General features: G+C 62.9%; 47 protein-coding genes, 3 pseudogenes and 1 riboswitch (1 of these 51 running past the window's edge). Of the genes and pseudogenes, 25 read left to right on the top strand and 25 right to left on the bottom strand.

The genetic code is table 11. The features are described from left to right. A protein-coding gene (locus HCU64_RS21950; protein ID WP_233386406.1) for a S1C family serine protease crosses the window boundary here: on the bottom strand, nucleotides 1–278 show its 5' end (the start). It extends 697 nt beyond the left edge of the window; only the first 278 of its 975 coding nucleotides appear in the window; the start codon lies at nucleotides 276–278; its stop codon lies off the left edge, out of view. Nucleotides 279–496: 218 nt separating this feature from the next. On the opposite strand from HCU64_RS21950, the gene HCU64_RS21945 reads away from it, so the two are divergent. Together HCU64_RS21945 and HCU64_RS21940 are read left to right on the top strand one after the other, a co-directional pair. After that, nucleotides 497–1,048: a sigma-70 family RNA polymerase sigma factor gene (locus HCU64_RS21945; RefSeq protein WP_233386405.1), complete on the top strand. Its 552-nt coding sequence runs from the start codon at nucleotides 497–499 to the stop codon at nucleotides 1,046–1,048. Beyond that, the gene (locus HCU64_RS21940; RefSeq protein WP_233386404.1) at nucleotides 1,045–1,758 is read left to right on the top strand and encodes an anti-sigma factor; all 714 of its coding nucleotides are present in this window, start codon (nucleotides 1,045–1,047) and stop codon (nucleotides 1,756–1,758) included. The genes HCU64_RS21945 and HCU64_RS21940 overlap by 4 nt, the downstream gene beginning before the upstream one ends. Nucleotides 1,759–1,951: 193 nt before the next feature. On the opposite strand, the gene HCU64_RS21935 is transcribed toward HCU64_RS21940, so the two are convergent. Together HCU64_RS21935 and uvrA are read right to left on the bottom strand one after the other, a co-directional pair. Continuing rightward, on the bottom strand, nucleotides 1,952–2,950 hold the full coding sequence (locus HCU64_RS21935; protein ID WP_233386403.1) for a transporter: 999 nt from the start codon (nucleotides 2,948–2,950) through the stop codon (nucleotides 1,952–1,954). Between the two features lie 533 nt (nucleotides 2,951–3,483). Next, entirely contained in the window at nucleotides 3,484–6,525 is a 3,042-nt protein-coding gene (gene uvrA / locus HCU64_RS21930; RefSeq protein ID WP_233386402.1) for an excinuclease ABC subunit UvrA, read from the bottom strand. 660 nt (nucleotides 6,526–7,185) lie between these two features. Here uvrA and HCU64_RS21925 point away from each other — a divergent pair. Both HCU64_RS21925 and HCU64_RS21920 read left to right on the top strand, forming a co-directional pair. Further along, nucleotides 7,186–9,339 carry a marine proteobacterial sortase target protein gene (locus HCU64_RS21925; protein WP_233386401.1) on the top strand — a complete coding sequence of 718 codons (2,154 nt, stop codon included), beginning with the start codon at nucleotides 7,186–7,188 and terminating at the stop codon, nucleotides 9,337–9,339. After that, on the top strand, nucleotides 9,339–9,938 hold the full coding sequence (locus HCU64_RS21920) for a class GN sortase (protein WP_233386400.1): 600 nt from the start codon (nucleotides 9,339–9,341) through the stop codon (nucleotides 9,936–9,938). The genes HCU64_RS21925 and HCU64_RS21920 overlap by 1 nt, the downstream gene beginning before the upstream one ends. 110 nt (nucleotides 9,939–10,048) lie before the next feature. On the opposite strand, the gene HCU64_RS21915 is transcribed toward HCU64_RS21920, so the two are convergent. The 3 genes from HCU64_RS21915 to HCU64_RS21905 all read right to left on the bottom strand — a co-directional run bounded on the left by HCU64_RS21915 (nucleotide 10,049) and on the right by HCU64_RS21905 (nucleotide 12,127). Then, nucleotides 10,049–10,582, bottom strand: a complete 534-nt coding sequence (locus HCU64_RS21915; protein WP_233386399.1) for a hypothetical protein — start codon at nucleotides 10,580–10,582, stop codon at nucleotides 10,049–10,051. A gap of 416 nt (nucleotides 10,583–10,998) precedes the next feature. After that, nucleotides 10,999–11,304, bottom strand: a complete 306-nt coding sequence (locus tag HCU64_RS21910) for a hypothetical protein (RefSeq protein WP_233386398.1) — start codon at nucleotides 11,302–11,304, stop codon at nucleotides 10,999–11,001. Nucleotides 11,305–11,677: 373 nt separating this feature from the next. Then, nucleotides 11,678–12,127, bottom strand: a complete 450-nt coding sequence (locus tag HCU64_RS21905) for a MarR family winged helix-turn-helix transcriptional regulator (RefSeq protein WP_233386397.1) — start codon at nucleotides 12,125–12,127, stop codon at nucleotides 11,678–11,680. 226 nt (nucleotides 12,128–12,353) lie between these two features. On the opposite strand from HCU64_RS21905, the gene HCU64_RS21900 reads away from it, so the two are divergent. Further along, nucleotides 12,354–12,644, top strand: coding sequence for a hypothetical protein (locus HCU64_RS21900; protein WP_233386396.1), 291 nt, complete (start codon nucleotides 12,354–12,356; stop codon nucleotides 12,642–12,644). Between the two features lie 76 nt (nucleotides 12,645–12,720). On the opposite strand, the gene HCU64_RS21895 is transcribed toward HCU64_RS21900, so the two are convergent. Then, nucleotides 12,721–13,746 (bottom strand): LLM class flavin-dependent oxidoreductase, encoded by a 1,026-nt coding sequence (locus HCU64_RS21895; protein ID WP_233386459.1) that lies wholly within the window; start codon nucleotides 13,744–13,746, stop codon nucleotides 12,721–12,723. Between the two features lie 244 nt (nucleotides 13,747–13,990). Between HCU64_RS21895 and HCU64_RS21890 the strand changes: the two genes are divergently transcribed. The 3 genes from HCU64_RS21890 to HCU64_RS25475 all read left to right on the top strand — a co-directional run bounded on the left by HCU64_RS21890 (nucleotide 13,991) and on the right by HCU64_RS25475 (nucleotide 17,740). Then, complete coding sequence (locus HCU64_RS21890) at nucleotides 13,991–15,565, top strand: amidase family protein (protein WP_233386395.1); 1,575 nt, start codon at nucleotides 13,991–13,993, stop codon at nucleotides 15,563–15,565. Nucleotides 15,566–15,668: 103 nt separating this feature from the next. Beyond that, entirely contained in the window at nucleotides 15,669–16,439 is a 771-nt protein-coding gene (locus tag HCU64_RS21885) for a helix-turn-helix domain-containing protein (RefSeq protein WP_233386394.1), read from the top strand. A gap of 35 nt (nucleotides 16,440–16,474) precedes the next feature. Further along, on the top strand, nucleotides 16,475–17,740 hold the full coding sequence (locus HCU64_RS25475) for a caspase family protein (protein ID WP_325170009.1): 1,266 nt from the start codon (nucleotides 16,475–16,477) through the stop codon (nucleotides 17,738–17,740). Between the two features lie 3 nt (nucleotides 17,741–17,743). Here HCU64_RS25475 and HCU64_RS21875 read toward each other — a convergent pair whose 3' ends face one another. Then, nucleotides 17,744–18,490, bottom strand: a complete 747-nt coding sequence (locus HCU64_RS21875; RefSeq protein WP_233386393.1) for a L,D-transpeptidase family protein — start codon at nucleotides 18,488–18,490, stop codon at nucleotides 17,744–17,746. 192 nt (nucleotides 18,491–18,682) lie between these two features. On the opposite strand from HCU64_RS21875, the gene HCU64_RS21870 reads away from it, so the two are divergent. The 7 genes from HCU64_RS21870 (at nucleotide 18,683) to HCU64_RS21840 (ending at nucleotide 27,010) form a co-directional block, all read left to right on the top strand. Next, nucleotides 18,683–19,021, top strand: a complete 339-nt coding sequence (locus HCU64_RS21870; RefSeq protein ID WP_233386392.1) for a hypothetical protein — start codon at nucleotides 18,683–18,685, stop codon at nucleotides 19,019–19,021. Nucleotides 19,022–19,068: 47 nt separating this feature from the next. Then, entirely contained in the window at nucleotides 19,069–20,568 is a 1,500-nt protein-coding gene (gene xseA, locus HCU64_RS21865; RefSeq protein ID WP_233386390.1) for an exodeoxyribonuclease VII large subunit, read from the top strand. Between the two features lie 162 nt (nucleotides 20,569–20,730). After that, a complete protein-coding gene (locus tag HCU64_RS21860; protein WP_233386389.1) occupies nucleotides 20,731–20,958 on the top strand; it encodes a DUF4170 domain-containing protein in 228 nt (75 codons plus the stop codon). Between the two features lie 151 nt (nucleotides 20,959–21,109). Then, entirely contained in the window at nucleotides 21,110–22,054 is a 945-nt protein-coding gene (locus tag HCU64_RS21855) for a ribose-phosphate pyrophosphokinase (protein ID WP_233386388.1), read from the top strand. Nucleotides 22,055–22,150: 96 nt separating this feature from the next. Further along, a riboswitch (cobalamin riboswitch) is annotated at nucleotides 22,151–22,346 on the top strand. A 114-nt stretch (nucleotides 22,347–22,460) separates the two neighbouring features. Further along, complete coding sequence (locus HCU64_RS21850; protein ID WP_233386387.1) at nucleotides 22,461–24,713, top strand: TonB-dependent receptor; 2,253 nt, start codon at nucleotides 22,461–22,463, stop codon at nucleotides 24,711–24,713. Further along, a complete protein-coding gene (locus HCU64_RS21845) occupies nucleotides 24,710–26,164 on the top strand; it encodes a PepSY domain-containing protein (RefSeq protein ID WP_233386386.1) in 1,455 nt (484 codons plus the stop codon). Before HCU64_RS21850 ends, HCU64_RS21845 begins: the two co-directional genes overlap by 4 nt. Before the next feature lie 159 nt (nucleotides 26,165–26,323). Further along, nucleotides 26,324–27,010, top strand: coding sequence for a DUF1013 domain-containing protein (locus tag HCU64_RS21840; RefSeq protein WP_233386385.1), 687 nt, complete (start codon nucleotides 26,324–26,326; stop codon nucleotides 27,008–27,010). Nucleotides 27,011–27,093: 83 nt separating this feature from the next. Here the strand turns inward: HCU64_RS21840 and HCU64_RS21835 are convergent, their stop codons facing one another. Then, on the bottom strand, nucleotides 27,094–28,137 hold the full coding sequence (locus HCU64_RS21835) for a hypothetical protein (protein ID WP_233386384.1): 1,044 nt from the start codon (nucleotides 28,135–28,137) through the stop codon (nucleotides 27,094–27,096). A gap of 156 nt (nucleotides 28,138–28,293) precedes the next feature. Continuing rightward, nucleotides 28,294–28,986 carry an RluA family pseudouridine synthase gene (locus HCU64_RS21830; RefSeq protein ID WP_233386382.1) on the bottom strand — a complete coding sequence of 231 codons (693 nt, stop codon included), beginning with the start codon at nucleotides 28,984–28,986 and terminating at the stop codon, nucleotides 28,294–28,296. 41 nt (nucleotides 28,987–29,027) lie between these two features. Here HCU64_RS21830 and ftsY point away from each other — a divergent pair, with 41 nt between their 5' ends. Further along, entirely contained in the window at nucleotides 29,028–30,317 is a 1,290-nt protein-coding gene (ftsY, locus tag HCU64_RS21825) for a signal recognition particle-docking protein FtsY (protein ID WP_233386380.1), read from the top strand. Nucleotides 30,318–30,409: 92 nt separating this feature from the next. Then, a complete protein-coding gene (locus tag HCU64_RS21820; RefSeq protein WP_233386378.1) occupies nucleotides 30,410–31,021 on the top strand; it encodes a septation protein A in 612 nt (203 codons plus the stop codon). Between the two features lie 2 nt (nucleotides 31,022–31,023). On the opposite strand, the gene HCU64_RS21815 is transcribed toward HCU64_RS21820, so the two are convergent. The 3 genes from HCU64_RS21815 to HCU64_RS21805 are packed head-to-tail and all read right to left on the bottom strand — an operon-like array spanning nucleotide 31,024 to nucleotide 32,592. Next, the gene (locus HCU64_RS21815) at nucleotides 31,024–31,626 is read right to left on the bottom strand and encodes a DsbE family thiol:disulfide interchange protein (protein WP_233386376.1); all 603 of its coding nucleotides are present in this window, start codon (nucleotides 31,624–31,626) and stop codon (nucleotides 31,024–31,026) included. After that, nucleotides 31,623–31,778, bottom strand: coding sequence for a heme exporter protein CcmD (gene ccmD / locus HCU64_RS21810; RefSeq protein WP_233386375.1), 156 nt, complete (start codon nucleotides 31,776–31,778; stop codon nucleotides 31,623–31,625). Before ccmD ends, HCU64_RS21815 begins: the two co-directional genes overlap by 4 nt. Nucleotides 31,779–31,788: 10 nt before the next feature. Next, nucleotides 31,789–32,592, bottom strand: coding sequence for a heme ABC transporter permease (locus HCU64_RS21805; RefSeq protein WP_233386374.1), 804 nt, complete (start codon nucleotides 32,590–32,592; stop codon nucleotides 31,789–31,791). Nucleotides 32,593–32,801: 209 nt separating this feature from the next. Here HCU64_RS21805 and HCU64_RS21800 point away from each other — a divergent pair, with 209 nt between their 5' ends. After that, complete coding sequence (locus tag HCU64_RS21800) at nucleotides 32,802–33,653, top strand: transglutaminase-like domain-containing protein (protein ID WP_233386373.1); 852 nt, start codon at nucleotides 32,802–32,804, stop codon at nucleotides 33,651–33,653. A gap of 65 nt (nucleotides 33,654–33,718) precedes the next feature. Here HCU64_RS21800 and HCU64_RS21795 read toward each other — a convergent pair whose 3' ends face one another. The 3 genes from HCU64_RS21795 to ccmA all read right to left on the bottom strand — a co-directional run bounded on the left by HCU64_RS21795 (nucleotide 33,719) and on the right by ccmA (nucleotide 36,252). Continuing rightward, nucleotides 33,719–34,783: a zinc-binding metallopeptidase family protein gene (locus HCU64_RS21795; RefSeq protein WP_233386372.1), complete on the bottom strand. Its 1,065-nt coding sequence runs from the start codon at nucleotides 34,781–34,783 to the stop codon at nucleotides 33,719–33,721. 165 nt (nucleotides 34,784–34,948) lie between these two features. Next, a complete protein-coding gene (gene ccmB, locus HCU64_RS21790) occupies nucleotides 34,949–35,617 on the bottom strand; it encodes a heme exporter protein CcmB (RefSeq protein ID WP_233386371.1) in 669 nt (222 codons plus the stop codon). Continuing rightward, nucleotides 35,614–36,252 (bottom strand): heme ABC exporter ATP-binding protein CcmA, encoded by a 639-nt coding sequence (ccmA, locus tag HCU64_RS21785; RefSeq protein WP_233386370.1) that lies wholly within the window; start codon nucleotides 36,250–36,252, stop codon nucleotides 35,614–35,616. The genes ccmB and ccmA overlap by 4 nt, the downstream gene beginning before the upstream one ends. Nucleotides 36,253–36,575: 323 nt before the next feature. On the opposite strand from ccmA, the gene acnA reads away from it, so the two are divergent. Then, nucleotides 36,576–39,275 (top strand): aconitate hydratase AcnA, encoded by a 2,700-nt coding sequence (acnA, locus tag HCU64_RS21780; RefSeq protein WP_233386368.1) that lies wholly within the window; start codon nucleotides 36,576–36,578, stop codon nucleotides 39,273–39,275. Between the two features lie 225 nt (nucleotides 39,276–39,500). On the opposite strand, the gene HCU64_RS21775 is transcribed toward acnA, so the two are convergent. From HCU64_RS21775 to HCU64_RS21755, 5 genes and pseudogenes are all read right to left on the bottom strand, one after another. Beyond that, on the bottom strand, nucleotides 39,501–41,276 hold the full coding sequence (locus HCU64_RS21775; RefSeq protein ID WP_233386367.1) for a c-type cytochrome: 1,776 nt from the start codon (nucleotides 41,274–41,276) through the stop codon (nucleotides 39,501–39,503). A gap of 74 nt (nucleotides 41,277–41,350) precedes the next feature. Next, complete coding sequence (locus tag HCU64_RS21770) at nucleotides 41,351–42,358, bottom strand: hypothetical protein (RefSeq protein ID WP_233386366.1); 1,008 nt, start codon at nucleotides 42,356–42,358, stop codon at nucleotides 41,351–41,353. A gap of 116 nt (nucleotides 42,359–42,474) precedes the next feature. Next, entirely contained in the window at nucleotides 42,475–43,710 is a 1,236-nt protein-coding gene (locus tag HCU64_RS21765; RefSeq protein WP_233386365.1) for a DUF2325 domain-containing protein, read from the bottom strand. A gap of 77 nt (nucleotides 43,711–43,787) precedes the next feature. Further along, nucleotides 43,788–44,129, bottom strand: coding sequence for a winged helix-turn-helix domain-containing protein (locus HCU64_RS21760; protein WP_233386364.1), 342 nt, complete (start codon nucleotides 44,127–44,129; stop codon nucleotides 43,788–43,790). Between the two features lie 287 nt (nucleotides 44,130–44,416). Then, nucleotides 44,417–44,730: pseudogene (locus HCU64_RS21755) on the bottom strand (IS21 family transposase); the annotation flags it as partial. 514 nt (nucleotides 44,731–45,244) lie between these two features. On the opposite strand from HCU64_RS21755, the gene HCU64_RS21750 reads away from it, so the two are divergent. The 6 genes and pseudogenes from HCU64_RS21750 to HCU64_RS21725 all read left to right on the top strand — a co-directional run bounded on the left by HCU64_RS21750 (nucleotide 45,245) and on the right by HCU64_RS21725 (nucleotide 50,940). Next, nucleotides 45,245–48,907, top strand: coding sequence for a glycosyltransferase family 4 protein (locus HCU64_RS21750; protein WP_233386363.1), 3,663 nt, complete (start codon nucleotides 45,245–45,247; stop codon nucleotides 48,905–48,907). A gap of 294 nt (nucleotides 48,908–49,201) precedes the next feature. Then, complete coding sequence (locus tag HCU64_RS25330; RefSeq protein ID WP_442785998.1) at nucleotides 49,202–49,459, top strand: transposase; 258 nt, start codon at nucleotides 49,202–49,204, stop codon at nucleotides 49,457–49,459. A 182-nt stretch (nucleotides 49,460–49,641) separates the two neighbouring features. Further along, nucleotides 49,642–49,845: pseudogene (gene tnpB, locus HCU64_RS25665) on the top strand (IS66 family insertion sequence element accessory protein TnpB); the annotation flags it as partial. 37 nt (nucleotides 49,846–49,882) lie between these two features. Continuing rightward, nucleotides 49,883–49,939: pseudogene (locus tag HCU64_RS25660) on the top strand (hypothetical protein); the annotation flags it as partial. After that, nucleotides 49,940–50,395: an IS66 family transposase gene (locus HCU64_RS21730; protein WP_233386458.1), complete on the top strand. Its 456-nt coding sequence runs from the start codon at nucleotides 49,940–49,942 to the stop codon at nucleotides 50,393–50,395. Nucleotides 50,396–50,610: 215 nt separating this feature from the next. Beyond that, on the top strand, nucleotides 50,611–50,940 hold the full coding sequence (locus HCU64_RS21725; protein ID WP_233386362.1) for an IS66 family transposase: 330 nt from the start codon (nucleotides 50,611–50,613) through the stop codon (nucleotides 50,938–50,940). Between the two features lie 710 nt (nucleotides 50,941–51,650). Here HCU64_RS21725 and HCU64_RS21720 read toward each other — a convergent pair. From HCU64_RS21720 to HCU64_RS21705, 4 genes are all read right to left on the bottom strand, one after another. Continuing rightward, nucleotides 51,651–52,817 (bottom strand): DegT/DnrJ/EryC1/StrS family aminotransferase, encoded by a 1,167-nt coding sequence (locus HCU64_RS21720; protein ID WP_233386361.1) that lies wholly within the window; start codon nucleotides 52,815–52,817, stop codon nucleotides 51,651–51,653. Next, complete coding sequence (locus tag HCU64_RS21715) at nucleotides 52,814–53,740, bottom strand: GDP-L-fucose synthase family protein (protein WP_233386360.1); 927 nt, start codon at nucleotides 53,738–53,740, stop codon at nucleotides 52,814–52,816. Before HCU64_RS21715 ends, HCU64_RS21720 begins: the two co-directional genes overlap by 4 nt. 29 nt (nucleotides 53,741–53,769) lie before the next feature. After that, entirely contained in the window at nucleotides 53,770–54,846 is a 1,077-nt protein-coding gene (gene gmd, locus HCU64_RS21710; RefSeq protein WP_233386359.1) for a GDP-mannose 4,6-dehydratase, read from the bottom strand. A 112-nt stretch (nucleotides 54,847–54,958) separates the two neighbouring features. Continuing rightward, a complete protein-coding gene (locus HCU64_RS21705) occupies nucleotides 54,959–56,521 on the bottom strand; it encodes a hypothetical protein (RefSeq protein WP_233386358.1) in 1,563 nt (520 codons plus the stop codon). Nucleotides 56,522–57,671: the final 1,150 nt, after the last annotated feature.

The following is a 57,671-nucleotide window of genomic DNA, read 5'->3' as shown; positions in this document are numbered from 1 at the left end:
ACGACGTGCGCTGGCACAGAGCGGCCGTCATGGGTGGTCAGCCAGACCGATTCGGCCTCCATGATGAGATAGCCGACGGTGAGCACCAGCCCATCCGCGCCGATCACCACGCCGTTGCCCGCCCGCTCGGTGCCGAGCGTATCGGCCGTGAAGGCCTCTGACGGCACGCGGCTCGACAAGGAGACCACGGAGGTCAGCGCGCGTTCGAGATCGTAGCTGTAGTCGGACGGCTTGGGCTGCACGGAGGTTGGAATCCTGGATACGTCTGGGACGGCCATCGGCCTCCCTCCGGTGAGATTGGCGCCTAGCCGGAGAAATAGGTGCGGGGATGCCGTCCGACACCCGCGACTGCACGATCGTGATCCGTGAACAAGCTCAGGCGCCCCGTGGCATCCCGGCAAGCACTCGGCTAATGAAGGCGACAACGTTCCGCAGAGCGAACGGTTTGGCTAGGATCCAAAAGACGCCATGTCACGCGACCGACAGGTGACTCCTCGTGCGTGACGATCCGACCTTGGCAAGGCTCCTGCGCGAGATCGCCGCCGGAGACCAATCCTCCCTGCGGGTGCTCTACGATCTGACCGCCCCGAAACTATTCGGGATCATCCTGCGTATCCAGCGCGACAGGAGTTTGGCCGAGGACGTGCTTCAGGACGTGTACTTGAAGATCTGGCAGGCGGCCGGTTCCTACGTCCCCGAGAACGGTCGGCCGCTGCCATGGCTCTCCACCATCGCACGTAACCGCGCGATCGACGGAGTGCGGCGTAAAGGCGAGGTACAGGGTCCGGTGCGCGAAGACGGAGAGGATTGGCTGGAGCATTTGGCCGACCCGCGCTCCGGCGAGGGAGCCCTGCTCGACCGCGATGCCTTGAGAGCCTGCCTCGGCCGCCTCGACGCCGTCCAGGCCGAATGCGTGATGCTGGCCTATTGCGAGGGCTGGTCCCGCGAGGAGCTGGCGCGCCGTCACGACAAGCCCGTCAACACCATCAAGACTTGGCTGCATCGCACGCTCGCCAGCCTGAAGGGCTGCCTGGAGGGCGCACGATGAGCGGCGGCCCCTTCGACAGCGACAGCGAATTCCGCGCTGCGGAATATGTGCTGGGCACGCTGCCCTCCGACGAGCGCGCGGCCATGGCGGCCGAACTGGCCCGGGACCCGGTGGCGGAGGCGCGTGTGCGCGACTGGGAACGGCGACTCGCGCCTCTGAGCCTCGCCGTGCCGGACGAGAATCCGCCTCCGCGCCTCTGGAGCGCGATCCAGCAGGCCCTGCCCGGTCCCTCCGCCATTGTCCATCCGGCCAACGACAACCGGATCGCGGCTCTCGCCGCCAAGGTCCGGCGCTGGCGGATGACCGCGACCGGGACCGGCCTGATCGCGGCCGGGCTCGCGCTGTTCGTAGCTGTGGGACCGCGGCCCTCCGAGCCGGACGCGCGGGGGCGCTACGTCGCGGTGGTGACGAGCGGGGGCGACCTGCCAGCGCTGATCGTCAGCGTCGATACGGCCAGCGGCACAGCGCAGGTGCGCCCCGTCGCCGCGAAGGCACCCGACGGGAATAGCCTGCAGCTCTGGTACGTCGGCGCAGACAAGACGCCGAAGCCGATCGGCCTCGTCGGCCCTGGCGCGAGCCGCATCGCCCTGCCGGCCGGCACGAACGGCAGCGAGGGCCTCATCGCCGTCTCGGTCGAGCCCAAGGGCGGCTCGCCGACGGGACAGCCGACGGGGCAGGTGGTCTATACGGGCCGTCTGATCCGGGACTGACGGCCGGGGCGCTTCGTTCATCGACGAATGACCGCTCGGCTGTTGCGAGCAGGCGGCCGTCGCCTTTGATCGAAGCCGCAGCGATCAGATCTGCAACAGGGCATCGACGACAAAGAAAAACCGCCCGACCCGGCTGGGTCGGACGGCTCTTCGGTCTTGACCGTCGGGGCGCTTTGCAGCGCCCCGGTTCGGATCAGTACTTGCGGACGATCGGAGCCGGAGCGGCAGCCGGGGTCGGCGAGTACAGCGGCACGATCACGCGGAACCAGCCTTCGGTCACGTCGCCGTTGCCGTAAGCGCGGCGATCGGACGCCACGTAGTGGGCGACGTAAGCCTGGGCGGTGAAGAGGCCGAAGTCGTAGCCGACGAGACCACCGAGGGCGAAGTAGCCGCGGTTGTTGAAGGCGAGCGAGTTCGCGCTGGTGTCGAGGTTGACGGTACCGTAACCGATGGCACCGAACTCGAACTTGGCCTTGCCCTCGTTGAAGAGGTCGAACTTCTTCGTCGCGGTCAGGTCGAGGTTGAGCGCGTCAGACGGACGATACAGGATCGAACGAGCGATGACGTTGGCGTTCTCGAACCGGCCGGGGGTGTCGTAGAAGTTGTAGGTCAGGTTGGCGGTGATGTTCCAGCCGTCACCGGTGTACGAACCAGCAACGCCGAGACGGTAGGTGTTGGACGACAGCTGGCCGAGAGCCGCGCCGAAGGGGTTCGTCACGACGCCGTTGTTCAGCTTGACGATGCCGCGATCGCCGTCGAGGTCGTTCAGGTACGCGCCGCCGAGGACGCTGACGCCGAAGTTGCCGCCGAGGTCGAAGGCCCAGATGCCGCCGACGAAGGTACCGACGTTGACGGTGAAGTCACGGACGCCGGTGGCGCCACGGCCACGGCCGAAGCCCATGACGGTCGGGGGAGCAACGGCGAGCTCGAGGCGACCACCGAGCGGAACCCACGGGGTCGACCACAGCAGGATCGGGATGTTGATGCCGATATCGACACCGGCGTTGGCCGGGTTGAAGTCGTTGCTGCGGTAGAGGAACGTATTGACGGCGTACACGCCCTCCGGAAGCGGAGCACCGGTCGCGAGGCCGACCTGCTCACCGGGGACGGTGGTGGTCTGAGCGAAAGCGGCGGTGGTCGTCATGCCGGCGGTGAGCGCGAGCGCTCCCGCGGCGAGCCAGTTCTTCAACATTTTCTCATTCCTTCCCAAGGATTTCAGGCGTCCGCCCCGTAGCCCCCGAACGACTTGGTCAGTACCTCGCTTTGCTTCGCGGGTTCTGTACGGTCGTCCCGGGCGCCCCCTTACGGCCCCACCTCAAGTCTCAACGTTGGGAACTATTCTACAGACCGCTCCGGAATGACAGAGCTTTGCCGTAAGGCTGGGCAGTTGCAGATCCACCGTTGCGCAAAAGCCGCATTTTTGCGGCGGAGCAACAAAGGGTTGCGGAGGGCCCCGTCGCGGCATTTTTCGGGCCCCGATCGGCGGACGCTGGAAAAATAGCGCATACCAATCAAAGCCTTGCCGCCCACATCCGGCTCGGGACATTCAAGCAGGGCAGGCGGGAGAATTACGCATTGCGCTGCCGCGCGGGGCCGCATGCCGCCGGGGAGGGCCACCCGCCATGGGCAGCCCAACCACCTCTTCCAAGGTCTGAACGGGCCGGCCGGTACGAATCAAGCGTGGCAGTAAGAGCCGCGCCGAGGTCCGGAGGCTCGCGACTCGCTCTATTCGGCGGCCTGTCGGCGTTTCGCGACCGAGGCTCCGCGCGCTGGCGGGGCGGCGCCTGTCGCCGGACGCCGGGCCAGAACGTCGCGCAGGAATCGCCCGGTATGGCTCACCTTCGATCGGGCAATGTCCTCCGGGGAGCCCTGCGCGACGACGAGGCCGCCACCGTCGCCGCCCTCGGGCCCCATGTCGATCACCCAGTCTGCGGTCTTGATGACCTCGAGGTTGTGCTCGATCACCACGACGGTGTTGCCCTGGTCGACGAGCTCGTGGAGCACCTCCATGAGCTTGGCGACGTCGTGGAAGTGCAGCCCGGTGGTGGGCTCGTCGAGGATGTAGAGCGTGCGGCCGGTGGCGCGCTTCGACAGCTCCTTCGACAGCTTCACGCGCTGCGCCTCGCCCCCCGACAGCGTCGTCGCCTGCTGGCCGACATGGACGTAGTCGAGACCGACGCGCTTCAGCGTCTCCATCTTGTCGCGGATCGAGGGCACCGCCTTGAACAGCTCGGCCGCCTCTTCGACGGTCATGTCGAGCACGTCGGCGATGGAGCGTCCGCGGTACTTCACCTCCAGCGTCTCGCGGTCGTAGCGCTTGCCCTTGCAGACGTCGCAGGTGACGTAGACGTCCGGCAGGAAGTGCATCTCGATCTTGATGACCCCGTCGCCCGAACAGGCCTCGCAGCGGCCGCCCTTCACGTTGAAGGAGAAGCGCCCCGGCTGATAGCCGCGCGCCTTGGCCTCGGGCAGGCCGGCGAACCAGTCTCGGATCGGCGTGAAGGCGCCGGTATAGGTCGCCGGGTTCGAGCGCGGCGTGCGCCCGATCGGCGACTGGTCGATGTCGATGACTTTGTCGAGATGCTCCAGACCCTCGAGCCGATCGAACGGGGCAGGGTGCTCCAGCGCTCCGTTCAGCTTCTTCGCCACCGCCTTGTAGAGCGTGTCGATGACGAGGGTCGACTTGCCGCCGCCCGAGACACCGGTGATGCAGGTGAAGGTGCCGAGCGGAATCGCGACGTCGACGTCCTTCAGATTGTTGCCGCGCGCGCCGAAGAGCTTGAGCGAGCCCTTCTTCGCCGTACGCCGGGCCGCGGGCGTGCGCACCGACATCTGCCCGGTCAGGTACTTCGCGGTCAGCGAGGCCGGATCCTTCAGAACTTCCTCCGGCGTGCCCTGCGCGATGATCTGGCCGCCATGGATGCCGGCACCGGGGCCGACATCGACGACGTAGTCAGCCTGCAGGATCGCATCCTCGTCGTGCTCGACGACGATCACCGAGTTGCCGAGGTCGCGCAGGCGCTTCAGCGTGCCGAGCAGCCGCTCGTTGTCGCGCTGGTGCAGGCCGATGGAGGGCTCGTCGAGCACGTAGAGCACGCCGGTCAGCCCCGAGCCGATCTGCGAGGCGAGGCGGATGCGCTGGCTCTCGCCGCCCGAGAGCGAGCCGGAACCGCGCGCCAGCGTGAGATATTCGAGCCCGACATCGACGAGAAAGGTCAGCCGGTCGCGGATTTCCTTTAGGATGCGGACGGCGATCTCGTTCTGCTTGTCGGTGAGCTTCGACGAAATCTCCGAGAACCAGCGATGGGCGTCGCGCACCGAGAGCGCGGTGACCTGCCCGATATCCTGCATGTCGATCTTCACCGCGAGCGCCTCCTGCTTGAGGCGCTTGCCGTCGCAGGCCTCGCAGGGAGTGGCGCTCATGTAGCGGCCGATGTCTTCGCGCGCCGCGTCGCTCTCCGTCTCCTTGTAGCGCCGCTCCAGGTTCGGGATGACGCCCTCGAAGGGCTTGTTCACGGAGTATGAGCGCAGGCCGTCACTATAGGCGAAGCGCACGGATTGCTTCTCGGTACCGTAGAGGATCGCGATGCGCGCCTCGGTCGGCAAAGCCGCCCAGGGCACCGTGGTCTTGAAGTCGAAATGCTTGGCCAGCGCCTCGAGCGTCTGGTCGTAATAGGGCGAAGTCGACTTCGCCCAGGGCGCAACGGCCCCGCGCTTGAGGCTGAGGGCCTCGTCAGAGATCACGAGTTCGGGGTCGATCCGCATCTCGTGGCCGATGCCACCGCAGGTCGGGCAGGCGCCGAACGGGTTGTTGAAGGAGAACAGCCGCGGCTCGATTTCGGGAATGGTGAAGCCCGAGACCGGGCAGGCGAAGCGCGACGAGAACGTGATCTTTTTCGGGGTTTCGCCCTCCGGCGCATCGGCAAATTCGATGTCGGCGATGCCGTCGGCGAGTTCCAAGGCCGTTTCGAACGACTCGGCGAGGCGGCTCGCCATGTCCTCGCGCACGACGATGCGGTCCACCACCACGTCGATGTCGTGCTTCAGCTTCTTGTCGAGCTTCGGCGCATCGTCGATCGGGTAGTACTCGCCGTCGATGCGAAGGCGCTGAAAACCCTTCTTCTGGTACTCGGCGATTTCCTTGCGGTACTCGCCCTTGCGGCCGCGCACGACGGGCGCGAGCAGGTAGAGCCGAGTCTTCTCCGGCAGCTCCAGCACCCGGTCGACCATCTGGCTCACGGTCTGGCTCTCGATCGGCAGGCCAGTGGCCGGCGAGTAGGGAATGCCGACGCGCGCCCAGAGCAGGCGCATGTAATCGTAGATCTCGGTGACCGTACCCACTGTCGAGCGCGGGTTCTTGGAGGTCGTCTTCTGCTCGATGGAGATGGCCGGCGAGAGCCCGTCGATCTGGTCGACGTCGGGCTTCGACATCATCTCGAGGAACTGCCGTGCATAGGCCGAGAGCGACTCGACGTAGCGGCGCTGGCCCTCGGCATAGATCGTATCGAAGGCGAGCGAGGATTTCCCCGAGCCCGAGAGGCCAGTGAACACCACGAGCTTGTCGCGCGGGATCGTCAGGTCGACATTTTTCAGGTTGTGCTCACGGGCGCCACGGACGGAAATCACACGCCGGTCGTGCGCGGACACGCCTTCGTCGAACAGCCTGTTCAGCTCAGCATCTGACTTTTCGACGCGTTTTGCCGCCGGTTTCGCACCTGATGGGCGCGGCGGCTTCGTCGGCTTGGCGGCGGATGTGGCTCTGGCCATGCGGGGGCTCAGTCTCGGATCTGGTCGTGGCGGCACGCGGATGGGGCGACACCGCGTGACACCCATGTCGTGTTCCGCGGAACTTGGACAAGGCAGTTCAGCGCATCCCTACCGATCGGAACGAACAGAGTACAGAGCCGACCTTGTTGGATACCTCTCCTCGGACTGACGGGAGCAGGTTCTACGCAATCGTCCAGGTCCGGAATGCGGTGCGAGACATCGGGGGAGCGCCGATATCGCGATGAGCGCCATGCCGGACCGAACGACATTTCTGATCATCGCCGTGACGGCGGCGCTCGCCGCCGTTCTTCTGGTTCGAACCAGAGAGTGCGCGGGTGCCCGTTACGTTAGCGGGACGTTACGGGGCCACTTCGTCTGCCCCAAGCGATGACCGAAGGATGATGGCAAGCCTGCCGTATCCATTCGAAACGGGCTGCGGCTTCGCGTTCACGCGGCAGCGTGTCCCGTGGTCGGCAGTGGAAGATGCCGAAAACTGCAGATTCGGCACGAAACGCACTGGACCGCACGAATCCGCCTTCGCCCGCCGCCTGCGTCCGGAACACGGCCGAACAAGCGTGACACTTCCCGTGGCGGGGCAGGGCGCTCTGGATGACGCTTCTGGTCGATCCGGCACCGAAGCCGGGCGATCGGAGAGCCACCATGTCAGTCCTCGCCTTCCCACTCGCGCGAACGCGGCCCCGGGCCGCGCGCCTTTATCCTCTGATCCTCGGGCTCGTCGCCCTGTTCAGTGTCCCTGGCGCGCCCCGCGCGGCGACGCTTCCGCCCGGCAGCGGCGAACTCGTCCTGCGCGGTCCGGACGACGCTGCCCCGGTCGAGGCGCCCCGCCTGATGACCGATGTCACCGTCGACGTCAGCGGCCCCACTGCCCGTGCCGTCGTCACCCAGGCCTTCCGCAACACCACCAAGGAATGGGTCGAGGGCACCTACGTCTACCCGCTTCCGGAGGATGCGGCGGTGGACAGCATGAAGCTCGTCATCGGCGATCGCATCGTCGTCGCCGACATCCGCGAGCGCGCCCAGGCCAAGCGCGACTACGAGGCGGCCAAGAGTGAGGGAAAGACGGCGGCCCTCACCGAGCAGGAGCGGCCCAACGTCTTCACCAACGCGGTGGCCAATATCGGCCCCGGCGAAACCGTGCTGGTGCGCATCGAGTACCAGCAGACCGTGCGCCATAGCGGCGACCGCTATTCACTGCGCGTCCCCCTCGTCGTCGCGCCACGCTACAACCCGGCCCCGCCGATCGTGAACCTCGTCGGCGAGGACCCGGCCACGGGCGGGGCCGATCCGGTGCCCGACCGCGACCGCATCACTCCGCCGGTCCTCGATCCCTCGACGCACGCGCCGGTGAACCCGGTGACGGTGCATGTCAGCCTCAAGGCCGGCTTCGACCTCGGCGCGCTCCGCAGCGACACCCACAAGGTCAAGATCGAGGAGACCGGCCCGCAGAGCCGCACGATCAGCCTCGCCGACGGTCCGGTTCCGGCGGACAGCGATTTCGAGTTGGTCTGGAAGCCCGCCCCGAGCGTGACGCCGACCGTCGGCCTGTTCCGCGAGCATGTCGGCGACCGGGACTACGTCCTCGCCGCGGTGACGCCGCCAGAGGGCAAGGCCGGCCCGCGGCTTCCGCGTGACGTGACCTTCGTCATCGACAATTCCGGCTCAATGGGCGGCACTTCGATCCGCCAGGCCAAGGCCGGCCTGCTGGCTGCGCTCGACCGCCTCGGCCCGAGCGACCGCTTCAACGTCATCCGCTTCGACCACACCATGGACAGCGTCTTCCCGGCTACCGTGCCGGCGGATCAGGCCAATCTCGACCGGGCCAAAGCCTATGTCGCGGCACTCGAGGCCAATGGCGGCACCGAGATGCTGGCCCCGCTGCAGGCGGCCCTCAAGGACTCCAATCCGGAGGACACGAAAAGCATCCGTCAGGTCGTCTTCCTGACCGATGGCGCCATCGGCAACGAGGACCAGATCTTTTCCGCCATCGCGGCGGGGAGAGGCCGCTCGCGGCTCTTCATGGTGGGCATCGGCTCGGCGCCGAACGGCCATCTCATGCAGCACGCAGCAGAGCTCGGCCGGGGCAGTTACACCAACATCAGCACGATCGATCAGGTCGCCGAGCGCACCCGCGAACTCTTCTCCAAGCTCGAAAGCCCAGTCGTCACCGACATCACGGCCACCTTCTCGGAAGGAGGAGCGGACGTGACGCCGGACCTGCTGCCCGACCTCTATCGGGGCGAGCCGCTGGTGCTCTCGGCCAAGCTGCCGAAGGCGAACGGCACGCTGACGCTGAGCGGACGCATCGGCGACAAGACCTGGACGCAGACGCTCGACCTCTCGTCCGCTCCCGAGGGCGCCGGTATCTCCAAGGCCTGGGCGCGGGCCAAGATCGGCGACGCCGAGACCGCGCGCATCACCGGTAAGATGAATGCCGAGACGGCGGATGCGGCGATCCTCAAGCTGGCGCTGGGCCACAAGCTGATGACGCGGCTCACCAGTCTCGTCGCCATCGATGCCACCCCCCGCCGCCCGGCCGGTGCCCGCCTGACCTCGGCCGAGCTGCCGCTCAACCTGCCGGCAGGCTGGGATTTCGAGAAGGTCTTTGGGCCCGCTGGCGAGCGGGCTGCGCCGATCGCGCCGCCCCCGGTTCAGCGCCGTGCCGAATTGCGGAAAGCCGTCGCCCCGGGCGTAGCCCTCCCTCAGACGGCGACGGATTTCGAGATCCGCGTCTGGCTCGGCCTGACGCTCCTGGGCCTCGGCCTGCTCGTCGCCCGCACGCGCCGGTTCGCCTGATGCGCGCCGCCATCACGCTCAAGACGGGGAGGGCGGCTGCGGCCGCCCTCCTCATCGTCTGCGGCCTCGGGCTGACGGCTCAAGGAGCCTGGATCCCCGCCAAGGCCGCTCTCGCCCAAGCGCTGTTGGAGCGGGCCTTTGCCGAGACGCTGGCCAGCGGCCGACCCGAAAAGCCCTGGCCATGGGCCGACACGGTGCCGGTGGCGCGCCTGACGCTCGGCGGCGAGAGCTACATCGCGCTCGCTGGCAGCAGCGGCCAGGCCCTCGCCTTCGGCCCCGGCCATGTCGAGGGCACCCCTCAGGCCGGCGAGCCCGGCACGGCGGTCTATGCCGCGCATCGGGACACGCAGTTCGCGGTGCTGGGACGCCTCAAGCCAGGCGACCCGATCGATGTCACGCGCTCCGACGGCACCACGGCGACTTTCCGCGTTACCGGCAGCCGCGTCGCCCGCTGGGACGAATCCGGCATCGATCCGCAGGCGCCGGGGCGGAGGCTCGCCCTCTCGACCTGCTGGCCGCTCGACGCGGTGACGCACGGACCGTTGCGGTTGATCGTGGAGGCGCAGAGCGAGGCGCGGGGTCCGGTCCAGCCGCAGTGAGGCGCGCAGCGCTCACTGCGCGTCGGCCCGGAACTCGCCCGAGCCAGCTTCTCGCTCGAGCGCGAGCCCCGAAAACCACGCTCGGCCTCGTCGCGCACAACAAGTGATCGTCACGGGGACTTGGAGGCTCGGGCAGTCATCTCGGCAGCCCGGCGATACCAGAGAGCAGCTTTCTCGGTTTGGCCGGTGGCACGTGACCGGATCGACTTCAGGTAGGCCGGATCGTAGCTCCTCGCCATGCCGATCGCGCCGAGGACGTCGCCGGCCTTGAAGGCCTCTTCGTAGATGTAGCGGGCGATCGTGATCTGGCCGCGGCTCAGGTATCCGTCGGCCGCCTTGATCTTCTCATTCGGGACCAGAGACTCCGTGCCGGCCACTTTGTCCTCTTCGCCGGAGCCGACCGCTTCGGGCTTGGCCGGCAGGCTCGCGGTGGCGTCTGCCGGCTTCGGGGGCGATGCGGAGGTGGCGGGATCGGTGGATGCCGTCCCGGACGAGGGGGAGGAAGTCTCGCTCTGCGGCTCGAGAGCCGGGGGCGGCAGATCTGCGATCTGCTCCGGGACGGATTCTCCCTGTTCGACGACACGCCGGGACTCCGGGGCCTTCCAGGGAGTCCACAGGTCACTTTTCGCCGGGGGCGGCGGCATTGGTGCGGTCGTCGGTGCAGGCGTTGGCGGTGTTGGAGGCGCGGTCGACGCCACGGGTCCACTCGTTTTCGGAAGGGCCACCGTCTGCAGTTGCTCTGCCGGCTGCCGCTGCCGGCTTGCGACGAACACGACCGCGCCGATCCCGAGGAGACCGCAGGCTGCGATCGTCCAAATGACCCAACCGTACTGTCGAACAGCGCGGCGCAGCCTAGTCTCGGAGATGAAGCTTTCCGGCTCCGACAAGGCGGATTTCGGCGAAGATTGCCGTGTCATGGGCATCTCCCGACCCAGCGACCAACTGCCCTGAGCCGTTGAGACAAGTCCTCACGCTCCTTTCGGGCAGCTGATACTCGTTACTGCTAGCACGGGGCGACGGGAAATCGACTCGCTTATTGCGCCGGACGAGAGGCTTGTCCTCATCGGACGCCATCATCGAACGACGTTGCACAGCGCCGAAGCGACATGCCATCGCGATTACGGGCCTCGACCACAGTTCCTCCGCGCCCCGCACAGGCGCTGGCGAAGGCATCCGGCGCAGCCGGACGAGAGTGAAACACGGTGTTGACGGCCTTGAGCGCCGCCGTGGCGCCGTCCACGACGGACGAGACACCGTTCGCGATGCTCGCGCCGCCCGATTGCTGCAGCCAGGCCGCAGCACCGGCAATCAGAACCGCCGCGACGAGGATCCTGCCGGCTCGGAGCTTCCGGAGGGGCGGCGACACCGCGCAGTGCGGGCAGCATTGCGCGTCGCTGAGGACCGGCTGGCGGCAGCGCCTGCATCGCAGAAGACGCCCCGCCATTTGCGCCCCTTCGCCGTTCCGGCAGCACCGGTGTTTCTTGGGGAGGCTTCTCACTCGCAAGAGACGGGTGAAACGCCTTCGGCACCAATAGCCCGCGCCGCGACATCATCGAGTCTTTACGGTGCGCTCAATGACGACGCGAGGCAACTCGGGACGAGACGGAGGCGCCCAAGGTTTTCACGGTAATCGGCGAGGACGCCCGAAGCATTGGTCCGGCTGCGATGACAAGGGAGAGCGCGATGACAACGCCGCCTGAAGCTCGTGCGGGCCGCGGCTAGAAGTCCGCCGCCCGTTATCACTCGGCGAGGGCGGCGAGCGCCTTGCGCAGGACACCGACCTCGTCCTCGCAGAGCCGGCCGAGGCTCGCCTTCTGAGCCCGCTCCCAATGCGGAAGCGCTTCAGCGAGAAGCGCGCGCCCGGCCTCAGTCAGCGTGAGCCGGCGAACCCGCCTGTCACTCTCATCGACAGCGACAGCCACGAGACCGCGCCGCTCCAGCACCTTGAGGTTGGTCGTCGCCGTCGAGGGATCGAGGGAGAGACGTGCCGCCAGCTCGTTGATCGTCGGCGTCTCGGGCCCGGCGAGCGTCATCAGCAGCGTGAACTGCCAGCCCGAAATTCCGACGGCGCGGAAAGCCGAGTCGTAGACGCGGCTCACGCTGCGAGCGGCCCGCTGGACGCGCGTTCCGATGCAGGCCTCGCCGACGCTCCTGGCGAGTTCCGGAGTGATCTCGGCTGGTCCCGACACGATGGCAGCCTCCCGAACGTCGTGACGCATGATCCGGAGTGCAGCGGAATGTCGATCCAGCCCCGCATACCCGGTACCCGCAGACTAAGCATTTTAATGCTTGATATCAAGCTATGTGCGGCCGCGCACGCCGCCGGGGCAAATGCATTGATATCAATGTTTCACGGAAGCGCGGGGCCGGAGGGCCCGCATCACGCAGCCGCATCACACGTAAAGGAGACAGACCATGACCTACAGCAACACCGCTCTCGCCGCGATCGCCCTGGCCGCTCTCGCCGCCACACCCGCCCGCGCCCAGCAGACCTTCGACGCATGGGGGCACACCTTTGAAGTCCCCGGACGCGTCGCACAGGTGTCGGAGGTTCCGGCCCCGCGGGCCTTCAATGCCCTGAACGCCGCCGGTACCGGCGCCTACTACCTCGTTGATCGGCAGGCTGTCCCCGCCGCGGCCGCGCCGGCCCAGGAGCAGGGAACCCTGAACGTCTGGGGTGCTCGTATCGACGCTCCCGCCCGGTAAGGGACAAAGCTCGACAACCCATCGTTCACGACGGGAGAGCCGTCGTGAACGTGGTGTCGGCGGATGGGGCCTTCGATCAGGGCCGCCAACCCAGGGCCGGGGCGACGTGCTTCAGGATCGCCTCGATCGCATGCGCGCAATAGGCGACGCCGAGTTGATTGGGGATCGTGAGCAGCAGGGTATCGGCCTCAGCAATGGCCTGATCCTGCTTCAGCTGCTCGATCAGAATCTGCGGTTCGGCCGCATAGGTTCGTCCGAAAACCGCGCGGGTCTCGCTGTCGATGTTGCCGATCGAATCTCTGTCCTGCCCGCTGCGCCCGAAATAGGCCCGGTCGGCGTCGTTCACGATCGCGAAGATCGACCGGCTCACCGAGACGCGCGGCTCCCGTTCATGACCCACCGCTCGCCATGCATCGCGAAAGGCCCGAATCTGGGCCGCTTGCTGGATGTGGAGCGGCTCGCCGGTCTCGTCCTTTTTCAGGGTCGAGCTCTGCAGGTTCATCCCTCGCTGCGCCGCCCATACGGCGGTGGCATCCGACGCGGCCCCCCACCAGATCCGCTCGCGCAGGCCCTCAGAGTGCGGCTCGAGGCGTAACAGACCCGGTGGATTGGGGAACATCGGATAGGGGTTCGGCTCGGCGAATCCTCGGCCGCGCAGCAGTTCCAGAAAGGTCTCGGCGTGACGCCGGCCCATCTCGGCATCGGTCTCGCCTTTGACCGGCTGGAACCCGAAATGCCGCCAACCGTCGATCACCTGCTCGGGCGAACCTCGGCTGATGCCGAGTTGCAGGCGCCCGCCGGAGATCAGATCGGCCGCGCCGGCATCCTCGACCATGTAGAACGGGTTCTCGTAGCGCATGTCGATGACGCCGGTGCCGATCTCGATGCGGTGGGTCTTCGCGCCCACGGCGGCCAGCAGCGGAAAGGGCGACGCCAGTTGCCGGGCGAAATGGTGCACGCGGAAATAGGCGCCGTCGGCCCCGAGCTCTTCGGCCGCCACCGCGAGATCGATCGATTGCAGGAGGATGTCCGAGGCCGAGCGCGTCTGCGACTGGGAGTTGGGCGTCCAATGGCCGAAGGACAGAAAGCCGATCTTCTTCATGACGTCGCCGCTGGTCCCTGCCGGAACATGTCCGTTCTTGAGCGCCCCTTCGGCGGAGGTGGGGTGCGCCCCTCGATTTGTCATCCGGCGGTAGCGCTTGCCGCGTTCCAAACTGAATTCAATTCGATTGCATCTTTGCGAATCTGGTTCTAACCCTCTGTCGGAACAAGCGTTCGCTCGATGAGCCCCCCCTGGCTCGTCGCTTGGCCGCGCGCGCTGCAATCCCCCCACGGCAGGTGACTGGATGAGCGGCTCGATCAAGCAGAGCTTGGTGGTTGGCCTTGCGGCCCTGCCGCTTCTGGGTTTGCCGGCAAGGGCGCAGCCACGCTTCACGATCGAGGAAGCCAGCATCGCGAGCGTCCATGCAGCGCTGAAGGCCGGCACGCTGACCTGCCGGGGGCTGGTTCAAGCCTATCTCGACCGCATCGCCGCCTACGACACCAAGGGACCAGCGCTCACCGCGATCCGAGCCCTCAACGAGGGCGCCCTCGCACAGGCCGACGCCGTCGACGGCGACCATGGCCGCCTCGCCGAGCCGCTCGCCTGCGTATCCGTGGTGCTGAAGGACAATTACAACACCGCCGAATTGCCGACGACCGGCGGATCGGCCTCGCTGGCCGGCGCCCGGCCGGCGAAGGATGCCTTCGTCGTGGCGCAGTTGCGCAAGGCCGGTGCGATCATCCTGGCCAAGACCAACATGCAGGAATTCGCCCTTGGCGGCGTCTCGGTCAGTTCCATCGGCGGGCAGGTGCGCAATCCCTACGACCTGTCCCGCACGCCGGGCGGCTCGAGTGGCGGGACCGGTGCAGCCGTCGCCGCGAACTTCGCTCTCGCTGGCACCGGCAGCGATACCGTGAACTCGATCCGCTCGCCGGCCTCGGCCAACAACCTCTTCGGCCTGCGCGCGACCCAGGGTCTGCTCAGCCTCAACGGCATCATGCCGGTTTCGAAGACCCAGGACGCCATCGGCCCGATCACGCGCAATGTGTCGGATGCGGCGGCGCTCCTGCAGGCCATGGCCGGCACCGACCCGGACGATCCCGCGACCGCGGCGGCCTCGGACAAGGCAGCGAAGGACTATGCGGGTTTCCTGAAGCCCGATGCGCTCAAGGGTGCACGCCTCGGAGTGGTGAAAGCGCTGTTCGGCACGAAGCCTGAGCACGCTGAGGTCAACCGCGTCATGCGGGCGGCACTGGCCACCCTGGAAAAGGCCGGTGCGACGCTCGTCGACATCGACGATCCCGCCTTCGAGGCCGACCGCCTGAATGCCGAAGACGATGTCCAGACCTACGAATTCAAGCCTCTGATCAACGCCTATCTCGCCGCGATCCCGAACGCGCCGCAGAAGGATCTCGCCGGCATCATCGCCTCCGGGAAGTTCCACAAGGCAGCCCTCGAAAAGTTCATTACCGGTGCCGATGCGCGCCGCGACGGCCTGCAGGAGCCGGAATACAAGGCACGGCTCGAACGGATCACCGCCTTCCGCGCTCATGTCGCCGAAGTGTTCGATAGAGAGCGCCTCGATGCCCTGGTCTACCCGCTGCAGAAGCGCCTGGTCGTGCCGATCGGGGAGCTGAACCAGTCCGACCGCAACGGCATCGTAGCCGGTCTCACCGGCTACCCGGCGCTCGACGTGCCCGCCGGGTTCTCCACGCCGACTGAAAAGGCCCCCCTGGGCGTGCCCGTCGGACTCGACCTGCTCGGCCGACCCTGGGAAGAGGGCAAGCTGCTCGGGCTCGGCTACGCCTTTGAGCAGGCGAGCCGGCAGCGCCGGCCGCCGGCGAGCGTGCCGCCGCTGGTCGACGTCAGGCCGCGCTGACCGCGCGTCGGCCGGATCGGCGACGGCCATCCGCAGCGAGACCATGACTCTTGCCAATCTGTCCGGATTCGTGCGGATCTGTCCGCACAACCGGAAGGGGATCATGTCAGGATCGGACGCCGAGCTGCCCGAGGCCCAGAGCCGGGCCATCGCGCAGGCCGTGAGGGAAGCGCTGGCGCGCCGACGAATCTCCCGCCAGACCCTGGCCGATGAGGCGCGCATCAGCGTCTCCACCCTGGAGAAGGCGCTGTCGGGCCGCCGCCCCTTCACATTGGCCACGACCATCCGGCTCGAAGAAGCGCTGAGCGTCTCGCTGCGCGAGCCCGCCTCCCGGGAGAACGCGATCGAGTCGCCGCGCCATGCGCCGGAAGAGCTCGGGGCCTATTCGCGCGAGGGCGTGTCCTGGCTGGAAGGGCGCTATCTCACGCTGCGGCCGTCCTTCGGCGCGCCCGACGCGATCTTCGCCTACCGAACCGAGATCGCGTGGGAGCCGGAGACCGCACGGCTTGCCTTCCGCGAAGCCGAGCGGATCGACGCGCCGTTCGCGCAGAGCGGCTTCGTCTCGGTGCCGAACCTTTCGGGGCAGATCTATCTCGTCACCAATTGGCAGGGTCAGTACCGCGTTGCCATGCTGTGCCGTCCGACCATCCGCGGCGAGATGTATGGGGTTCTCACCACCCTGCATTCGGGCCGAGGTTCCCACCTGACGCCGGCTGCCTGCCCGCTGGCGCTGATCCCCGAGCGGGAGGCCGTAGTGTCGCCCGACTGCTACGGCCGTATCGCATCCGGTCACGCGGCCTACGCCAGTTGCCGCGAGGCGCTGGGCCGGGTGAGCGAAGACGCTTATGCGATGTTTTTCGGGTGTCCAGCTTGAGCAGCCTGTCTTGCCGACGTGCCGCCGCGGAGCTCATGCGCCGAATCGGCCAGGTCTGGCTGCTCGCGCTTTTTCTTTGGCCCGCCTGCGCTCAAGCGGCGGAGCGCCTCGCCTTCGTGGTCGGGGTCGGCGCCTATCAGAATCTCGGACAGGGCGCCCAGCTCGCCCGGCCTCCGGCAGACGCCCAGACGGTCGGCGACACGCTGCAGGGCCTCGGCTTCCGCGTGACGCTGCTCTCCAATGCAGTCACACAAGAGACCTTCCTACGCCGCTTCAGCATCTTCGCCGATCAGGTCCAGCCGGGAGATACCGCGCTCGTCTATTTCGCGGGCCACGGCATCGCGATCCAAGGCACCAACTATCTGCTTCCCTCGGATATCCCGGCGGTGGAAGCAGGACAGGAGATGCTCGCCCGCAGCCGCTCTCTGGCCGAGACCGATCTCAGCGCGGCACTTCGCCAGCGCGGGGCGCGGGTCGTCGTGATGGTGATCGATGCCTGCCGCAACAACCCGTTTTCGAGGAACGGCACCCGCGCCATCGGGCAGGATACCGGCCTCGCCCGGACTGAACCCGCCGACGGCGTGTTCTCGCTCTACGCGGCCGGTGCCGGCCAACAGGCACTGGAAAAACTGCCGGGCTCCGACCCGAACCCGAACTCGGTCTTCACTCGGATCTTCGTGCAGCAGATCAGGAAGCCGGGGCTCAACCTGATCGACCTCGGCGAGAGCGTGCGCGACGAGGTCGCCAAGCTCGCCGAAACCGTGCCGCACAAGCAGGTGCCCGCCTATTACAACGAGGTGCGCGGCGCCCGATTCGTATCGCTGGCAAGCGCCGATGCCGCATCCTTGCCGGCCGCCGCGCCGGTGACCGTGAGTCCGCCGGATCCGTCACCGCCGCAGGCAATCCTGCCGCCGCCAGCGCAGACGAAGCCTGCGCTGGTGATCAAGACGCCTCCATCTTCGATCGTATATCCGCCGCCGGCGAGCACACTGATGCGCCCGCAAGCCGCGCCGCCGCCCGTCGCTGACGCCCTGCCGCCACCCGAACCGACACCAGTGGCGCGTTTCGGCATGTTCAGCCATCCGATCCGGCTCGACCCGGCCGGCGACAACTGGGTCGCCCTGCGCAGCCTCCCAAGCGGTCAGACGGGCTATCGCATCGCCAAGCTTGGTCCCGACTCGCTGTTCAGCGTCATCGGCCGGCAGGGGATCTGGGTGAAAGTGAAACTGCGCGGCGGCCCGGTCGGCTGGGTACACGGCGACTATGTCGGTTGCTGCCGCAGGGCGCTGGTCGAGCCGTAACGCTCAGCGCCCCGCGCCGACACCTGGAAGGCAGCCGGAGAAGCGGTCGAGCGCGCCTTCGGGCAGTATCGCGATCGCCGTCTCGCCGCGCCCGGCAATTGCCTGCAAGGCGGCGACGCGCGTCTCAGGCAGCGCCACGCAGCCGGCCGTTCCGTGTCCCGGGCCACGCCAGACGTGGAGAAAGATGCAGGAGCCAGCGCGCCGGCCAGCGTCGCTCGGATAGTCGATCACGAGCCCGCGCCGATACAGCGGCTGCGCGCCCATATCCTCTCCCCGCGGCCGCGTTCCCGAGCGGGACGTGACGATGGTGTTGTAGGCGGCCGAAGCCGGATCATCGACGCAGATCGACTCGCCCGGCCGCAGCACGAGCTGGCCCGACAGCCCGCTCGCGTGGAAGCCGAAGCTGCGCCCGAACCGGTAGATGCCGATGGGGGTGCGCCGATCGCCCTCCGCCTTTACCGGCTCTCCGGCACGCGCCATCCCTCGAAACGGATGTCCCCAGGCCAGCCCGGTCGCGCCGAGAACGGCCGACTCGGATGCACCAATGGGCCGCCAGGCATCCGACGGTCCATTCCGTTGGAAAAGCCGGAGAAGCGCGCGCGTCGCATTCACCGACCGCGCCGTGACGACGACGAGGCTTCGGGCGCTTTCGAGAAACGCGGGACACGCGCCCTCGGCTGCCAACGCATTCGTGCTGCCCACCGCGAGCAGGGCCGCCATGATGCCGCGAACCGATCTGCAAACCGTCACCGGTGCATTTCGCAGGCGAAGTTGTCGTGGGTCTCGGGAACTTGGAGGCACTTTCCGCGTCATTAGCTTAACCGCACGGAGTCTCGGGACCATGCACCGCTTCGTCTTCGTCGTCAGCCTTGCTTTGGTCGGCCTCACGCAGAATTGGCCGAGCGTCGCCGCTGCCCTCGGCCAGTGACGGAGACCGGCATCATGCGCAACGTGAAGGGCTCGACCGGGTCGTTCGGAATTCGCCCGTCTTACGAGGGGCGAATGATCGATGGAAGATCGGGCCGCACAAGCGGAACGGCAGAGCGTTCTGGTACGTTATCCCAAGCCATGCCGCTGTGCCGCATCAATCTCTCTCCCGACACTGCAACCGAGCAGCACGAGAGAGTGCGTGTTTCGAACTACGTCGTACATCACCGGACGACCCATCGGGCGGCAAACGACAACCGTCGGCCTCGCCTCGCACAACCGTGGCAATGGGCGGTCGGAATCGCTGCGGCTCCCGCTCTGGCGGCGTTCGCGATGTTTTCCGGCCTTTTCTGAGTGCTGACGAAATTGCTCCGGGGCGGGCTTGGCTTTAGCCTTCCCGGATGCCGCTCGTCCCACCGCCTCAGGCGCGCCCCCCGCTCGACGCGGAGACGCCACCTTCGACACATCTCCAGTCCAACGCTCCCGAATGGTCGGTCGGGGATCTTGCGTCTGCGCTAAAGCGAACGCTCGAGGATGCATTCGGCCATGTCCGGTTGCGCGGTGAGATCTCGGGTTATCGCGGCCCGCACGGCTCCGGCCACGCCTATTTCTCTTTGAAGGACGGCAGCGCCAAGATCGACGCCGTGGTCTGGAAAGGCGTACTCGGCCGTCTGCGCCAAAAGCCGAAGGAGGGGCTCGAAGTCCTCGTCACCGGCAAGGTCACCACCTTCGCGGGCAAATCCTCATACCAGATTATCGTTGATTCGATGGAGCCGGCGGGCGTCGGCGCCTGGATGGCGCTTCTGGAGGAACGTAAGAAGCTCCTCGCTGCCGAGGGACTCTTCGCCGCCGAGCGCAAGCGTCCAATTCCCTATCTGCCGCGCGTGATCGGGGTGGTGACCTCTCCGACCGGCGCCGTGATCCGCGACATCCTGCATCGGTTGCAGGACCGCTTTCCGCGCCCGGTCCTGGTCTGGCCGGTGCGCGTGCAGGGGGAGGGGGCGGCAGACGAGATCGCCGCGGCCATCAGCGGCTTCAACGCGCTGGAGCCACGCGGACAGATCCCACGGCCGGACGTGCTCATCGTCGCCCGCGGCGGCGGCTCGATCGAGGACCTGTGGGCCTTCAACGAGGAGGCGGTGGTCCGTGCCGCCGCCGAGAGCGCGATCCCGCTGATTTCGGCCGTCGGGCACGAGACCGATACCACTCTGATCGACTTCGTCGCCGACCGCCGGGCACCAACGCCGACGGGTGCGGCCGAGATGGCGGTGCCGGTGCGCGCCGACCTGCTCGACGAGATCCACGACCTCGGCGCCCGGCAGCGTGGCACGATTCTGCGACGCATCGAGCGCGAGCGGCTGGACCTGCGCGCCCTCGTCCGAGCCATGCCGAGCCCCGATGCCGTCCTCGCAACGCGGCGTCAGCGGCTCGACTTGGCCGAGGCCCGGCTCGCGCCGGCTCTTGCGGCGAACGCGCGTGACCACCGCGCACGGCTGATCCGCCTGACGGACCGGCTCGCCCGGCGCTCGCCCGCCGTAGCGTTGGCCGATGCGCGCGGGCGCCTGGCCCGGATCGACGAAAGGCCACTGTCGGCGCTGCGCCACGCGATCGAGCGGCGCCGCAGCCGCCTCGATGCCCTCGGCGGTCTGCTCGGCGCCCTGAGCTATCGGGCGGTGCTCGCACGCGGCTACGCGCTGGTGCGCGACGAGGACGGAGCCCCCTTGCGCTCGGCCACCGCCGCCGGCCAGGTTCCGGTGCTGTATCTGCAGTTCGCCGACGGCTCGGTCACGGCACGCCCGGATGCGGCGGATGGCGACCCGCCGGCGGGCAGGCGCCCATCCACGGGCGCGAAGCCGCGTTCCGGTAAGGCGGTCAAAGAGAAGCAGGGCTCGCTGTTCTGACCGGAGACCGGCCCGGCCCCGCCGTCGCGGCGCCTCGGAAGAGCGTTTGCAGCCCCCTCCCGCGCAAGCCTGGGTTGACGCTCGCCACAGGCTTTGCGAACCGCGGCACGGCTCGTGCCTTCAGAGGTGGCGGCCTGGGAGCCGGGGCGGCAGGAGAGACATGTGACAACCACGATCGACAGCGCGCAGAAGCTTCATCTCGTCTTCGGTGGCGAATTGGAGAGCCTCGACGGCATTCGTTTCGCTGACGTGAAAGGCCTCGACATCGTCGGCATCTTCCCCGATTTCGCTTCGGCGCAGATCGCCTGGCGCGCCAAGGCGCAGTCCACGGTCGACAATGCGCTGACGCGCTATTTCATCGTGCATCTGCACCGGCTCCTGGAGCCCTGATTCACCAATCGGACGGCGATCTCTGTGCAGGAGCGGCGGCATTGGGCGCCGATCCGGATGAAAGCATTGTGACGCTCGTCCCCCGCTGGTATCAGCGCCGCCGACCAACGGCCCGCCCCACGGGCGCCTCCCGTGACGAGAGACGTCCGACATGAAATCCTCGATCAAGATCATCGCCGGCAATGCCAGCCGGCCTCTGGCCGAGGCGATTGCCGCCTATCTGGAGCTCCCGCTCGCGACCTGCATGGTCCGGCGCTTCGCCGACATGGAGATCTTCGTCGAACTGCAGGAGAACGTCCGCGGCGAGGACGTCTTCATCGTGCAGTCGACGTCGTTCCCGGCGAACGACCACCTGATGGAATTGCTGATCATGATCGATGCGGCGCGGCGCTCCTCCGCCCGGCGCATCACTGCAGTGATCCCGTATTTCGGCTACGCGCGCCAAGACCGACGCACCTCGGGCCGCACGCCGATCTCGGCGAAGCTCGTGGCCAACCTCATCACCGAGGCGGGCGCCGACCGCGTCCTGACACTGGATCTCCATGCCGGCCAGATCCAGGGCTTCTTCGACATCCCGACCGACAACCTCTTCGCCGCCCCTGTCATGGTGCGCGACATCAAGGAGCGGCTGCCCCCAGGCCAGCGCATGGTGGTCTCGCCCGACGTCGGCGGCGTGGTGCGCGCGCGAGCGCTCGCCAAGCGGATCGATGCGTCTCTGGCCATCGTCGACAAGCGCCGCGAGCGGGCCGGTGAGTCGGAGGTGATGAACATCATCGGCGAGGTCGAGGGCCAGTCCTGCATCCTCGTCGACGACATCGTGGATTCCGGCGGCACGCTGGTGAATGCAGCTGAGGCGCTGTTGAATGCGGGCGCCAAGGAGGTCTCGGCCTACATCACGCACGGCGTGCTCTCGGGCGGGGCGGTTTCGCGCATCGCCGCTTCGCGCATGAAGGAATTGGTGATCACCGATTCCATCCTGCCGACCCAGGCCGTGAAGCTCGCCAGGAACATCCGCGTCGTGTCGATCGCGCCTCTTCTCGGCGAGGCCATCGGGCGCACCGCGACGGAGTCGAGCGTCTCCAGCCTGTTCACCTGAAGCAGCGCCGAGGCAGCTGTGCCCGGCCAGTTACACGCCGGCAACATTCACAGCCGAAGCGTGGCCATTCCGTTGACGCTGCCCGCCTGCGCTGCGACAGGCTGATCGGGACGGTTCCCGAGAGGGATCAAAAGGGAACGCGGTGAGGGACGTGTCCCGATGCCGTGGCTGCCCCCGCAACTGTAAGCGGCGAGCCTTCCGCCACCGATGTCACTGGGTTGCTCGACCCGGGAAGACGGTTGGACGGCAATGACCCGCGAGCCAGGAGACCTGCCGTCAGTCGTGGTCACACGCGAAACGCGCTGGGCGGGGTGCTCCGGCGGGTGTCGAGATGCGGGGCATGCCCCGTGCCGAGGCCTCGTTCGCGGTGACGTGCCACTGCCGTTGCCCGAGCTCCGCCATCACCATGACGACCCGACATAGCCGACACCGCGCGCCGACCGCGTCGATCCCAGCCTCGCTCGCTCTTGCCGTCCTCGGCCAGATCCACGCCGCCCAGGCCCAGGTCGTGGCGACCGGACGCGAGCATCTCGACGAGATCTCCGTCCAGGGCCAGGCCGCGCTGTCGGCGAATGCCCCCGCCGAGGCCTACGGCGTCGGTGCGAGCCCTCAGAAGGTCAGCCTGACCCATTCCTCGCCAGTCGGCCTCAACCTCGACACGCCGTCCCGCAGCGGCAGCCGCCTCGGCCTGACGCCGATGGAGACGCCGGCGAGCGTCGACGTGATCTCGGGCGAGGCCGCGCGCATCCGCGGCCAGAATTCTGTGCTCGACGCCGTCTCGCAGAACGCCACCGGCATCACCTCCTACGGCTCGCCGGGCTTCGGCATCGGCAGCTTCACGAGCCGGGGCTTTGCCGGGCCGAACTCGGTGCAGACGCTTTACGACGGCACCCGCATGTATGTCGGCGCCGGCACCGTCACCTTCCCCTTTGACACCTGGAACGTCGAGCGCATCGAGGTCCTGCGCGGACCGGCCTCGGTGCTCTATGGCGACGGGGCCATCGGCGGCATCGTCAACGTCGTCTCGAAGCAGCCCTCCTTCACGCCCCAGAACGTGGTGCGCGTCGGAGGCGGCTCCCAGGGCACGGCGCGCGTCGCCCTCGATTCCACCGGGCCGCTCGGCGAGTCCGTGGCCTACCGCCTGAACATCAGCGGCAACCGCTCGGATGGCTGGGTGAATCCTCACGGCGAGTTCCGGAACCTCGCGGTCTCGGGCGCCCTGCTGTTCCAGGCAACGCCGAACCTGTCCTTCACGCTCTCGCACGATTTCGGCTACCAGGAGCCCTCGAACTACTGGGGTACGCCGCTGGTCAACGGCCGCATCCTCGAGAGCACCCGCTTCAAGAACTACAACGTCCGCGATTCGCGGATCTCCTGGGCCGACAACTGGACCCAGCTGAAGACGGAATGGACGCCGACGGCCGACATCACCGTCCGCAACACCTCCTACCGGCTGCAATCGCGCCGGCACTGGCAGGAGACCGAACAGTACCGGTTCAACCCGGCGACGAGCCTCGTCGACCGCTCCGACTTCCTCGAGATTTATCATCAGCAGGAGCAGATCGGGAATCGGCTCGACGCCACTTTCCGAGGAGAGTTGTTCGGCCTCGCAAACCAGTTCTCGGCGGGCTTCGACGTGAACCGCATCTCGTTCCGCCACACCAACAATTTCAACGCCGACGCCGCCTCGGGCGACGTGGTCCCGGGCTACAGCATTCCGCTCTTCGGCTACGACCCCGGCTATTTCCCCGCCAATGCCCGCGCGATCCCGGCCTACGACACGACGACGAACCAGGCCTCGGTCTTCGCCGAGAACCGGCTGCAGCTCACCGACCAGCTCTCGTTCCTGACCGGCGTGCGCTTCGATGCGCCGACGCTCCACCGCGAGAACCTGCAGACCGGCGCTACTTTCGACCGCTCGTTCCGAGCCCTCGGTTACCGCTTCGCGCTGCTCTACAACGCGACCAAGGACACCACGCTCTATGCGCAATACGCCACAGCGACCGATCCGGTCGGCAGCCTGATCACGCTCTCGCAGTCGCTCGCGGGATTCCAGCTCTCCACCGGTGAGCAGGTCGAGCTCGGCGCCAAGGGTTATGCCTTCGACCGCCGTCTCGAATGGACGCTCGCCGGCTATCACATCACCAAGAACAACCTGATCTCGGCGGTGCCAGGCAACCCGACCGTCTCGACCCAGGTCGGTCAGCAATCCTCGCAGGGCGTCGAGGCGGCCATGTCGCTGAACCTGCCCGCGGGCTGGCGCATCGATGCCAACATCGCCATGCTGCATGCCCAGTACGACCAGTTCATCCAGGGCGGCGTGTCCTATGCTGGCAAGCAGCCGATTTTCGTGCCCGAGCGCGTCGCCAATGTCTGGCTGAACTGGGCCTTCGCCCGTGACTGGGAGGCCCGGATCGGCCTGCAGAACGTCGGCCACGTCTTCAGCGATTTCGGAAACACCGCGAAGCTGCCGCCCTACACGCTGGTCAATCTCGGGCTCGACTACCAGGTCACGCCGAGCTCGCGGGCTTCGTTCCGCGTCTACAATCTCTTCGACAAGATCTACGCCATCGACGGCAATTCGGTCGACGGAGTCGGAACGAACTGGCTGCTCGGCCGGCCTCGTTCCTTCGAGGTCGCGTACACGGTGGCTTGGTGAGGAGACGCCTGCTCAAGGCCGGCAAACGGTGGCTGATCCTCAGCCACCGCTGGCTTGGGATCGTGCTCGGGCTGTTCTTCGCCCTGTGGATCGGCTCGGGGCTGGTGATGCTCTACGTGCCGTTCCCGAGCCTGTCTGAGCCTGAACGACTCGCCCGGCTCGCTCCCATCGCCTGGGAACAGGTGACGGTGTCGCCGGACTCGGCGCTCGTTGCCTCCGGCGTTCCGCGTCCTCCGGCAAACTTCGAGCTGCACATGCGAGCCGGCGAGCCGGTCTATCGACTGGCTTCACCCGCAGGTGAGCCACTGACGATCTCCGGCCGTACCGGCAAGCCTGTGGGGACGGCGAGCGCGGCCGAGGCGCTCGTGACGGCCGGCGGCCGCGGTATGTCCGAGCTGGTCGAGCGCGACCAATGGACGGTCACGCAGCGCTACAATCGACTCAGGCCGTTCCAAAAGGTCGCCCTCGGCGATGCCGCCGGCACCGAGCTCTACGTCTCCGAGAAAACCGGCGAGCTGGCTCAGAAGACGACCCGGTTCGAACGCGGCTGGAACTGGGTCGGCTCGGTCATCCACTGGATCTACCTGACGCCGATCCGGGCGCGGCCGGAGCTCTGGCATGACGTCGTCGTCTGGATTTCCGGCTTTGCCTGCCTCGGCGCCCTGAGCGGCATGGTCCTCGGGATCTGGCGGATCAGGCTGCGGCGGCATTATCCGCATGGCGACGTGTCGCCCTACCGTGGCGCCGCCCGCTGGCACCACCTGTTCGGCATCGTCGGGGGGGTGACGCTCACCACCTTCATCATCAGTGGATGGCTCTCGATGAACCCGAACGCTTGGTTCAACTCGCGCACGCCGCCGACCGATTGGCTCTCGGCCTATGCGGGGGAAGGTGCACCGGTCGGCCTCGATCCTTCCACGTTGCGGGAGCGAGCGAGCCCCGATGCGAAGTCCGTGCGCTTCACCCGCCTCGGCGGCCGCTGGCTGATCCAGTCGCTCGGTTCTGGCGAAGAGAAGGTGAAGGGCGCCGATGGCGGTCCCGTCAGCGAAGACGAAATCCTGCGCGCAGCGATCCGCGCGGTTCCGGCCCCTCATCCACCCACGGTCGAACGCCTGAGCGAATACGACGTCTACTACTACGCCGTTCACGGCGATCGTGTCCTCCCGGTGCTGCGGCTGCGCTTCGAAGACGAAGAGGCGACCTGGCTGCACATCGATCCGGCGACGGGCCAGATCCTCGACCGCCTCGACCGTTCTGGCCGCCTCGACCGCTGGCTCTTTTCGGCCCTGCATCGGTTCGACCTACCGCTGCTGCTTGTGCATCCGTCCGCGCGGCATGCACTGCACTGGCTGCTCAACGGTCTCGCGGCGATCATCGCCCTGACCGGGCTGATCATCGGCTGGCGCCGGCTGAATAAACCGCGGCGGCGTCCTTCGCGCCGAGCCGCGTGATCCCGATTGCACGCCCCCCCGGCGTGCCTGTATAGGGATCGCTTCCCTTATTCAGCGTGAGACGGGATTTCCGGACCTGAAGGGTCAGGCCGGAGACAGCGGTTCTTCGTCCGCGACGCCGCGTTTCACGCACACGCATCCAATACCGGAGCCGACCCGATGTCCCAGGGACCGCTGATGCCCAAAGCCACCGCCGTATGGCTGGTGGAGAACACGTCGCTCGCTTTCGAGCAGATCGCGGACTTCTGCCATCTGCATCCGCTCGAGGTGAAGGGCATCGCCGACGGCGAAGTCGCGGCCGGCATCAAGGGCCTCGACCCGATCACCACGGGCCAGCTCACGCGTGAGGAAATCGAGAAGGCGCAGAAATCGCCGAGCCACAAGCTCAAGATCGCCGTCTCGAAGGTGAAGCTCCCCGAGGTCAAGCGCACCACCAAGGGTCCGCGATACACCCCGCTCTCGCGCCGTCAGGATCGCCCGAACGCCATTCTCTGGCTGCTGCGCAACCATCCCGAACTGAAGGACGCGCAGATCATCCGACTCGTCGGCACCACCAAGTCGACGATCCAGCAGATCCGCGACCGCACCCACTGGAATTCGGGATCGCTGCAGCCGCTCGACCCGGTGACGCTCGCGCTTTGCTCGCAGATCGATCTCGACTTCGAGGTCGGCAAGGCCGCCAAGGACCGTCCCGCGGTCGTCCCGGCCGAGAGCGGCCCGACCCTTCTTCCGACCGAGATCTCCACCGCGCCGAGGGGCGACGAACACGAGGACATCGACCAGGATGCCGTGTTCGCCAAGCTCAAGGGCATGCAGCGCCCGAACGAAGACGACGACGAAGACTGAGCCGTCGCCCCTCCGCGACCATCAGCGACACATGAGAAACCCGCCGGCCTTGCGCCGGCGGGTTTCTCTTTGCCGGAAGGCCCTCAGGGCTTCGGCGTGTCGGCTTTCGGCGCCTCCGTGGCAGGAGCATCGGCCTTCGGCGTCTCGGTCTTCTGAGCCTCGGTCTTGGCCTGAGCCTTGGCGGCCTCCTCGGCACCACGCTTCTCCATCAGGGCCGAAAAATCCTCCGGCGAGTTCGCGAGGAAATCCGACAGGGTCGTTTGGAACTTCGGCTCGTCTTGGGCAGGCGGGCAATGCGGCTCGGGCCGCTTGGCGACCTGCTCGCGCACGGGTGCTTCGAGGGCCGACATTTCCGACTTCATGCCGTCCATCTTGGCATCGAGCGCCGAGCGCTGCTTGCCGTTGGTCGAGACCTCGCATTCCTTGACGACCTGCTGCAGCATCACGCCGAGGATGTAAGCCTGGATGCGAGGCTGCGAGGGCAGCACCGCGGGCTTGGCCGCAGGCGGCGTCGGAGGCGTCGCGGCCGGCGCCGGAATGGCCGCAGCGGCGGCAGCCTGAGCGGCAGCCGTTGCGGAGGCAGCGGGAGCGGCAGGCGCCTCTGCGGACGGAGCGGCTGACTTTACCGGCGTGGCATCGCAGCGGCGCAGCGACTCGTAGGCCTGGGGGAAGCCGGTGATGTCGAAATCGGCATCGCCGTTGTCGAACTTCAGGACGATGGTGTCGGCGGCCAGCAGATCCGGCACGATGCTGGTGGGGAAGCTCGAAGCGAGCGTCTGGGCGTCGCCGGACCAATTCGCCTGCTTCTTCAGAACCTTCTTGCCGGCGAGGATCGACGCCTTGACCTTCTCGTCCTTGTCCCACTCCCACCCTTGGTAGACGAGGGCGAGCGCCGCCTCCGAGCCGTTGAGTGCGAAGACGATCCCGTTGATGAGATTGTGGTCTTCCTTGTCCTGGTAGGTCTTGCTGATCAGGCAGGGATTGGCGCTCGTGTCGCCGACGTTGCGCTCGACCTCCCAGCCCTTGACCATCTCGAAGGGCTCCCTCGGCGCCGCGTATGACGGCAGGACGGCGAGCGTCGGAAGCAAGCCGGCAGCGAACGCCGCCGCGCGCAGGAATGACGTCATGTTACAGTCTCGGGAAGTGCCGGAAGACGCCTTTGCGGGATGCGGGGGTCGTCCTGCGCAGCCAAGCTTTATCGCCCGCTGCGTTTTTCTGCCAGAACGACGCCGAAGCCTTTTCGAATATTCGTGAATCCACGGACGCCTGCGCGAAGTCCGAATTCAGTCCAAGACGAAGCCGCAATCAGTGAGGTTCGGCATCATGTGAGCGCGAGGGGGCGCCGCGATCCGGATCGGCGGCTTCTTCGGATAGAGCGGCAGAGCGAGCGCTTGCGCATGCAACTGCAATCCGGGACCGCCCTGGCGCGGAGCCGTTCCGTAGACAGCGTCACCCCGGATCGGCCAACCCATGGCAGCGCAGTGGACACGGAGCTGGTGCGTGCGCCCGGTCTCTGGGGCGAGTTCCAGCCACGCGCTGGTGCGGTCGGCACTGCGGCCACGCACGCGCCAGCGGGTCAGGGAGGGATCGCCCGCCGCGTCCACCTTCATCCACCAGCTCCGCGGATCGTCCGAGCGCCGGGCCAGGGCAAGATCGATGACGCCGCCATCTTCTCCGGGGTCACCCTCCACGATCGCCCAGTACGTTTTGTCGACGCGGCCATCCGCAAAAAGCTTGTTGAGCCGCGCCAGAGCCTTCGGGTGCCGCCCGAGAACGAGGCAGCCCGACGTATCGCGATCGAGCCGATGCGCGGCCTGCGGACGGCGGGGGAGGCCGAAGCGAAGCCCGTCGAGATGATCCGTCACGGTAGGGCCGCCTTTCGGGCCCGGATGCACCGGCAAACCCGCAGGCTTGTCGATGACGAGCATCAGGGCATCGCGGTAGAGGAGGCGCACGCCTATGTCAGTCGGGACCATGGCACCCGGCTAGAACCGAGTGCCCGCAGGAGCAAGTACGGATGAGTCGAGACGAGAAGCCGGGCTGGCTCGGACGCCTCTTTGGACGAAAGGGCGAGACGGCCGAGCCGGAGGCCGCGGAGCATCCGGAAACCGCAGATCCCGCCTCGCCAGCCTCCGAATCCGAAGGGCAGCCCGACTTCGCAACGGGAGCCGAAGAGGTCGCCGCCGTTCCGATGCCGCCGAGCGAGCCGGCGCAGGACGATGCGGAGAAGAACCAGATCCCCGACGAGGTCGAAGGCGCGGACCTCCAGCCGGCCGACGGGTCTGACGTGGCCGCGGAGGAAGAGAACGCCAAGCTGGATCTCCAGCCCATCCCGGTGCCGGCCCTGGACGTCGAGCCTGAGACTGCTGGGGAGCCGGAGCAGAAGCGCGGATGGTGGAGCCGGCTCACCTTCGGGATGAAGCGAACCTCGTCGGCACTGTCCGAACGGGTCACCGGACTCTTCACCAAGCGAAAGCTCGATGCCGATACGCTCGAAGAACTCGAGGATGCCCTGATCCAGGCAGATTTCGGCGTCGAGACCGCCATGCGGATCTCGGAGGCCGTGGGCAAGGGCCGCTACGAGAAGGGCATCTCGCCGGACGAGGTCCGCGCCATCCTGGCGAGCGAGGTCGAGACCGCGCTGACTCCGGTGGCCAAGCCGCTCGTCGTCGATGCGGCAAAGAAGCCCTACGTGATCCTGATGGTCGGCGTGAACGGCGCCGGCAAGACCACGACCATCGGCAAGCTCTCCCTCAAGCTGAAGGCCGAAGGCCACAGCGTTATGCTCGCCGCCGGCGACACGTTCCGCGCGGCGGCCATTGAGCAGCTCCGCGTCTGGGGCGAGCGCACGGGTACGCCCGTCATCAGCCGCGAGCAGGGCGCCGACGCGGCAGGACTTGCCTTCGACGCACTCAAGGAGGCGAAGGCGAACGGCACCGACGTGCTGCTGATCGACACGGCCGGCCGTCTCCAGAACAAAGCGGGCCTGATGGCCGAACTCGAAAAGATCGTCCGTGTCATCCGGAAGCACGATCCCGAGGCGCCTCATGCCGCCCTTCTCGTGCTCGATGCCACGGTCGGCCAGAATGCCCTAAGCCAGGTCGAGCTGTTCTCGCAGGCGGCGCCGATCAGCGGCCTCGTCATGACCAAGCTCGACGGCACGGCCCGCGGCGGCATCCTCGTGGCACTGGCGGCAAAATTCGGCCTGCCGGTTCACTTCATCGGGGTCGGCGAGGGCGTCGAGGATCTGGAACCGTTCGCGGCGCGTGATTTCGCGCGGGCGATCGCGGGGCTCGAGAAGGACTGAGCCGAAACCCCACGCTGCTCGCGCGTCGCTAGGAATGCGCAGCTGCCTGTCTTACATCCCCACAGCTGCAACGCGGCCCTGCCGGATCATTCATGCAACTCGAAGCCGTTCCTCCCCGCCGTCACCTGCCGCCGCTGCTCAAGCTGGTGCTCGAGATCGGCCCGCTGGTGATCTTCTTTCTCGGCAACGCCTATGCCGAGAAGTTCGGGATCGCGCCCGATCAGAAGCTCTTCGCAGCCACCGGCGTGTTCATCGGCGCGACGCTCCTCGCGCTCGGCGTGCACTACGCGATGATCCGGCGCCTGCCGATCATGCCGCTGGTCTCCGGTGTGGTGGTGGTGGTGTTCGGCGGCCTGACCCTGGCGCTGCAGGACAAGACCTTCATCATGATGAAGCCGACCATCGTGAACAGCCTGTTCGGGCTCGTCCTGCTCGGTGGCCTTTTGTTTCACAAGTCGCTGCTGTCGGTGGTGCTCGATTCGGTGTTCGCCCTGACTGACGAAGGCTGGCGCAAGCTGACCCTGCGCTGGGGCCTGTTCTTCCTGGCACTCGCCGTCCTCAATGAGGTGGTCTGGCGGACGCAGACGGAAGATTTCTGGGTCAGCTTCAAGGTCTTCGGCATCATGCCGCTGACCGTCGTCTTCGCCCTCGCCCAGACGCCGCTGTTGATGCGCTACGAACGCAAGGACGAGGCGAAAGCCTGACTTCAGTTCGTCGCCGCGGGCTTCCCGATCGCGCGGAGTTTCGCCAGCACGTCCGGATAGTTCTCTGCCGTGACGATGCCGACGAGCTTGTCGCGGATCACGCCATCGGGGCCGATGATGAAGCTCTCCGGTACGCCGTAGACGCCAAAATCGATGCCGACGCGGCCGCTGGTATCGGAACCGACAGCCGCATAGGGCACGCCATTGCGCGCAAGGAAGCGTCGTCCGGCCTCGGGCTGGTCCTTGTAGTCGATGCCGACGACGCGAAAGCCGGATTCGCGGGCGAGGCGCATCAGCATCGGATGCTCGACCTGGCAGGGCGCGCACCACGACGCGTAGAAGTTCAAGAGCGTCACCTGGCCCTTGAAATCTTCGCTCGACAGGCCCGGCACTGGCTTGCCTTCGGCTGACAGCTCCGCGACGGGCGGAAGCTGGAAGGCGGGGGCCGGCTTGCCAATCATCACGGAGGGTACGGCCGCCGGATCGGCTCCCGAGCGAAGCCGCATGAAGAAGATGCCAGCAAGCACCGCGAAGGTGAGCACCGGCAGGATCACCAAAAGAGAGCGGCGAGCGCTCTGTGGTGCACCAGCCTGCGTCTGGCTCAAGACAGGCGCTCCCCGCTCTCGCCCTGCAGGGAGGCGAGGGCACGCTTCTGCGCACGCTGATCGAGCAGCCCACCGATCACGAGGCAGCCGATCACGAGCGCGGTGAAGGCGTAGGCGCCGACGATGAAGCCGGCATGCTGTCCGAGATCCATGATGCTGTCCTCAGGCGCCCTGGCCGACCGGCATGGAACGGGGCGGCGTAACCATAGAGGCGGTGGCCGCACCGGCATCGAGGCGCTCCGCCTCGCGAATGGTCAGAACCCGCACGCGGCGGCGCAGGATCTCGGTACGCATCGAATAAAGATGCAGGGTCACGCCCAGCAGAGTGAAGGCCAGGATCATTTCGAGCAGCGGGTAGAGCATCGACGGATCGATGGTCGAGCCGCCCATGCGCAGGATCGAGGCGGGCTGGTGCAGCGTTGACCACCAATTCACCGAGAACTTGATGATCGGCAGATTCACGGCGCCGACCAGCGTCAGGATGGCGATCGCACGGGCCGCGCGGTTCGGATCCTCGATGGTCCGCCACAGTGCGATGATGCCGCAATAGATCAGGAACAGCACCAGCATCGAGGTCAGGCGCGCGTCCCAGACCCAGTAGGTGCCCCACATCGGCTTGCCCCAGAGCGAGCCGGTGACGAGGCAGATCAGCGTGAAGGCCGCACCGATCGGAGCGGCGGCGCGCTGCGCCACGTCGGCTAGCGGATGCCGCCAGACCAGCGTACCGATCGCCGACAGGCTCATCGCTCCGTAAAAGAACACCCCGAGCCACGCCGCCGGCACATGGATGTACATGATCCGCACGGTCTCGCCCTGTTGATAGTCGGGCGGGACCACGAACCAGGTCAGATACAGGCCAACGGCCAGGAGCAACGCCGAGAGCCCGGCGAGCCAGGGCGTCGCGGCGCCAGACCAGCGCATGAAATGCCCCGGATGGGCGAGGCGGTGCCAGAGAGCGGTCCACATGCGAATGGTTCTATCCCGCGAGACGTAGCGGCGGCAACGTGGACGATCGGCGCAGCCCTTTGAACAAATGTCGAAGTCGGGCCGGATGAGACTGCGTAAAATTTCCGCAGCTCCGACCGAAGAAACGTAAGCATTCGGCGGAACGTCGCCACACTGCTTGGGCTTACTTGGCAACGCCATCCGTCAGGCATCCGGCCCGAAGCACGCCCATGCAGATCCGTACCGGCTACTCCATCGCCTTCGACACGCTCGGCCCGACGCCGATGACGCTGCTCGTCAACGTGAGGCCGGAGCGCCAGAAGGATCTCCTGACGCCGGAGGCCGTCGCCTTCGATCCGCCCGTCACCGCCCAGCGCGAGCACGACGCCTTCGGCAATTGCTGCACCCGCATCGTCGCGCCCGGCGGCCGCATCACCGTGTCGGCTGATTTCGTCATCGCCGATCGCGGCGAGCCCGACGCGGTCGATCCCACCGCTCGACAGATTCCGGTGCAGGACCTGCCTGCCGACGTGCTGCCCTTCCTCCTCGGATCGCGCTACTGCGACACCGACAAGCTCGGCAGCCTCGCCTGGGAGCTGTTCGGGGAGGTTCCGGAGGGCTGGGCGCGAGTCCAGGCCATCGTCGACTACGCTCACGAGCGCATCCGCTTCGACTATCAGCTCGCCGATTCGACCCGCAGCGCACATGACGGCCACGCGCAGCGGGTCGGAGTTTGCCGCGACTTCGCGCATCTCGCGATCGCCCTGTGCCGCTGCATGAACATCCCGGCGCGCTACGCCACGGGCTATCTCGGCGATATCGGCGTGCCGAAGGACCCGGCACCGATGGATTTCTCGGCTTGGTTCGAAGTGTATCTCGACGGCAGTTCGGGACCGCGCTGGTACAGCTTCGATGCGCGACACAATACGCCGCGCATCGGGCGCATTGTCATGGCCTATGGGCGCGACGCCACGGATTGCGCGATCTCGACGAGCTTCGGCACCGCGACGCTGGCGAAGTTCGAGGTGCATACCGATGAGATCGTGCCGGCATCGCAGAATGGGCTGCGCACGGCAGCCTGACGCCCAAGCTCGTTCCCGGATTTAAGAGGGGAGGGGCTCGGCGCCGCGCCGGGCCCCTGTTCGTGTCAGACACGCCCGTGCACGAGATCGTGGATGAAGCCGAGCTTTCTGATCACGTCGGGTGCAAGAACGAACGGATAGAGGTCGCGCTCTCCCATGGCGCGGGTGACGCTGTTCATCGCGAAGACGAAGGGCAGCCACGCATCGATGATCTGCTGAATGGACTCCGCCGCGTAAGGGTCGAAATCGATGCGGCCTGCAAGTTCGCCCTTGGTATCGAGCTGCGGCGAGACCTGCATGCCGAAGGCCGAGGCCATCTCCAGCGTGTCGACGATGTGGAGGTAATGCGCCCAGGTCTCGGCGAAGTCCTCCCATGGGTGAGTGGTGGCGTAGGAAGAGACGAATTGCTCCTGCCAGTTCGGCGGCGTGCCCTGCTCGTAGTGGCGCTTGAGCGCCTCGCCGTAATCCTGGCTGTCATCGCCGAAGACTGCGCGGCAGGGTTCGAGCTTGCCGGCATCGCGCACCAGCACGTCCCAGTAGTGATGGCCGACCTCGTGGCGGAAGTGCCCGAGCAGGGTGCGGTAGGGCTCTCCCATCTGCTTGCGGCGTTGCTCGCGCTCTGCATCGTCCGCCTCGACGAGTGCGATGGTGATGACGCCGTTCTCGTGGCCGGTCATCACCTTCTGCTGCGAAGCGTCGGGCGGATCGGCCAGGAAATTGAAAATGAGGCCGTGCTCGGGGTCCTCGGCACGGGTCACGAGCGGCAGGTTCCAGCGCTTGAGCGTGTAGATGAGTCGGTGCTTGGCCGCCTCCATGTCGCGCCAGCGCGTGAGATTCTCCGGTACCGTCAGGTCCGGCACGGTGCCGTTATGCCGGCAGGCGAGGCAGAAAGCGTCGGTGGAACCGGCCGGCACCAGCCAGTTGCAAGCATCATGCTCGGCGTTGGTGCAGAGGAAGCTCGACTGGCCCGGCGCAGCCAGCGGCGACCAACGATTGTCGCTTCCCGTAGGCTCCAAGGCCGATAGCGTGCCGGCATCCGGCAGATAGCCGAGCCGGTGGCCACAGCGCTCGCAGGTCCGATTCTCGAAATAGAGGATGTTGCCGCAGGACTGGCACTGGAAGAGCTTCATCAGGGAGGTCTCACATTGCCGGCAATGCCGGCCGTCACTGGTCCCCGCGTCAATGCCGAAGTCGCGTGACGGTTCATCGAAAAACCGAACGAAATCAGCAATCTGACGAAAACGCTCGCGCTTCGGCCAGAATGCCCAAACGAGCGGCACTTTCGTGGCGTGAGACTACTCCGACCAGCGTAATGCGGCCGCCGAGGCAAGAGTGCCGACCACCGCCGCAATCAGGCTCAGCGCGCCGAGAATGATCAGAGGCGTCGCGAAGGGCACCGTGCCGCCGAGCGCAGCTTCAGCCGCCGACACGCCGAAGATCAGGACAGGGATCATGAGCGGGATCACGACGATGGCGAGGATCAGGCCGCCGCGTCGGATCGAGGCGGTGAGCGCCGCGCCGACGGCGCCGATGAAGGTGAGGGCCGGCGTACCGATCAGCAATGTCAGCGCCGTCGCTCCCATCGCTGTCGGAGAAAGTGCAACGAGCAAGCCGAAGAGCGGCGAGGCGAGGGCCAGCGGCAAGCCCGTGGTCAGCCAATGGGCGAGCACCTTGGCGAGCACCACCAGCTCGAGCGGGGCAGGGGAGGCGGTCATCAGGTCGAGCGAGCCATCCTCCTCGTCCGCTTGGAAGATTCGGTCGAGGCCGATCAGCGTCGCGAGCACGGCCGAGAGCCAGAGAATCGCAGGGCCGATGCGCGACAGCAGGTTGAGATCGGGACCGAGTGCGAAAGGCACGAGAGCCACGATCATCAGGAAGAAGACGAGCGACAGCGCTCCCGAGCCCCCGACGCGCGAGGCCAGACGCAGGTCGCGCCGGACGAGGGCGGCGAAGACGCGGATCATGCCCAGCTCTCCGCCTGCGACGCATCCTCGACAGGGGAGGGCGGCACGATGCGCAGTTCACGCGCATCATCGAGGCCGATCGGCATGTGGGTCGCGGCGATGACGAGCCCCCCCTCGGCGCGATGCCGGGCCATCAGGCCTGCGAGCACAGCTTGGGAGGCTGTATCGAGCGCAGCCGTGGGCTCGTCGAGGAGCCAGAGCGGACGACGGCAGACGAGCAGTCGGGCGAGTGCCACCCTCCGTCTTTGGCCGGCTGAGAGATAGGCCACCGGCAATCGCAGGGCGTGGGCGAGCCCCATCGCCTCCAATGCGTCCCGTGGGCTCGCCGTCGGCGTACCGAGCAGGTCTCGGGCGAAAACGAGGTTCTCCTCGGCCGTCAAGGCGCTCTTGAGCCCATCGCGATGGCCGACGACGTGGAGGCACTCGGCGAGCGTCGCCTCACCGACCTCCTCGACGCGGATGCTGCCGGCATCGGGCTTGAGGCGGCCAGAGAGCATAGCAAGCAGGCTCGACTTGCCCGCACCGTTGCGCCCGGTGACCATCAGCGCCTCGGACGCCCCGAGCATGAAGCCGAGCCCCGCGAAGATGCGTCGCCCGGAGCGCCGGCAGGCGAGGTTCTCGACGATCAGACGCACCCGGGTCCCTGTCCATCCTATCGAGCGCCAAAGGACCTCGATTGGCGGCCCCGCATCCCCGCTACGCGGAAGCCGCGCGAAAAGCGACACCCACGCGCGCCTGTCACCAGCCCCCCGTAGCGTGAAGTTTCGAACTGTTCTATACGGCGGCCAGGCTGCGCCGCGCGACCTCCAGGGCGTCCAAATCGCCCCTCGCGCACCACCCTACCCGGGCACCCCCGGGGCGGCGCGCGCTCTTTGGAGCGTTTCCAGCCGAACACCTCTCGTGGCGCAGGTTATGCCTGCGCGTGTTCGACAACCGCCAGCTAAGGGTTCCGATCGCCGTGGCATCGCTCGACAGCTTCAAAGCCCGCCAGACGCTCACCGCCGGGGGCAAAACCTACACCTACTACTCCATTCCCGAAGCCGAAAAGAACGGGCTGGCCGAGTCCGCCGCCCTGCCGTTCTCGATGAAGGTGATCCTCGAGAACCTGCTGCGCTTCGAGGACGACCGCTCGGTCAAGAAGGACGACATCACCGCGGCCGTGGCGTGGCTCGGCACGCGCGGCAAGACCGAGACCGAGATCGCCTTCCGCCCCTCCCGCGTGCTCATGCAGGATTTCACTGGCGTCCCCGCCGTGGTCGATCTCGCGGCCATGCGTGACGCCATGGTGGCGTTGGGCGGCGACCCCCAGAAGATCAACCCGCTGGTGCCGGTCGACCTCGTGATCGACCACTCGGTGATCGTCGACGAGTTCGGCACCCCGAAGGCGCTCGGCGACAACGTCGCGCTGGAATATGCCCGCAACGGCGAGCGCTACACCTTCCTGAAATGGGGCCAGAGTGCCTTCGACAATTTCTCGGTCGTCCCGCCCGGCACCGGCATCTGCCACCAGGTGAACCTCGAATACCTCGCCCAGACCGTCTGGACGAAGACCGAGGGCGGCGAGACCATCGCCTATCCGGATTCGCTGGTCGGCACCGACTCGCACACCACCATGGTCAACGGCATGGCCGTGCTCGGTTGGGGCGTCGGCGGCATCGAGGCCGAGGCCGCGATGCTCGGCCAGCCGCTCTCGATGCTGATCCCCGAAGTCGTCGGCTTCAAGCTCTCGGGCAAACTGCCGCAGGGCACCACCGCCACCGACCTCGTGCTCACCGTCACGCAGATGCTGCGCAAGAAGGGCGTGGTCGGAAAGTTTGTGGAATTCTACGGCCCCGGCCTCGATGACATGGCGGTGGCCGACCGTGCCACGATCTCGAACATGGCCCCCGAATACGGTGCCACCTGCGGCTTCTTCCCGATCGACCAGAAGACCATCGACTTCCTGAAGGTCACGGGCCGCGCCGACGACCGCATCGCGCTGGTTGAAGCCTATGCCAAGGCCCAGGGCATGTGGCGCGAGGCTACAACGCCCGATCCGGTCTTCACCGACACGCTCGAGCTCGACATGGGCACCGTGCGTCCTTCGCTCGCCGGCCCGAAGCGCCCGCAGGATCGCGTCCTCCTCGATTCCGCCAAGCCCGGCTTCGCCGAATCCATGGAGAAGGAGTTCAAGAAGGCTGCCGACATCGCCAGCCGCTACAAGGTCGAGGGCACCAACTTCGACATCGGCCATGGCGACGTCGTGATCGCGGCGATCACCTCCTGCACCAACACCTCGAATCCGAGCGTGATGATCGGCGCCGGCCTTCTGGCCCGCAACGCCGTCGCCAAGGGCCTGCGCTCCAAGCCCTGGGTGAAGACCTCGCTCGCCCCCGGCAGCCAGGTCGTCGGCGAGTATCTCGAAAAGGCCGGCCTGCAAGAGAGCCTCGACGCGCTCGGTTTCAACCTCGTCGGCTTCGGCTGCACGACCTGCATTGGCAATTCCGGCCCGCTGCCGGCCGCGATCTCGAAGGCGATCAACGACAACGACGTCGTCGCCGCAGCGGTGCTCTCGGGCAACCGCAACTTCGAAGGCCGTGTGAACCCCGACGTGCGGGCGAACTACCTCGCCTCGCCGCCGCTGGTCGTCGCCTACGCGCTGGCCGGCTCACTGCAGATCGACATCACGACCGAGCCGCTCGGCCAGGGCTCTGACGGCAAGCCGGTCTACCTGAAGGACATCTGGCCGTCCTCGGCCGAAGTGCAGTCCTTCATCGAGGCGAACATCACCTCGGCCCTGTTCAAGAGCCGCTACGCCGACGTGTTCGGCGGCGACGCAAACTGGAAGGGCGTCGAGGTGACGAAGGCCGAGACCTTCTCCTGGAACCCTGGTTCGACCTACGTCCAGAACCCTCCCTACTTCGTCGGCATGACGATGGAGCCGGCTCCGGTGACGGATATCGAGAACGCCCGCATCCTCGGGCTCTTCCTCGACTCGATCACTACCGACCACATCTCGCCGGCCGGCAACATCCGCGCGGCCTCGCCGGCAGGTGAGTACCTGCAGTCGCACCAAGTGCGGGTGCAGGACTTCAACCAGTACGGGACTCGGCGCGGCAACCATGAGGTGATGATGCGCGGCACGTTCGCCAACATCCGCATCAAGAACCAGATGGTGAAGGATCCGACCGGCAACGTGGTGGAGGGCGGCTACACCCTCTACCAGCCGGGCGGCGAGCGCATGTTCATCTACGATGCCGCGATGAAATACGCGCAGGCCGGCACGCCGCTCGTGGTCTTCGCGGGCAAGGAATACGGCACCGGCTCCTCCCGCGACTGGGCGGCCAAGGGCACCAAGCTGCTGGGCGTGCGCGCCGTGATCGCCGAGAGCTTCGAGCGCATCCACCGCTCGAACCTCGTCGGCATGGGCATCATACCGCTGGTCTTCCAGGGCGAGACCTCCTGGGCCTCCCTCGGCCTGAAGGGCGACGAGACCGTCACCATCAAGGGCATCGCCGGCGAGCTCAAGCCGCGCCAGACGCTCATCGCCGAGATCACCTCGGCCGACGGCTCGAAGAAGGAGGTCCCGCTGACCTGCCGGATCGATACGCTCGACGAGCTCGAATACTTCCGCAATGGCGGCATCCTGCCCTACGTGCTGCGGTCGCTCGCGGCGTAAGCTGCCGGCAGAACCCGAACCGAAAAGCCTCCCGCGTCGCCGACGCGGGAGGCTTTTTCTTTCACATCGTCAAAGACCTATCGGTCATTGCGAGCGCAGCGAAACAATCCAGGGCTGACGGTGCGGTTCCGGATTGCTTCGGCTCCGCCTCGCAATGACGGTTGGGGCGATTCTCTCCTCTCCCTTGCGGGGAGGGGAACACTCGTCGCGCCCGCGCCTCTCGCATCACTTCTGCTGGCCGATGGCCCAGACATAAGCCGAGACGGCCTTCAGGTCGGCCTGCGAGAGTTCGACGCCGCCCATAGGCGGCATGGCGCCGCCATGCTCCTTCGGGTCGGGCACGCCGTTCGTCACGACGGCCTCGATTCCTTCCAGGCTGCCATCGCTCCAGAGCCATTTGCCGGTGGTGAGGTCGGCGCCGACGGGGGAGCCCTTGGCGTCCGAGCCGTGGCAGCCGCCGCAGGTGGCCCCGCCCTGCTCGCCGTGGAAGACGCGGTCGCCCAGCGCGACCTGCTCCTTGGTGGCCCCCTGCGGCACGGGCAGATCCGCGACCCGGCGGCCGGCATCGGGATGGACGCCCTCCGGCGGCAGCTCATCCTTTGAGGCAGTGGCCTGGCTCTTCGGAGCCGGCGCGGCTGAGACCGGGGCACCGGCATTGCCGCCCTGATAGGTCACCCGCCAGATCCGACCCTTCACGTCGTCGGAGATGTAGAGGGCGCCGTCCGGGCCGACCGCGAGCCCGGACGGACGGTGATCGGCGCGGCCCGGCTCCTTGATGCCGGCGAAGCCGTCCGCGAACACGACGTACTCGCCCGAAGCCTTGCCGTCCTTGAAGGGCTGGAAGACCACGCTGTAGCCGCCCTGCGGGCCGGGGGCGCGGTTCCAGGAGCCGTGGAAGGCGATGAAGGCGCCGTCGTGATAGGCCTTCGGAAAGGCCTTCTCGGTGCCCTTGCCGACGTAGAACTTCATGTCGTTCGGCGCCCAGTGGGCCGGGAAGGCAGCGGCCGGCGCGAGCCGGTCCGTGCAGACGCCGACCTTCTTGCCGCCGTCACCGCCATATTCGGGGGCGAGCACGAGCTTCTTCTGGGTGGGGTCGTAATAGCATTCCGGCCAGCCGTAATCGCCGCCGGCCTTCAGCTCGACCACCTCCTCGGAGGGCAGTTCGAAGCCCTGTTGGGCCGTGTAGAGCTTGGGCCAGTTCTCGTGGAGCTGATCGCGGCCGTGCTGGGTCACGAAGATCCGGCCCTTGGCATCGATGGCGATGCCCTCGCCGTTGCGGATGCCGGAGGCGTAGCGCTCCTTCGCCGAGAAGACCTGGCCGGTCTTGCCCGCATCGAAGCGCCAGATGCCGGCGCGCGTTTCCTTCTCGGTGCAAGGCTCGATGCCCAGCGAGCCCGGCATGCGGTTCTTGACCTCACAGGCATTGGTCGCCGAGCCCATCCCGGATAGGATCTCGCCCTTCTCGGTAATCGCGAAGGGATGCATCGGGTGGTCGCCCGTCAGCGGGAAGCCCGAGACCACGGTCTCGCCCTTGGCTTTCGGGGCAACGTCGCCCTTGACCAGCGGGTAGCGCATGATGCGGTCGTTGCTCTCGGCATAGACCGCGTCCTTGTGGAGCGCGAGCCCGGTACCGCCATGGCCGCCATCCGCGACGCTCTCGCCGAACCGCTCGATCACCTCGGCCTTGCCGTCGCCGTCCTTGTCCTTGAGCGCGACGAGGAAGCCGCCGGGGGGAGGGGTGTCGTTCTTGTAGTAGCGGCCGCTCCAGGTGTTCACGTAGAGCGTGCCGTCGGGGGCCACCTCCATCTGTCGGGCATGGCCGATGCCGTCGGCGAAGACGCTGGCGCAGAAGCCCTCCGGCAGGCTGATGCCGCCATTGTCGCCGGAGCATTTGGAAGCTGCCTCGGCAGCCTCCGCTCCGGGTGAGGCAGCCACGCCCGCGACGAGCGAGGCCGCCAGGGCGAGAACGAGGTGGGACGTCGACGAATGGGCGGAACGCATGGGCGTTCTCCTCAAAGGTTCGGTTCCAGGGAAAACCATCGAGCCCCCTCGAAGGATCGGTTCGGCAGCCTGCGTCAGTGTGCCGGCAGCGGGACGGCGTGCGCCTTGAAGGGCAGCTCGGGCTTGGTGCCCTTCTTCGACGGATCGGTGATGACGGCGAGTTGGCCCTCTGAGAACCAAATCGTCGAGCCGACCGTCGTCACGCCGGTGACGCCGCCGGCGACGCCGCCCTTGATCGTCTCGATCTTCGCGGTGTCGCCCTCGAAGGTCACCCGGTCGACGCTGCCGCCGCCCTCGGCCATCACGAACGAGCCATCGGCGAGCGGCCGAAGGGCGTCGGCCAGGATGACGGGGCGCGAGGGCTTCAGGGCCGTGACCTTGCCGGCCTCGCCGTCCTTCACGTCGATCCTAAACAGTTTCGCCTTGGTGAAGGTGTTGACGTAGAGGTTGCCGTCCTTGCCGAAGGCGATGCCGTCGAGCCCGGCCTCCTTCGGGTCAGGCTCGAAGAGCGGATCGGTCTTCCAGATCTCGAGCGCCTTGGCGCCCGGCTTCAGCCGGAAGATCTGCGGCCCCAGCGTGTTGGTGACGTAGGCCGACCCGTCGGGCCCCAGCGCGATGTCGTTGCAGATGGCCGGGGAGACGGGGAGGGGGACGCTGACCTTGCCCTCGCCGGTCTTCAGGTCGAAGCCCTTCAGCGCAGCGCCCTTCTCCTCGCTCGGGCCCTTCACGCCGAGCGCAGAGAGATCGTTGGAGCAGACCCAGAGGGTGTCCGCTTTCTCGTCGGCGAGCACGCCGAAGGTCGAGCGCGTGCCGAAGGCTGCCGGCTTGATCCAGACCTCGCCCTCCTTGGCGCCGGGCTTCACCCGAATAACGCCGCCAGCGACGAAGCTGCTGACATAGAGCGTGCCGTCGGCGGTCGAGGCGATGCTCTCGGGGTAGACGGTGTCGCCGGGAAGGGCAGCGGCATCCGGCGCCGCCGCCGCGGGGATCGCGGAGGACAGCAAGAAAGCTGCCGCTGCATGGGACCAGGACGCGATCGGTCGGGCCACTCCGCCGCGACCGTCGAACGCACGTGCTGTCATGAGATTACCGGCTCCTGCTTCCGACCGATGTCGTGTCGAACCGCAGGGCGAACTGGGTCGCTATTCCCGTTCGGCTATATCGAGGAACCTCGTGGAGTGCGGCAGCGCACGTCCGATCAGCCTCCGGCGTTCGCCGGCATCACGGCCTGTACGAAGCTCGCGAAGCTGGCACTGCGGACCGGACGATAAGTCTTGCCACCTGCGTCGCAGAACCGTTTGACCATGCCCGTTGCCTCATGGCTGACGCACTCGACGGGGAACAGCACGAGGTCGCTGCGGCCGACAAGCCCTGCGAGAAGGCCGAGGTTGTCCTCGACGCCGCCGTCGTGGCTGAGCAGTTCGCCGCTATGCTGGCGCGTGAACCGGCGCAGATTCGCCACCTGCCGCGGGCGACCGCCGACATAGAGCAGCGTGCGCCCCTCGAGCCGGGTGGCCGGGAGCGATGGTTCTTCTGCTTCGTCGCCGGGCGTCTCGAACGCGGTTTCGAGCGCTGAGAGCTCCGCTTCGAGGGAGCGGCGCTTCGCAATCTCGGCTTCGAGCTCCGAGCTGAGCCGGCCGGCGGCCTGCATCAGCGTCGCCACCCTCTGCTCCAGCGCCTCGACATGCGCCTGTTCGCGCGCGAGGCGCTGCTCCAGGCTGCGGGTCGTCTCGCACGGTTCTCGCGAGGTCTGGCTCGCCGCCACCGCAATGGCCTGCTCCGCCGCGATGGAGCGATTTCTGGCGCTGAGGCCGTCGCGCTGCTCCATCAGCTCGCGGATCCGCTGCTCCTGTGCCGCGATCGCCTCGTCGCGCTCGGCGAGGCTGGCTTCGAGCTGACGCAGCCGCCGAATGTCGGCCCGGTTCGACTGGCCGACCAGATGCGAGAGCATGTGCACTTCGCCGAAGATGTCCTGGATCAACGCCCAATCCGTTGCCGGATGAGTGAGCGCAGCCCAGTAGGCGCCGGGAATTTCGCCGCGCTCCAGCGATTCTCGCCAAAGTGCCTGCACCTCGGCATTCGTACGCGCGGCATCGAAACGCCGGATCTCGCGCTCATGCCGGCGGTCGAGCATCTTCTGCAGCAGCTTACCACCGCCATCGCGGCGCCCGGCGATCGGCACGATCTGCCCGTGCAGGTGATGCTCGCTCATGGTGCGCGCATCCGGTACGCCGAGCTTGGCGAGCAGCGTACGGCCATCGGCAATGGTAAGGCAGGTACCGACGATCGAGCAGTGCAGCGTCTCGGCCAGCTCCCAAATTCTGTCGCGGGCCTTGTCCTCGGTCTCGAGCTCCGCCGAAACGAAGGCAGGACGGCCGAAACTCGCAGCAAGGGCGCGCAGGGCCGGTCCGTCCTGGTGAGTAGCGTGAGACACAAGACTTCTCGACAGTCGCTATACCTATTCGGATATAGCCAACTTGCCGCAAACGCGCAGCCTTGACTAGGGGGGTATCAGCCCTGCTGAGCCTCGGGGACCAAACGTGAAAGGAAGGGCAGGGCGGCTTTCTCGGCGGCCCGCTCGATCGCCCGGTAATGTGCGACGAGGTCTGCGCCAAAGGTCGAGAGCCGCGCCCCACCCCCAGCCTTGCCACCGATCTGAGCCTCGACGACCGGTTGCCCAAACCCCTTGTTCATGGCTTCGACCAGCATCCAGGCCCGGCGATAGGACATGCCGAGCGCCCGGCCCGCCGCTGAGATCGAGCCGTGCTCGGCGATCATCTCCAGCAACTGGATCTTACCAGGGCCGACGCGATTGTCCGGCGCCAGATCGATCCGGATGCTCAAACTCGCCATCGGCAACTGTCCTGAGAGTAACACAAGAACGGTTGTAGCCTGTCCTTCAACGCCGGAGGAGATCTCGCGATCCGGCCGACTGATTTCCCGCGTTTCATGGACACGAGGTCTAGCTCACATTCCGTTCGGCCTACTAGAGGATGATTCAGCTGAGAGCCGAGTGGATAACGCTGCCGATTGTAGTGGCTTTCGATGTATGTAAAGGTGGAGCAATTTCAGGCCGCTGCGGCGTTGTAAAAATAGGCCAGTGGCGGCGGAGGGCGGAACGAGAGGGTAGCCTGGTTTTGCTCCGGCGCCACCGTGTAGCCGCCGGCATAGCGGTGCTCGTCGCGCAGACGCTCGAAGATCCGCTTGGCCGTATGACGTTGCTTGGCCGGAGCGGTCCGTCCGCCTCCAGGAACGTCGCGATCACCGACAGGAGCGGCTCGAGCTTCGGCTTCTCGACCGGCTTCGAACGCGTGTACACCGGCGGCAACCAGAACGGGCACATCTTGGCGATCGTCTCCCGGTACAGCCCGAACGCCCGCGCCGCCTCACGCCGGGACTTGCCCTCGATAAACACGAATTGCCGAACGGCCGCGTAGCCTTCCGCTATGAGCATCCTCGGCTCATCTCGAAAGAGAAGTCTCTCCACTGGCCGGCTTTTGCACCGCCCGCATCAGCACAAAGCCGACGCCACAGTGGATGGCTTTGTCACCCCCCCCTGCACAGTTGTCGTCGTCCGAATCAAGGGGCGAGTTATCGCCTACGCCAGGACGCCAGCCTCGTACCTGAGCATGTCCACTCGAAAGCTCCCATCACTCCGCCGCTCCTACGCGACGAGGCTTGAGACACGCCACCTATACCGACGCCATCGACCTTCAGGTTGCCATCAAACGCTACATCGCCGAAAACAAGCGCAACGCCCGACCCTTAGTCTGGGCTAAACCCTCAGTCGAGATTCTCGGTACATTCTGCCGCACAGACAGAACATCCCGTCCAGGTTAGCGCATTGGCAAGAAATGCGATTAAGGTCGATAGTGAGAACTTTTCGAGGTTCAAGTCAGCGAATCTACATAATAGCATTGAATGCTTAGAGCATAACGACGACAATATACACAAGACGAGTGAATTACATGCAAAGCACCCGGATATTCTTTACTACACAAGCAATAGTTAATTCGCTAAAGGCTTTTTTAATCCGAGTAATAACCTTAAAGAAAAACAACAAAGACGAGGAGATTGTTAGGAAAAGCATTTTTTTTGATAAAAAATATTATAGGACCGCTACAAAGATTTCGATTTTCGAGAATGCCGCCTCCCACTTTTGTCGAATTGGATGGCGTCTTGGCGTGGATCCATCTCCGTTTTTTGACGTGCAATATTATCTTACGAACAATGTCGATGTCGATAAAACCAGCTTAAATCCTCTGATACATTTCATTCAAAATGGCGCGAGAGAGCAACGAAGGCCATCTCCTTATTTTGACGCAAATAGATTTTTGGAGCGACACCCGGAATGCTTAGAGAACGCTGCAGAATTTTGTTTGAATACATATGGTCAGTATGTAGAAATTCAAGGTGAATGGCCGCTGCCAAAACAGAACCGCATCAGTATTTGGATCGGCACGAGCCGCAAAGCACGAAAGCATTTTGACTCAGGATTCTATATTGGAACTTACCCGGATATAATTATAAAAAAGGCTTATAATCACTACTATCAGCACGGATATTTGGAAAACAGGGACCCACATCCTTTATTCGATACATTTTATTACAAATTCTTCAACAGGCATAAAATGCTTCACCCAAATCCTTTCGTCTACTACAACTACGCTGGAAAGTATTTTAAACATCAAACATCAAGTTCAACTAGTTTGCTTTTGCAGCCCATTGACAAATTGCACGTCAATATGTCTTCTATATTATTTCATATATTTCTTCCAAGAATCGAAATTCTATGTCTCTTAATGCCATATGTCGCAAATTTCCTAAGCGACTCCGTTATTTTGATTTCCGTAACGACGGAAGCAGATAAACTCTACGTTACACGTATTTTTGGATCTCAAGATAAAGTACGGCCGATCATTCAAGTTATTGCTAAGCTTGGATCCCCCGTGGACATTTTACTTGAGGGACTCACAGAGCCCAATTACGACCGCAATAAAGTGAGGTTCGTATGCCATTTTCATGGAGATCTAGATTTCGAATGTCGCTGGATGATAGACAATTTTCATTATACTCTGCATAATTTGATAGGTTCGTCCGGAATAATCAAATCAATAGTTCAACTAATGGAATCTGACCGGCAAATTGGAGGGGCTTTTCCTCGACCATACTTTAGAATGAAGGGTCATTTATTCACCGAGAGTGTTATAGGGAACTTGAACTCGGCTAAGAGCCAGCATGAATCAGATCATGACAGCCCTAATAAATCATTTTATCCCGGCAATACATTTGGATGGTTTCGAATGGATGCATTAGAATCTGCAATGGAAACATATCGCAAAGCCTCTGAAAATCTCTTAACAAACCTTGATTCATTTCGAGGAAGTTTTTACATACAAGATTTGCTGCTATTTGCAGCAATTACTAAAGAACATTATAAAATATTAGACGTTATAACTACAGAAATACCATCTGTTCAACGGATCGATTATGTAAAAAAACGGTCTTTCTCCCCAAGTTCATGTGTATGGCTTCGCGAAAGAATCCCCAATTTTGCAATTGAATTGCGGAAGCTTGAATTTAGGGATACGTTTGTCAATAAATTATCCCTCAATATTCATTGGATTGTTCCTCACTTTGGCGCGCCAGGTGCGGGCGGCCATATGACAATATTTAGGGTCGTACGGAACTTGCAGGCCTATGGCCATAGAAATTATATTTGGATACATGGTGACGAGAAATCTACGTGCCCAGACAAAATTAAGCGCCAAATTCAAATGTGGTACCAACCAATCCCAAATAGCGTTGTTGTTCAGCATTTACCGGATGACCTTCGCAGCATCTCCGGAGATGTCATAATAGCAACAGACTTTTGGACCGCAATCCCAACCGCTTCAGTTACGAACTTTAAAGATAGGTTTTACTTTGTTCAAGATCTTGAAACGCTGTTTAATCCTGCTGGATCAAGGCAACTAGTTGCAGAAATGACTTATAAACTAGATATTGCGTATTTGTGCGCGGGTAGTTGGCTTAAGCGGTTTTTTGAAAGTAAGGGACACTGGACCCGGTCGTGGGAACTTGCCGTTGACCGAGATGTTTATTTTTCGGATAGTTCTTGCTGTGTAATGACTGTCGATAAGCATGTCGCCTTCTATGCACGGGTAAGCACTCCTAGGCGTGCGGTTGAGATAGGCGTGGCTGCCCTCAATCTTTTGAGTAAATCGGAGCCACATTTAGTGGTGCATATGTTTGGGCAGGATAGTTTAGTAAATTTAGATATTCAATTCAACTACGTTAACCATGGGATCAAACCTCCTGTTTATTTGGCTAAATTGTACCGAAATTGTCATGTCGGTCTGGTTTTGTCTGCTACAAATTATTCTCTAGTGCCTTTAGAAATGATGATGTGCGATCTTCCCGTTGTCGAGCTGGATGTAGATAGCACGCGCACAATATATCCGAGCCATGAAGTTTACCTAGCAGGTCCTAATCCGCGTTCGATTGCTAAAGCAATCGAGAATCTATTGAAAAACGACGACGTAAAAGAAAAGCAAAAAAAGTCTGCTCGCGCATTCGTCGAAAAACTCTCATGGGAAAAGACCGCCAAAGATATTGAAACGTTTATTCAGGAAAAGCTGCTGCATAGCGGTTTTCTGCCGATTAATCCCGTTGAAGTATGTGAGAAGAACGCATCCAGAGTCTATACGGCTCGCGAGCGCCGTGCTTGCGTTGTTATTGAATCCTCAGCCGATTTATCAGAATTTGGCATGACGGTCGAAGCGGTTAGCGGGCAGGACCGTCAGATCGATTTTGAAATCGTCGCATTAAATAACGGCACGAATGATGAGCTTATTAAGCAAATTTGCTATAGTTTTGACCTGACGATCCAAGTCGTGTCAGTCGCTGGGGAACAAATGTTTGGCGATCGGATGAATGCTGTAATGCATCGTACCGATGCTGATTTTGTTATATACGTTGATCAATTTTCGCGACCAAGACACAGGGATTGGTTCGATAAGATGATATCCGGTTTTTCCGAGGGCGATAGGGTCGCCGGCGTAATTGGGCGGCAAGAAAGCTTACATTCAGCAGATCTATATCATCAGATGGATTTAAATATCCGGTTTAACGAACTTGATAATATTTTTCCTGTGCTTGATTCGAGTGTCGGACTTCCTTCGTTCATGGATGTAATGAGCTTTGAGTGGAAGGAAATGTATTCGTATTTCCCAAATACTAACGTGGCTATTAGCCGCGACGTTTGGAAGAAGAAGAAGTTTCGAGCCGGCGAGTGGGGAGCAGAGAAGCTTTGGATATATGATTTGATGCAGCTGGGATTCCAAAGAGTTTATAGTGCCGCGGCTATTGCCGATGTTCGTGAAAATCCAAAATCTGATATTTCTTTATACGAGCAGTCCTTCAATAAGGGTGTCTTCTTTTCGCGCTATTTCGGGCAGGACGCGTCGATCTACGAAGATGTACTGAAAGATGAATATATGAGTAGGGACAAAAGCTACGCGAATCAGAATGGTATCTCTGATGTACGTTTGGTGGAACGAATGCATAAAAACAAAATCGTCATGGCGGGCCTAGTTGCAGGCGCAAATCATGAAAAACAGGTATTAATTTGAAAAGTTCTCAGAATAACGCTAGTTCTATAAAAACCGATATGGTCAATTTTCGTTGGCTTGTCGATTAATCGGACATATGTCGTTGCGGCCGCTTAATTGGATATTATGAACATTTTGGTCAATGCCTTCGTTTGACATCGAGACCAATACGGCGAACTGCGGGTATATTGTCCTTTGGTTTTGGTCTCATGCGTTTGCTAGGTGTTTCGTCCCGGTGTACGCATCCGGCGAAGGCCGCCTTGTGAGCTCGCTCGTTGAGGCTGAGGACATAGGAGTGATCCTAGGACCTTGAGCGTGACGCAGGCGGGTATCGAACTGGTCACAGCCGGGCGGCGTCGACGCTGGACGCGGGCGGATAAGGAGCGGTTGGTCGCCGCTTCGTTTGAACCGGGTGTGTCGACCTCGGATGTCGCCCGCCGGACCGGTCTCCACATCAGTCAGCTGTTCCGCTGGCGCACGTTGCTGTGCGAGCGTGCCGGTGCGCCAACGCGAGCACTGGTCCCCGTCGTGACCGCACCCGCGACCGCCGTGATGACGGTCGAGCCTGGTTGAGAGCCCAACCGCAGCTGTCGCTTCAGCGGGGTGATCGAGATCGATTTCAGCAGGGGCCGGCGCGTTCGGGTCGGCTCCGACGTCGATACCGCGGCGCTTCGGCGGGTGCTGGACGCCCTGGAGGGCCGATTATCCCGCTGCCGGCCAACGTGCGGGTGTGGCTGGCCACTGGCCACACCGACATGCGCAAAGGCTTTTCGAGTTTGGGCCTGATCGTGCAGGAGATGCTCAAGCGGGATACCCATGGCGGGCATCTGTTCGTGTTCCGACGGCGGCGCGGCGACCTGATCAAGGTGGTCTGGCACGATGGCCAGAGCGCTTGCCTCTACACAAAGCGGCTCGACCGCGGCCGCTTCCTGTGGCCCTCGGTGACGGACGGAGCCGTGACGATCTCGACGGCGCAACACGGCTACCTGCTCTCGGGTGTCGACTGGCGAACGCCGCAGGAGAGTTGGCGAGCGTATCCCGGCGCGCTGGATCGTGATCCAGCACGTACGCGAGCGCTTCTCGTGCAGCGACTGCGAGACGATCGCGCAGGCTCCGGCCCCATTCCATCCGATCCCGCGCGGACGAGCGGGCCCAAACCTCCTCGCCGAGGTGATGATGGCCAACTTCGGCCTGCACCTGCCGCTGCATCGCCAGAGCCAGCACTTCGCCCACGAGGGCCTACCTATCGAGGTCTCGACGCTGGCCAGCTGGGTCGGAGCGGCGACGACCACCCTGTCGCCCCTGGTCGCCGGGATAGAGGCCCACGTTCGAGGGACTGAGCGCCTGCATCTCGACGACACGCCCTTACCGGTCCTGGCTAAGGGCAAGACCCACACGGGGCGGCTCTGGACGGTGGTGCATGACGACCGTCCCTTCGGTGGTCCCGAACCACCGGCTGTACCCTACTTCTACTCCGCCGATCGCTCTGGCGCGCATGCCGAGACCTAGGCTGGGTGGTTTCCACGGCATCGTGCAGGCGGATGCCTTCTCCGGTTCGGTCGGCTGTACGAGCCCGGTCGCAAACCAGGCCCGCTCCGCGAGGCGGCCCGCTGGGCGCATGCCCGGCGCAATTTCTTAGCGCTGGCTGACCTGAGGAAGGCTCCGATCGCCATCGAGGCGGTGGCACGCACCGAAGCGCCCGCTCGGTCGCCCTCGTCGCCGAGTTGAAGGCGTGGCTGCTGGCCAACCGCGCCAAGCTCTCGGCCAAGGCTCCGACGGAGCAAGCGATCGATTACATGCTCAAGCGCTGGAGCGCCTTCATCCTCTTCCTCGACGACGGGCGTGTCTGCCTCTCAAACAATGCCGCCGAACGCGCAATCCGGCCGATCGCGGTGGGCCGCCGCAACTGGACCTTCGCCGCCTTGGAGGCGGCCGGCCACCAGACTGCAGCACTCTACACGCTGATCGAGACCGCGCTAAGCTCAACGGTGTCAATCCGCAAGCTTGGCTTGCCGACATCCTCAGCCGTCTCAACCCAAGCTATCTCCTCCTGATACACCGTCGCAGAGGCCAACGCGGCCTTCACCGGAGGCGTACTCACCACAGCCGTACACGCACGGATGCGGCGGCAGGCGGTGAGCCAACCAGATGCGCTGGACAGAGCTCAGCACGATCCCAATCGAGCTAGCCAACGCATGGCCTGCCCTGTGTGCGACCTCGCACGGCGGATCAGAGCAGATTAGAACAAGCGCGTTGGCAACGGCGCCGGTGGGCAGCAGCTCCTTGCCGGGCGAGCAGGTCTCGTCGTGCAGAAGAACATCGGCAACGTGCTGGTGCCCCCACTCGACCACGGGAAGGCCGGCGGCTGCCGGTAAAGACAACTCCAGCACGAACAGGCGTTAACCGAAAGCACCACGATCCGGACACTGTGGACGTCCTAGAACGGACGCGACTGGCCACCAACAATGGTGGATCAGAAGCGCCTTGGCGGCTTCGTTCAGCAGAACGCAGACAGTCCGAGCCAATCGCTCAGACTCGCACACCTCAAAGCATCGGTGGAACTTCCTTTAGCGTCACTGCACCAGCCAGCGGTAAGCTTTTAAAGTTTGATGCCTGCGTTTTGCCAAATAAGCACCCTCGCCAAAACGAACAGCGACACGGTGACATTCGTCTGCCCAGTTGGTCTATACGTTACGACATAGCAACAGCCGGCTCCAATGGAGCATCGATATCGTCTTACGACCAAAGCGCATAGGTTGATCGCCTAAATTCGCGAAAGTTCTGAGAAAGCATCTCCCATGTCATAGTGATGGTTTCCAATAAAAACTCCAAAATCAGTAACGCGATCCGCATTATCAAGCTTTCCAAAATCACTCGAATCAACATACTGCATAACTGGATTTCTTGTGAAGTTACCAGCGACAATAGGCCTGCACTCAAATCCGGCCTTACCCAACCTTAAAACGAGTTCTTTGCGAGTAAGAGATGATTCCGGTCTAACAACTAAGCTAAATCCAAACCAACTGCTTTCACCAACCTCTTTCTGGATCATTAGGTCGGGATGATCGTACATTGCCTCAACGAATCGCCCGGCGTTCGCGCGGCGTTCGGCTACGATTCTATCAATTTTCTTGATTTGCTCTATTCCGATTGCACCAGACATCTCAAGAGGCCTAACATTGTAACCTGGGAGGACAAATTTAAACGACTCCTCAAACAGGTCATCCGATTTCACGCCAGTGACATTGTTGTATTTTGGAAGATTTCTAGTCCATCCATGCGCCCGCAACGACAGCAAAATATGATAAAACTCTTCGTCATCGGTTACAATCAGCCCCCCCTCCATCGTCGAGATATGGTGCGAGAAAAAAGTACTGAACGATCCCATTACCCCGAATGACCCACAACGACTTCCCTTGTACGTAGCGCCAAGTGATTCACAATTATCCTCCAAAACGAATATGTTTTTGTCTTGAATTATACCTCTAACGACATCGAATTGATTAGCATTTCCAAGCAAATTCACCAAAAATACACATCTTGTGCGTTCAGTTATTGCTGACTTGAGACCGGATATATCCATATTTAACGTAAAGGGATCAATGTCGACAAACTTCAGTTTTAGGCCATATTGTACCAGGGGAAAAAAGGTAGTTGACCACGATATAGCAGGAACGATGACCTCATCGCCACGCTCCAGACGAAACTCTGATGCTTTGCAGTAGAAAAGAGATGCAACCATCAGGAGATTTGCCGACGATCCAGAATTAACCATCACAGAGTAGCGGCTACCCTGCCAATCCGCAAAACGCCTTTCAAATTCTAAAACTTCTTTCCCCATACTAAACACGCCAGACTCTACGACCCTACCGATAGCCGCAAATTCCTCGTCAGACCATGTCGTTGTAGCTAAGGGATACCTATAGCTCATTGTGCCATCTCCGCTTCATAATACTTGTAAGTAGCTGCAATACCTTCATACAGGGAAGTCTCTGGAGCCCATCCCCACGCGCGCTGCCGGTCGACAGATATCAATTTCCGCCGCATCCCAGCGGGTTTACTCCGATCGAAAACAAAGGTCCCAGACCAATCAATCACCTGTGCCGCCGTCTGATAGTAATCAAGAACTGAATAATCCATTCCAACTCCGACGTTCATTAAGTCAGGGAGGTTAGAAAAATCAGCGAGTGCTCGAATTATCATCTTTGCGAAATCACCCGCAAACATGAACTCGCGCCGCGCAGTACCATCACCCCATATTTCAACAGTATCGCAACCACTCTCTTTTGCAGAGTGAATCTTTCGAATGATTGCGGGCACTAAATGCGAGACATTTTCTTCGAAATGATCATACTTTCCATATAAATTACACGGGATTAAGGTTTTAAAGCGTCGATCTTTCGTCTCAATATTCAAATACTCACAAAGTTTCAAAGTGAATATCTTCGCAATCGCATAACCTTCGTTAGTCCGCTCAAGGGGCCCACTCAATAGATCATGCTCGTTAAGAATCCCATCCCGATCGCGAGGATATATGCAAGAACTTGCCAAGTTCAAAATTCGATCAACTCCCGCCAGCTGTGCAGCAAGAATAACATTTCGCCCAATATCGACGTTTTGAACCATAAAATCGACAGGAGCAGCTATATTAGCCTGTATGCCTCCAACTTTTCCGGCGGCATGAACAATTGCGTCTGGCTTAAAATCGCGAACAAACCTGACTAAATTGTCATAATCAAAAAGGTCGAGTTCGCGTCGCGTGGGTGCCGCTATAATCCACTGTCGCGGAAGAAGCTCGAGCAAATTGCGTCCGACCATGCCGCCGCCGCCGGTAATGAAAACACGTAGAGTCATCTAAGCGCTGCCTTTTAAAAACATATTTTTTAGAGATATTTTTTTGCATCATGCAAATCGGCATCAATCATCTCATTAACCAACTCTTCGAACGAAGTTCTTGCTTCCCAACCAAGTTTCATCCTCGCTTTTTCGGCGTCACCCAACAAAGTTTCGACTTCTGTCGGCCTAAAATATCGAGGATCAACAGCAACAATGACCTTCCCGACCAAAGGCTTTAATCGAGCTTCAGTAGTGCTCGCAAGTGTCCCAATTTCGCTCTCACCCGAACCAGACCAAGCGATGGTCATTCCCAATCGTTCAGCGCTTTGATCCACAAATTGTCGAACTGTATACTGCCTCCCCGTCGCTATGACAAAGTCTTCAGGCTGTTGTTGCTGGAGCATAAGCCACTGCATCTCAACATAGTCTCTAGCATGCCCCCAGTCCCGCTTCGCGTCCAAATTGCCAAGCTTGAGATCGTTCTGTAACCCGACGCTGATTCTGGTGAGCGCTCTAGTTATCTTGCGAGTGACAAAAGTTTCCCCCCGAAGAGGAGACTCATGATTAAATAGAATGCCATTGCAGGCATATATATTATACGCCTCTCTATAGTTTACCGTGATCCAAAAAGCATAAAGTTTCGCAACTGCATATGGACTTCGTGGATAAAAGGGTGTGAGTTCAGTCTGTGGGGTCTGTTGAACGAGACCGTATAATTCCGACGTCGACGCTTGATAGAAGCGTGTTTTATTTTGAAGACCGAGAATTCTTATTGCTTCTAAGACTCGAAGAACACCAACGCCATCCGAGTTTGCTGTGTATTCAGGCTCCTCAAAACTTACTGCAACATGACTTTGGGCGGCCAAATTGTATATTTCGTCAGGTTGAACTTGCTGTATAATTCGCAGCAAGGACGACGAATCAGTCATGTCACCGTGATGAAGAATGAAGGGCAACCCTTCGCTTTCCGCTTTAGTAAATAAGTGATCAATACGCGCAGTATTGAATAACGATGTGCGACGCTTAATTCCATGAACTTCGTATCCTTTATTTAGCAGGAACTCAGATAGATATGCGCCGTCTTGTCCGGTTACTCCAGTGATTAGAGCAATTTTACGGGTCATACGTATGTCCTCATTCCACAAGAGTTGTTTTTATTGGGCCGAATAAATAGCCCACGGCACATTTAGTAGATCGAATGGCTGCGGCGCAATAAAGACACCCAAAGCGAATATATTAACACCTAATATCATTTAGTTTGCTGTACAAGCAATCCAAAATCTTCCTCTTATTGTTCCTCATATCATTCTTCATGTACGTATTGATGTGATATATGTTGTGCTCTAACCGAGGCCAGATTTTCCTGTACATTTCGGATATTTCATTCTTTGACGCTGCCGAAAATTTATCAATCTGTTTAAATACTTTGCTTATTCTTTCCGAAGCCAACTCGCAGCTGTCATATTGTTCATCGAAAAATCCTTCAAAGGTCATAAATCCCTGATCTCTGAGTAAACCCATTGTATGAGCGTTACCCATCACGAGCATAGGATGCAATCGGAGTAGAGGTTTATATACTTTTTCGGTGACTCTTTGAAAATCAGACTCAAGCAACATTTCAGACTCAGTGACAATGCTGAAATAACTATCGTCGTAAGGCTCCTGACTCATCGTTGCGGACAAACGAATTGCTTCTCCTTCAACGCCTGACCGAAACGGTCTGTCTACGGTTAATGTCCCGACATTGGAAAGTCTTGCAAAATTCTTGAGCAGCCGGCTTTGATCAACGGCATTAATGAAGCTATCTCCGTTCATTTCAAAGTAGTTATTCTTATATAGATCTGAGTTTCCTACGCCCCCAAACGAGACAAAGGCGTCATCAAGTATGTTCAAGTCTATAAGCTTAAGCATCAATAAAACACGATGGGGCCTGGGTGTGTAGTTCATTGAGAAGAACTTCTTAGTTCTTAAAGCACCCGAGAATGCTCGAAATCGGCGCATGCGGACAAAGTTATCTATCCCGCCGTGCGTGTCGAAATAATTCTGTTCGTGATGTAACAAACCATCTGCGTACCAGTGAGAGTAAATAATATTCAGCTTATGTTCCGGCTTGAAAATTTGAACCCATTGGTCATATTTCTTCTTGTAATTATATGTGTGATTTGCGAAAAATACTAAATCAGCGTCAATATTTATTCCCTTTAACGTCGCATGAAGCTCTTGGCCAAATACCGGATCAAATGGATTTCCCTCGTGAGACTGATCAATGTATAAAAGTGCGCGTCTTTGAGATATTATCTGACGGATATTATTTGGAATTTGTTTGAGCGCCTCTAGTATATTACGTTGATCCACGTCGGCGGGCAACAAAAAAATCCCGATTTGCGGGAAGTGCTGGTCGGAACGATTGCCATATACAGTGTACTGTCCGCAATACGTCTGGAAAAAAAACGCATCGTGGTGGTCTATACCTAAATCTCTGTAGAATGGAATCAATGGCAGCCGATAAATATTCACCCTTCCAACTTGGAGATCAGCGCCTGTTGACATTTCTGTGATTAGAATATCAATATAAGTGTCATGAAAACCGCTAAACCCGAACGCATGAAATGAGATAAAATGTTCGCCAATCTCTGTTACCGATTGGTTGATTTCGGCGGCCCCAGACGAAAATGTAAATTTTAGGGAAAGCCTGGTATGCGAATTTTGGTTATTCCAGACCGCTAGTCGCGCCCCCTCAAAAGTAACGCTGATTATTTGGATCTTCAGTCCAAAAACATTAAGTGTGTCGGACGGCATTCGTCACTCCGCGCTTATCACTGGGATACTCGGGCTCCGCGATCAAAATCTGCTCACGACGGCGCGGTACATTCTTTGATACCATCATTCAGTCTGATCATATCTGCATCGTGTGTATTTTTAAAAATGTATCTCACGTTATCTGACGCTCATTCCGCCTCGGTTTGCATAGCACATCATTTTGCTTTGGTTGTGGGGTCTTGTCGGCGCTATCCGATGCCGTTGCGGATTTGAAAGCGCGACTCCTGCAACATTTGTGCAGATGTGGCAAATGGATAATCCCGCTGGTGATCACAAGCGGCGGCAATCCGTGTACTCAACCCGTCGACACGTGCTATGGGGACGAGCGGCATGATCCTGACGTTAAACCGCGGCTTCGCCGAACAGTCGAGATGTTCGGTGATCCAGCCTGTCGCCTCTGCACTTTTGATTGGCTGCTCCACTAGTCTAGGCTCCGAACCCGTAAATTTGGCTTGGCCGGAAGCGGCATGTTCAAGGCTCCCGATTGAGGAGCAGATAGATCATTCTTGGGCGACGGACGAGCAGTTTGCGGGGTCGCACCGCACCTGGGCCCGACATGTGGGTCAAAGGTGGGGTGGACGGTCAGCACCTGTTCAGTGGGACGTCTAGGTGCCGAAGAGCGGAGGCCTCTGGGCGGACCACGGGTGGTCTACGGGCCGTAGAAAGCCCTCTACAATCGCTTCGTACGTTTGGCGGCCAAGATTCTGGGTCGGATTGTTAGAGACCCTCAAACACACTGGCGGCTCATCGGTGCAAGTGGTGATAGAATCCTCGGCCGTGAAGGCTCACCGCGGCGCTTTCCGGCGGTAAACGTATGGCCCGACCCGTCGGCAATTAGCTCTGGATCCGCTAGTCTGAGCAGTCTGCATAAACGTATCCCGCCCTCTGGCGATGCCGTTGGTCAAAATGGAGATCCGTGCATTCCGGTCCGCAGAGGGGAGCGGCGGCGAGCGCCGTTTTCCGCTTGAGGCTTCCAGAACACCGATCGACTGTCAGGCCATCTTCCGGCCAAGGGTCGGATGGTCACCGGCCTGATCTGGACCTATATCCGTGACGACCACCCCTTCGGCGGCCCGGCCCCACCGGCGGCGCTGTTCTACGCCTCGCACGACCGGGCCAGAGAGCATCC

The organism is Methylobacterium sp. C25, from assembly GCF_021352225.1.
Lineage (GTDB): Bacteria > Pseudomonadota > Alphaproteobacteria > Rhizobiales > Beijerinckiaceae > Methylobacterium.
This window is presented reverse-complemented; position numbering and strand designations above follow the sequence as displayed.

Coding starts and splice junctions, on each gene's coding strand:
- xseA (WP_233386390.1), top strand. CDS start 19,069: ATGCCGCTCGTCCCACCGCCTCAGGCGCGCCCCCCGCTCGACGCGGAG.
- HCU64_RS21840 (WP_233386385.1), top strand. CDS start 26,324: ATGTCCCAGGGACCGCTGATGCCCAAAGCCACCGCCGTATGGCTGGTG.
- HCU64_RS21820 (WP_233386378.1), top strand. CDS start 30,410: ATGCAACTCGAAGCCGTTCCTCCCCGCCGTCACCTGCCGCCGCTGCTC.
- HCU64_RS21705 (WP_233386358.1), bottom strand. CDS start 56,521: ATGCCGTCCGACACACTTAATGTTTTTGGACTGAAGATCCAAATAATC.
- HCU64_RS21750 (WP_233386363.1), top strand. CDS start 45,245: ATGCAAAGCACCCGGATATTCTTTACTACACAAGCAATAGTTAATTCG.
- HCU64_RS21920 (WP_233386400.1), top strand. CDS start 9,339: ATGCGCGCCGCCATCACGCTCAAGACGGGGAGGGCGGCTGCGGCCGCC.
- HCU64_RS21900 (WP_233386396.1), top strand. CDS start 12,354: ATGACCTACAGCAACACCGCTCTCGCCGCGATCGCCCTGGCCGCTCTC.
- HCU64_RS21775 (WP_233386367.1), bottom strand. CDS start 41,276: ATGCGTTCCGCCCATTCGTCGACGTCCCACCTCGTTCTCGCCCTGGCG.
- HCU64_RS21915 (WP_233386399.1), bottom strand. CDS start 10,582: ATGCCGCCGCCCCCGGCGAAAAGTGACCTGTGGACTCCCTGGAAGGCC.
- HCU64_RS21885 (WP_233386394.1), top strand. CDS start 15,669: ATGTCAGGATCGGACGCCGAGCTGCCCGAGGCCCAGAGCCGGGCCATC.
- HCU64_RS21835 (WP_233386384.1), bottom strand. CDS start 28,137: ATGACGTCATTCCTGCGCGCGGCGGCGTTCGCTGCCGGCTTGCTTCCG.
- HCU64_RS21795 (WP_233386372.1), bottom strand. CDS start 34,783: ATGAAGCTCTTCCAGTGCCAGTCCTGCGGCAACATCCTCTATTTCGAG.
- HCU64_RS21805 (WP_233386374.1), bottom strand. CDS start 32,592: ATGTGGACCGCTCTCTGGCACCGCCTCGCCCATCCGGGGCATTTCATG.
- HCU64_RS21890 (WP_233386395.1), top strand. CDS start 13,991: ATGAGCGGCTCGATCAAGCAGAGCTTGGTGGTTGGCCTTGCGGCCCTG.
- HCU64_RS21830 (WP_233386382.1), bottom strand. CDS start 28,986: ATGGTCCCGACTGACATAGGCGTGCGCCTCCTCTACCGCGATGCCCTG.
- HCU64_RS21720 (WP_233386361.1), bottom strand. CDS start 52,817: ATGAGCTATAGGTATCCCTTAGCTACAACGACATGGTCTGACGAGGAA.
- HCU64_RS21855 (WP_233386388.1), top strand. CDS start 21,110: ATGAAATCCTCGATCAAGATCATCGCCGGCAATGCCAGCCGGCCTCTG.
- HCU64_RS21760 (WP_233386364.1), bottom strand. CDS start 44,129: ATGGCGAGTTTGAGCATCCGGATCGATCTGGCGCCGGACAATCGCGTC.
- ccmD (WP_233386375.1), bottom strand. CDS start 31,778: ATGGATCTCGGACAGCATGCCGGCTTCATCGTCGGCGCCTACGCCTTC.
- HCU64_RS21715 (WP_233386360.1), bottom strand. CDS start 53,740: ATGACTCTACGTGTTTTCATTACCGGCGGCGGCGGCATGGTCGGACGC.
- uvrA (WP_233386402.1), bottom strand. CDS start 6,525: ATGGCCAGAGCCACATCCGCCGCCAAGCCGACGAAGCCGCCGCGCCCA.
- HCU64_RS25475 (WP_325170009.1), top strand. CDS start 16,475: ATGCGCCGAATCGGCCAGGTCTGGCTGCTCGCGCTTTTTCTTTGGCCC.
- HCU64_RS21895 (WP_233386459.1), bottom strand. CDS start 13,746: ATGAAGAAGATCGGCTTTCTGTCCTTCGGCCATTGGACGCCCAACTCC.
- HCU64_RS21940 (WP_233386404.1), top strand. CDS start 1,045: ATGAGCGGCGGCCCCTTCGACAGCGACAGCGAATTCCGCGCTGCGGAA.
- ccmB (WP_233386371.1), bottom strand. CDS start 35,617: ATGATCCGCGTCTTCGCCGCCCTCGTCCGGCGCGACCTGCGTCTGGCC.
- HCU64_RS21925 (WP_233386401.1), top strand. CDS start 7,186: ATGTCAGTCCTCGCCTTCCCACTCGCGCGAACGCGGCCCCGGGCCGCG.
- HCU64_RS21870 (WP_233386392.1), top strand. CDS start 18,683: ATGCGCAACGTGAAGGGCTCGACCGGGTCGTTCGGAATTCGCCCGTCT.
- HCU64_RS21770 (WP_233386366.1), bottom strand. CDS start 42,358: ATGACAGCACGTGCGTTCGACGGTCGCGGCGGAGTGGCCCGACCGATC.
- gmd (WP_233386359.1), bottom strand. CDS start 54,846: ATGACCCGTAAAATTGCTCTAATCACTGGAGTAACCGGACAAGACGGC.
- ftsY (WP_233386380.1), top strand. CDS start 29,028: ATGAGTCGAGACGAGAAGCCGGGCTGGCTCGGACGCCTCTTTGGACGA.
- HCU64_RS21850 (WP_233386387.1), top strand. CDS start 22,461: ATGACGACCCGACATAGCCGACACCGCGCGCCGACCGCGTCGATCCCA.
- HCU64_RS21935 (WP_233386403.1), bottom strand. CDS start 2,950: ATGTTGAAGAACTGGCTCGCCGCGGGAGCGCTCGCGCTCACCGCCGGC.
- HCU64_RS21800 (WP_233386373.1), top strand. CDS start 32,802: ATGCAGATCCGTACCGGCTACTCCATCGCCTTCGACACGCTCGGCCCG.